This is a genomic window from Mesorhizobium sp. Primo-A (assembly GCF_003997175.1).
In the GTDB taxonomy this organism is placed as follows: Bacteria; Pseudomonadota; Alphaproteobacteria; order Rhizobiales; family Rhizobiaceae; genus Mesorhizobium; species Mesorhizobium ciceri.
In genome coordinates this window covers 1-52400 of record NZ_RZTG01000025.1, presented here as the reverse complement: position 1 = coordinate 52400, position 52400 = coordinate 1, and the positions used below count along the sequence as shown (strand labels likewise).

The window sequence follows — 52400 nt, the reverse complement described above, 5'->3', positions numbered from 1 at the left end:
CCCTCCGCCCTCTCCCCGGCCTTCCCGCAGCCGGATTCGAATGATGCCTGGAACCAAATCACGGGGCCTGGAACCAAACCGCGGGCGAGACTGTTCAGTTGTAGCTTTGATCCCACCCAGACATCCTGGCCGGCAAAGCGGCGACATTGAGGAGTTCTCACCATGAAGATTTCATCCGGATTTCGTTCCATAGCGGTTGCCGCCGTCGCCACCGCGAGCATCGGCTTTGCCAGCGCCGCGCATGCCGACAGCGGCACGATCCGCTTCGCCGTCTACAAGGCGGCCTTCTTCGTCGGTGGCTCCGGAGGCGAAGGAACGCTGACCTTCCATGGCCGCCGCTATCCCATCTCGGTCGGCGGCGTCTCGGGCGGTCTCGCCTTCGGCGTCTCCAAGACCTATTTCCGAGGTACCGTGCGCCACATCAAACGTGCGCGGGATGTGACCGGGGTCTACGGTGCGGCGGGCGGTGGCGGCGCGCTTGGCAAAGGGGCTCAGGTGATCGTCATGACCAATGACAAGGGCGCCCAGCTCGAATTGACGGGCAGGCAGGTCGGCCTGCAGGTCAACGCCGACCTCAGCGGCATGAGCATCTCGCTGAGGTAGCCGTTAGCTCCTCAGGCCCGGCGCTTCCTGCCCCGTCCGCTCGACATATTCCGTATAGCCGCCGCCATAGGTGTGGATGCCTTCGGGCGTCAGTTCCAGCACGCGGTTGGAAAGCGCCGCCAGAAAATGCCGGTCGTGCGAGACGAACAGCATGGTGCCCTCATACTGCGAAAGTGCCGTGATCAGCATCTCCTTGGTGGCGATGTCGAGATGGTTGGTCGGCTCGTCCAGCACCAAAAGGTTGGGCGGGTCGAACAGCATCAGCGCCATCACCAGCCGCGCCTTCTCGCCGCCTGACAGCACACGGCATTTCTTCTCGATCTCGTCGCCGGAAAAGCCGAAGCAGCCTGCGAGTGCCCGCAGCGGCGCCTGGCCGGCCTGGGGGAACGCGTCTTCCAGTGTCTGGAACACAGTGCGCTCGCCTTCCAGCACCTCCATGGCGTGCTGGGCGAAATATCCCATCTTGACACTTGGGCCCCGCGCGACCGTGCCGGTATCGGGCTCGGAAGCGCCGGCGACCAGCTTCAGAAGCGTCGATTTGCCGGCGCCGTTGACGCCCATGATGCACCAGCGCTCGCGGCGGCGGACCTGGAAATCGAGCCCCTCATAGATGCTGCGGCTGCCATAGCCCTTGTGGACGTTCTTCAGCGTGACGACATCCTCACCGCAGCGCGGCGCCGGCAGGAAATCGAAGGACACGGTCTGGCGGCGCTTCGGCGGCTCGACGCGGTCGATCTTGTCCAGCTTCTTCACCCGGCTCTGCACCTGCGCGGCATGCGAGGCGCGCGCCTTGAAGCGCTCGATGAAGGCGATCTCCTTGGCCAGCATCGCCTGCTGGCGCTCGAACTGAGCCTGCTGCTGCTTATCGGCGATCGCCCGCTGCTGCTGGTAGAATTCGTAGTTTCCGGAATAGGCGGTCAGCGAACCGGCGTCGATCTCGACCACCTTGTTGACGATGCGGTTCATGAACTCGCGGTCGTGCGAGGTCATCAGCAGCGCGCCATCATAGTTCTTCAGGAAGGATTCCAGCCAGATCAGGCTCTCCAGGTCGAGATGGTTCGACGGCTCGTCGAGCAGCATGGCGTCGGGCCGCATCAACAGGATGCGGGCCAGCGCCACGCGCATCTTCCAGCCGCCGGACAGCTTTCCGACATCGCCGTCCATCATCTCCTGCGAAAAGCCGAGACCGTCCAGCACTTCGCGGGCGCGGCCATCCAGCGCATAACCGTCGAGTTCCTCGAAGCGGTGCTGCGCCTCGCCATATTTTTCGATGATCTCGTCCATCTGGTCGGCCTGCTCGGGATCGGCCATGGCCGCCTCGAGGGCCGCCATTTCGGCCGCGACTTCGCTGACCGGCCCGGCGCCGTTCATCACTTCGGCGACAGCGCTGTGGCCTTCCATGTCGCCGACATCCTGGCTGAAATAGCCGATGGTGACGCCGCGATCGACCTGCACCTGGCCTTCGTCTGGCTGCTCCTGGCCGGTGATCATGCGAAACAGCGTCGTCTTGCCGGCGCCGTTCGGCCCGACGAGGCCGACCTTCTCGCCCTTCTGCAGGGACGCCGACGCTTCGATGAAGACAAGCTGACGGCCGTTCTGCTTGCTGATGCTTTCAAGTCTGATCATGCGGTGTCCGGGGAATTTTGCTTGCGTGAAACGATTTGCCCGGCGCCTTACGCGAAGGATAGCCGCAAAGGAAGAGGCGCAAGCGCCGCACACCGCCGATCTCCCCCTCGTGGGGGAGATTGGCAGCTTCACCGCCAGACACACTCCAGAAACAAGATTCAACATCCGGGAAAAACTCGCGAAAACATCGCCTGTCATAACCACCCTCGCGGCGGTCACGCGGCCTGCGGCACAACGCGAAGAAATGGTCCCGAAACATGCAACGACGTTCGACCGGATGGATGGCTGCCCTGACAGGCATTTCGCTCGCCGTGCTTGCGGTCGCACAGTCGGATGCGGCGGTCACCCGGAGCGAATATTGCAGCCGGCTCGGTCTTCAACTCGACGGAGCCATCCAGACCAAAGCCAAACCCGGTGCCAGCGCGAGCCAGATCGCCGAGGCAACGGCACTCCAGGACAAGGCGAACCGGTTCTGTGCCGAGCGCAAGCAGGCGCAAGGCATCCGGACCTATGCCAATGCCCTGAAACTTCTTGGCGTGACACCGGTCGACCTGGACCAGTGACAGCAACCATCCATCCCTGAAAGACAGGCCGCCACTCTCGGATAGCGACGGCGGTTCTTCCAGCGCATAGCACCGCTGAAATTGCTGCCGGCTACTTCTCGCCCAGATACTGGAAGACGGCCTGCTTCCACCAATCGCTTTCGATGGTCTGCAGGAGGGCGACATCGAGAGACTTGCGCAACGGGCTGCCGAGCGGCAGCGCAATGGCATATTGCTGCTGGTCGAACGTCGCATCGAGAACCTGCAGGCTTGTCGCGTAATTCTGCCCGACCAGCCAGCCAAGCAGCGGCTTGTCGTGCACCAGCGCGTCGATCTTGCCGGCGCGAAGCGCGTTGAGGCCTTGCTGGATCGAGGCAAAGTCCTGATGACGGATCTGGGTCGAATCCAGATAGGACGCCGTCGACGAGCTCTGCACCGCGCCGACCCTGACCGCGGCGAGATCGCTTTCGCCCTGCACCATGCCTTCCATCTGCGTCACCGTCAGCACCGATGTGACACCCGCAGTGAACACCGCGATCGCAATGATCGATCCCATCATCCAGAGCGCGGCCAGCACGCGCCCCGGCACGGTTCGCGGGCCGAAATCACCGGTGCTGGCCTGCGTCGCGGCGATGGTCGACCACCACATGCTGGAAAACAGTCCCTTGGCGACGCCGCCGCCGAAATCGTCATTGTGCCGGCGTTCGAACATCCAGATGAGGACGCCGACCACCACCGATATGATGACCAGCGCCAGAACCGCCTGCAGGAAGCCGAACGACGTCAGGGCATGCAGCACCGGCCGCCATGACGGCTGGTTGTTGAGCGGCGTTGCGATGCCGAGCCCGGTCGTGAAGAAGGGCTGCGTGAAGTCGACGGCCTTTTCGCGGTCGGCCGTGACCGTGATCGCGGCCATCGCCGCATCGAATCTGCCGCTGACGACGCCATCGATCTGGTCCTGCACGGCAGGCACTTCGACATAGTGGAAGCGCAGGTTGAGCCGCCCGGCCATTTTCTGCCAGAGGTCGATGCTCAATCCCGACCAGCTGCCGTCCTGCAGCTTGAACGCAAAAGGCGGCGCCTGTTTTATCCCGACCGAGATCTCTTTTGCCGGCGAGGCCGAGGGGGAAGCCAAGTCGGGAGAAGTCTGATCGGGCGAAGTCTGGGCAAGCGTGACCCCGGCTCCCACACACGCGACGATGACAATGAGACCCAGCGCCATCGTCCACGAAGCAACTCTTCTCAACGGCAACGACTCCCAGCGACCGGTCCGCCGCTCGATCGTCGCGGCTTTCGAAGGGTAGCCGCCGTGCCCTCCTCCGTCCACCAGCGATGTCGTTGCTGAAGCGGCCGCGCCACGCCGACCCCGAATTGCGCGAAAACAAGCAGTTGGAACAATTTCGCGATTCAAATCCTGAAGCGCTTCGCGCAACGAGGGATCCCTTGAGGACAGGCTTGCGGCGCCGAAGACGAACTCGCGCCAAACCTCACTTCCTGCCTTGCGGATGGATCGTCTCACCGCGCTTCAGCATTGCCACAAACGCTTCGATCTTCCTCTTGCGCCCGGCCTCCGTCTTCATGTTGTGAATGCGGAAGGCGAGCGCGAAGCGGTTTTGCGCGCTGAGCTTTGCCAACATCGCCTTCGCAGCGGGTTCGGCGTCTATGGCCGCTTGCAAATCATCGGGAATTTTCATCTCCTTGCCGCTGCCATAGGCGCGCGCCCAGCGCCCGTCCGCCTTCGCCGCTTCGACCTGTTTGAGCCCATGCTCGGTCATGCGGCCCTCCTCGACCAGCCGCGCCACATTGTCGATGTTGATCAGGCTCCAGATGCTCTTCCTGCCGCGCGGCGTGTAGCGCTGCAGGAAGCTCTTGTCGTCCAACCCTTTGCGCACCGCATCGATCCAGCCGAAGCACAGCACCACGTCGATGGCTTGCTTGGGGGTGATCGATTTCAATCCCGACCCCACCTTGTGCACCTTGATCCAGACTTCGGTTTCCGTGGCGTGGTGCTTGCTCAGCCAGGCGTAGAAGCCGGCAGGATCCGCGAATTCGTGGACCTTGGCGGGATCGACCTTGATCGGCGCCATCAGTCGGCCTGCCCGTTCGATGCTGTTGCCCCTCGCGTCATCGCTCTCACTGTCGTCCTGCCTCCGGCATCATGCCCATCGTCATTGGCCAGCATCGTGGCATGAATTGCTGTCAGTTTCCGGCAGCAAACTTGGCAGGCGCGCACGGCGTTCCTTCGCGCCCGTCGGCCCGAACATTTTTCTTCCCGCCCCACTGTAGAAAGTCCCGGAATACCTGCCATGCTCGTGCTCGGGCACGCCGTCTCGCTCCCGGGGGAATACGCATGAAATCTCTGTTGCTCGCCTTTGTGTTGTTTCTCCCCACGGCCACCCTCGCCGAGCCGATCGAAACCCGGAAGATCATCACGGCTGTGACTGGCGATTTCAATGGCGACGGCGCCGTCGATCTTGCCATGGTGGTGGAGACCGAACCCGGCCATCCGATGGACGTCCACTTCTTCCTCAGGGACAGGAGCACAATTACCTCAAACCCGTCGAGATCGTGCACGAGCAGATCCAAGGGGAATGGAACGGCTACGAGCGGGCGGGCTACGAGAACTCCGACACCGAGCCGGAACTGACGATGCTGCCCAACGGCTCGATCAAATTCTACCTGCCAGCGATGGAGATCGGCAGCGAACGGACCGACATGACGCTGACCATCGCCTGGCGCAATGATGCCTTCATCGTCGCCGGCTTCGCCTATGACCACTATGACTATTTGAAGGAGAATGCCGAAAGCGCCTGCGAGTACAATGTGCTGACCGGCAAAGGCACCAGCAGCGAAAAGCAGCCGGACGGCAGCACCAAGCACAGGAACGTCTCGGTCGAAGGCCAGACCATCGCCTTCAAGGACTGGAACCCCGGCACCACCTTCAGCGCTTGCGGCGCGTGACCGGCGCCTCTTCGACCGACTTCAGCTTGGCGGCGGCGCTGCCGGCGTCAGCCCGTGGCGGCGCATGATATCCATCATCCCAGCCTTGTCCGGCGGACCGCCGGCGGCGGCGTGGAACATGGCGAATATCTCACGGAAATAGTCCGGACCGATCGCCGCTGGTGTGACGACGCACAGCGCTTTCGCATCCGCGCTGCCATTGTTGTCGAAGCGATGGACTGCGCCGCGCGGGATGCACAGCGCTTCTCCCGGTCCGACCTCGATCGGCTTGCCGTCGACGGTCCAGGTCAGCACCCCTTCAATGCCGTAGATCGTCTCTTCGTAGTGATCATGGCTGTGCGCCGGCGCCAGCAGGCGCAGTCCGCTGGCAACCCTCAACTCAAAGGCGGCGATGCTGCCGTTCGAACTGTCGCCCGTCACCAGGAAGCGAATCGACAGCCCCTTGTCGCCGGTCTCATTGGCTGGATTGACCTGAAGATTCATGACCGACATTGCGCAAAGCCCTCCGGTAAATTACATTTACTCGCTATCAGTAAACTCAATTTACCGGATCGTCAATGCCCACCTCAACGGAAGTTCTACAGACCAAGACCGAGAACCTGCTGATCGGCGCCCTGCTGCGCGTGCCGGCACAAGCGATCCAGCGGCGGCTGATCAAGGAGCTCAACGCCGCCGGTTTCGACGAATTGCGCCTGCCGCATATGGCGGTGTTGCAGTTTCCCGGACCGGACGGCGCGCGGCCCGGCACCATCGCCGAGCGTGCCGGCATGAGCAAACAGGCCATCAACCAGCTGCTCAGCAGTCTCGAAGGGTACGGCTACCTCGTCCGCTCCGACATTCCCGGCGATGGCGGTGCGCGCGTGGTGCGATCCACGGAACGCGGTCATGCCGCGTTCTGGAAAATGGTCGATATCCTGCGCGACATCGAGGAGGAATGGCGCACCGAACTTGGGCCGGAGCGCTTTGCCCAGCTGAAAGCTCTGCTGTTTGTCGTCTGGGAAAGTCCGCTGGTGCGCTGAGCCAGAGACGGCGCCCGTCCGCCCTGCTCCATCGGCCTTTCCGATGGCACTATCGGTTTCTTCCGTTTCCTTCTGTCGCGCCGAACTGCCAATTCCTGCCCTTGTCCATCCAAGCAAAGGCAGAGCGAAATGAGCATTTCGAAACAGAAAATCCTGATCGTCGGCGGCGGCTCCGGCATGGGCCTGGCGCTGGCCAGGCGCTGCATCGAGGCCGGAGCCAAGGTGATCATCGCCGGGCGCGGCCAAGACCGGCTGCGGCAGGCGCGCGAGGCGCTCGGCAATCCCGCCGGGCTGGAGACGGCCGTCGTCGACATCGCGCGCGAAGACCAGGTCTCGGCGCTGTTCGCAGCGATTGGCGGACTCGACCACATCGTCTGCACCGCAGCCGACATCGAAGGCGCCTACCGGCTGCTGCCGGAGCTTGACCTGATGGCGGCGCAAAAGGTGGTGGAGAGCAAGCTGTATGGCCCGCTGCTGCTCGCCAAGCACGGTGCGCCGCGGCTGGCAGCATCCGGCTCCATGACCTTCGTCTCCGGTATCGCCGCCTATCGCCCAGCCGCACGCGGCTCCGTCGTTGCTGCTGTCAACGCAGCGCTCGAAGGCCTCGTGCGGGCGCTGGCGGTCGAGTTGGCGCCGATCCGCGTCAATGCCGTGTCACCCGGCTGGGTCGACACCACGATCTGGGCGCAAGTGGCCGGCGACAGGAAGGACGAGACGTTAGCCGCGATGGCCAAGCGGCTGCCGGTCGGGCGGATTGGCCAACCCGATGATATCGCCGACGCCATCGCCTTCCTGATCGGCAATGGCTTTACCACGGGAACGACGCTGCATGTCGAGGGCGGCCACCGCCTGATCTGAACCGCCGCTGCTTCCGTCAGGAGTTGTTTGCAAACAAGGCCTTGGAGCGGTTCGACGATTCAAGTCCTGAACCAGCCTTGGCGGGCTGCAGGGCCGGCACCAGCGTGTCGCGCGCGGCAGTGAGCAATTGCTTAAGCGCCGGCAGCTGGACGCGCCGGCGGCGCCAGATCATCACCAGCGGCGCCGTCCGCATCTGGCCGGGCCATCGCATTTCGACGATGTCGCCGCGTGCGAGCGCATCCGGGACGGCCAGGCGTGGAACGAGGGCGAGCCCCGCGCCGGCCGCCACCAGCCGCGCAATGGCGCCGATGCTGCCGACCTCGTTGGCAAGTCTGGGTGCGGCAGCGCCCGCCTCGGCAAAGGCCGTGTCGAACATGTGTCGGTAGATACATCCGGGCTCCGTTGCCACGAACTGCAGTTCGCCAAGCGCGGCAAGGTCGCCTGGCACGCTGCCCTGCCCCGGAGCCGCGACCAGCACCAGCGGTTCGGCTGCTATCGTGCGCCTGGCGAAGTGTTTATCCGACGCGCCCTTCGCGAAATCACGGCGGTCGAAGCAGAACGCGACATCGATGTCGCCATCCTCCAATTGGCGCAGCAGCGCGCCGCTGCCCGCCACCTTCATCCGCACGGTGATGTCGGGATGGCCGGCCTGGAACCCGGGCAGCCAAGGCGCCAGCCTGGCCGACGCGATCGTCTCCAGCGCGCCGATGGTCAGGTGCCCGCTTGTCGAACCTGCCGCTGCCTGCACGGCCGCGCGCGCCTCGCCGTCGAGCCGCAACAAATCCTCGGCGATCGGCTGCAGCGCTAGGCCTGCCGGCGTCAGCTCGAGACCGGACTTCGCGCGCGTGAACAGGGCAGCGCCAAGCTCGGCCTCGAGCGCCAGGATCTGGTCGCTGACGCTCGATTGCGCGAGGTGGACCACTTCTGCGGCGCGCGTGATGTTGCGGCTCCGCGCCACCGCAAGGAAGGTTTTGAGCAGTCTTGGATGCATCGTGTGGCTGACGCGCTATTGCAGCTGCGGTTTCTTCAGAAAACTGCCGCGGTCGGCGGACTTGACGCGCAGCCAGGTTTCGCGGCCGTCGCGCAGCACCCGCATCGGAATCTCGGCACCGGCCGAGCCGCTCTCCCACAGCTTGCGATAGAAATCGGCGAGTCCATCGACCGCGCCGTCGCGGATGTCCGAGATGATGTCGCCCTGGCGCAGGCCAGCCTTGGCCGCCGGACCGCCTTCGGTCACGCTCATCACCACCACTCTGCCATCGCTTTCGGCCGACAGGGCGCCGAGCCATGGACGCGGCGGCTTGGCCACCTGGCCGCGCGTCAGGAGATCGTCGAGTATGGGCGGCAACAGATCGATCGGCACCACCATGTTGATATCGGCGACCTCGCCATTGCGGCTCATCTGCAGGCGCAGCGAACCGATGCCGAGCAGCGAGCCATCGGCGCCGAACAGCCCGGCACCGCCCCAGGACGGGTGCGCCGGCGCAATGAAGATCGCCTCGTCGAGCAGATACTCCCAATAGCCGGCGAATTCCTGCTTGGTGACGATCCTGGCCTGCACCGACTGGCCGATGCCGTCGGCCAGCACCACGGCGTCGCCGATCCTGGCCTTGCCGGCATCGCCCAGCGCCACCGCCGGCAGGCCGAGCGGCGCCAGCGCCTGCACCAGGCCGAAGCCCGATTCCTGGTCATAGGCCAGCGCGTGCGCGGGGATGACGCGGCCGTCATGGCTGGTCAGCCAGACCTCTTCCGCTTCGGTGATGAGATAGCCGATGGTCAGCACCAGCCCGTCATTGCGAATGACGACGCCGCTGCCTTCCCTGAGCGTGCCGAGCGCCCCGGCCGTAAAGGCATCTTCGGGAACAGTGGCCCGCACGGCCACGACCGAGCGCAGATTGGGATTGATGGTCATGCTTTTGTCCTGGGTGGGCTTTGGCGACATCTTCTATAGGTATGCCACGCAGGAGAAGGCGCAAGGGTAAGGAAGAGCCCAATTGCCGATGTTGGCACTGCGGGCATCGATAATAGTTCAACGCAAGTTGAACTTACACATCCGCAGCCCTAGTTAATGGCGACCTGCCATCCTTCCCCGACACGAGGCCACGAAATGACCGACTACACACCGCCGAAAGTATGGACCTGGAACAAGCCGAGCGGCGGAGCCTTTGCCAGCATCAACCGGCCGATCGCCGGGCCGACGCATGACAAGGAACTGCCTGTCGGCAAGCATCCGTTGCAGCTCTATTCGCTGGCGACGCCGAACGGCGTCAAGGTCACCGTCATGCTGGAAGAGCTTCTGGCGCGCGGCCACAAGGGTGCCGAATACGATGCCTGGCTGATCCGGATCAACGATGGCGACCAGTTCGGCAGCGGCTTCGTCGAGGTCAATCCAAACTCCAAGATTCCGGCCCTGATGGACCACAGTGGCACCACACCGGTGCGCATCTTCGAATCCGGCTCGATCCTGGTCTATCTCGCCGAAAAGTTTGGCGAATTCCTTCCGACCGAACAGCCGGCCCGCGCCGAGGTGCTGTCCTGGCTGTTCTGGCAGATGGGCTCGGCGCCGTATCTGGGCGGCGGCTTCGGCCACTTCTACGCCTATGCGCCGGAAAAGTTCGAATATGCCATCGATCGCTTCTCGATGGAGGTGAAGCGTCAGATGGACGTGCTCGACCGCCGGTTGGCCGAGACTGAATATCTCGGCGGCAAGGACTATTCCATCGCCGACATGGCGGTGTGGCCCTGGTATGGCGGGCTGGCACTCGGCCGCATGTACAATGATTCCGGCGAGTTCCTGTCGGTGCACGAGTACAAGCATGTGCAGCGTTGGGCGAAGGCCATCGACGCCCGCCCGGCGGTCAAGCGCGGGCGCATGGTCAACCGCGCCTTCGGTGAGCCTGCCATGCAACTGCATGAACGCCACGACGCCAGCGATTTCGAGACCAAGACGCAGGATAGACTGGCCGCCGAATAGGCCATCGCGGGTCGCGGCAAAGGAAACCCGCCCCGACGCGACGTCGGGGCGGGTTTTTCCCAAGGTCCAGTACTGCGGAATCCCTAGTGCAGCACTTCAACAATCTGGCGGGTCTCCGGATCGACGAGGACCGTCTGGTCGTTGATCACCGCGACGCGGTATTTGACGTCGGGCACCTCACGCAGTTCGACCGTATCCGGCACCGACGAGCCGAGCTTGAGCTCGACGCCCAGAAGGTTCACCGAGGCAAGCGGTTCTCTCTTGATGTATTCGCGAACGACTGTCTCCTGCTCCGGCTGGACGACGACGACGTTTTCCGCCAGCGCCGCACCAATCCCGCCCATCAGGACGACGGCGGTCGCCGCGCTCGTAAGATAAAGTCTCATGGCCATCTCCTAGTGATAACTGAATTCCGCCCTCCATAAAAACTCCACCGCTGCCATGCGGTTCCATCGTAACTTCAGAATTGAAGATATTACGATTGCAGCCTGGATATTGATTGGTTGCTGATCAAACATTCGGCAGACAGCATTCAAGAGTTTGAAAACTTGCACAGATATGTACGGATATTTAAAGGGAAAAAATTCAATCTGAGCACCAGTGCGCCAAATCGGCCGCGCATCCGCCTCTTCATCTGGACGATTTGAAAGGCTCCAGCACGAAAAGGGCTCGCCCCGCCGGGAGCAGAGCGAGCCATAACGGCACCGATGGAGGCGGCAACCTCATCGGCACTGCCAGAGAACGCGAAGCATCAGCACTTGTTCCCAACCTGTCGGCCTGAGCACAATGCGGAGCGGTCGCGCATGCATCCTGTTCCCATGATAACGCTGGCCGAAATCTCCAGCAGGGATATGCTCAGAAGCCGTCTCAGCGACCAAACACCTTGCCGTCGGTCGTGATCGCGCTGGTGGCGACGTTCCCCGAGCGCCCCGGCGCACGCGCTCGAGTGGACGGCCTGGTATGGAAACGCCATTCCTGATCGGTCCCGGTCACCCGGTCTCAAAGCTGGACACCGTCGCGATGCAATGGCGGAAAGGCGTCTACCGGATCCTGGCTCGGCACGATGTCATGTGCGCGCCTGAAGATCAGCCTCACGACGAGCACGAAGTAGCCGACCTGCAGGACAAGCAGCGTCGCTATCGTCCAGGCAAATGCCTCCCAGAAGGAGCCGGTGGTCATATAGGTCCAGACCGCGACGATGACGGCCGTGGCTGACATTCCTACCAGAAACTGTCCAAAATACATGGTTTCCAAAACCGTCGAAACCGCGCCGGTTCCAACCAGTCCCTGCCTCATTTCATTTCCCGCGGACAACATTTCATTATTTTAGCAACTTCGCAAGTAAGGGGTCAGTCGCCGCAATGCGTTCTCCATTTGCACGGCAACTTGGCAACTGTGCGGGCCGCGGCCGCGGTGCTGGCGGGCTGGGCTGACACGCCAGCCGTCGACAATCCAGAAGCACGCCGGTCTTTGCACTTCGGGTCCGGAACAAACGCCGGCACGCCGAGTTTCGCCTCCAGTTCTTCAACGATTGGAGGCCAGCATGGCACCTCGCAACAAACCAAGCGCCGACATCGAAGATGACGCACCGAGGGCGGATGGGCCGACCATCGAGCAGCAGGATTGGGATGCAATCAAGGGCGGCGAGATCCTGCCAGAGTCCGCGCCGGAAAACGGCGACATGCGTTACGGCGTCGAAAAAGACGGCGATCTGCCGGACGAGGACGACGATAACGCGTACCAGGACAGCGACGACGCCCTCCCCGATGATGAGGAAGAAGCCGCAATCACGCACGATCAGACCCGAGAGGGCGGATTCGACGAGACGTGAGCTATTCGTCGCCCGAGACATGACTGCCTGTTGTTGAACTTGCCAAAGCCACATTTTCCATGCCCGGTTCGCGGGCGATTTTGCTTGGCCAGCTAAGTTTTCCGCCCAGGCAATATATCAGGTTTACCTAAAGTAACGGAACATCCAAGGGACATTATCGGAACTGAACAAGGCCCCTTGGACCTTTGCGCTCGGCAGATAAGACCTTGGTCCTACAGGAAAAAGCAAAAGCCCAAAGTGACCGATTGAGTCTTCCAACGAGGGAACATCGGGCCTCGCTTGTCGTTTGTCGCAGAACTCGGCACCGCCGGGTGTCTGGAGAACGCCGCGATGGCCCACCGATCCACCATCATCAAGACAGGCTATGGCCCAGGAACGGCGATTGCCGTGCTCATGGTTGGATTGACGGCGGTGGGCATCGTGTTCCTCATTCTCGGCAGTTCGCTTTACTTCAGCGAGCAGCCTACGGATCAACGTGTCTTGTCTTCGCCGCCGGCTCGATCGATACACACGGCCCGATAACCGAGCGGCAAACTGAACGAGCAACTGCTGGACGATAGCGACGAGCAGGCCGGCGTATGGTGAAGATAGAGGGTTCGCCAGGCGCCGAAGCGGCTTGCGAACCCTCTCAGCGCAGGAAGGGACGTTGCTGCGCCGATCGACGACATGTCAGCCAAGGACTATTCCCATCACCAGAAAGGTAACGGCTGTCGCGAAAATCGGTGCGAGCAACCAGCGCGCTTGGCCAACACTTTTGTCCATCTGTTTCTCCGAATTCCGGGAGACAAACAGCCGTGAACAGAGAGCCGTTCCCGTCGGTAAGACCAATGCGCTCTCGGGCCAGACTTAAGTCGCAGACAGCATCCGACCGAAGCCCAATCTGAGGAACATTTTCAGTTGGCTCAAGTTCAGTTGCCGTCAGCGTTGGACGATCTTGTCATGCTGACTCGCAAGGAGAAACAGTATGAAAATGCACCTAACGGGCGCCGCAGCGGCGCTGTTGCTGTTGGCCGGAGTGGGCGCCGTTGCCGCTCAGGACGTTGTCATCCAGCCTGAACAGGACACGGTCATCCGCGAGTATGTGAAGAAGCAGCCCCTCGCTTCGGTCAAGATTCCCGGCGTGGAACTGAATGTTGGTAGCGCGTTGCCGGATACGGTCGAGCTTCATGAGATCCCCGACGTCAAATACCGCTACGTAGTGGTCGACAACCGCACCGTCCTGGTGGATCCGGGCACCCGCAAGATCGTCAAGGTCTACGACTGAACTTGGAATTGTCCCAAACCCGCCGCCAGCCATGGCGGCGGGTTGCCCATGTCAGTTTCCAATCAGGACGAGTGAAGATGATAAGCAAAGCTGTGACATCCCCTGCTTTGGGCGTTCGCCTGGCCGATCTCCAGGCCCGGATGCGCGATGCGCGGGTGACGGATGCCGAAATGAAAACCTTTCAAAAGGTCGCGGCCATCATGGAAGATCGTCACGGCCGGATCGATGGCGACGACCTGATTGCGGTGTCGTTCCTCGCCGATCCGGTGCAGCACCGGCAAACGCCTTGAACGACATTTCCAATAACCAGCAGGCTTTTTGACTCCCGGACCGGGAAAGCGCGCCGAAAGTCTCAGCCGAATCCGCCCTTTTGCTCCGGCCTATTCCGCTTTCGCGGAAGTTTCGAGCGGCACGCAATGTGCAATGTTGCTAATGCGGCGGTACGAGCCGCCCTGGTTGACGCGGGCGCCCGAGCCATCCCAACAATGCGCCCCCCCCGTCCGCGTCGACCACGGCAGGCGCCCGGCGCTGTCTTCCCTCGCGAAGTCCTCAAGCCGGCCTGCCTGATAATGCGGCCTGCGGCGACGTTCGGGCTTCAGCCGCCGACAAGCGCCTTTGTGGTCACCAGATTGACGCCGGCCTCGGCGAATTCGCCATTGTGCCTGACGATGACCTGCTCGGCACTCTCGCTGGCATTGTCCAGCGTGCTGTGCGCATCGGACACCACGGTCACGCCGAGCCCTCTGGCGATCGCGCCCTTGACCGTCGCGGCCACGCAAAAATCGGTCTGCGCGCCCAGGAGCACGACAGCACCCGCACCCTGCCCGGCAACCCAGTCGCCGAAGGCGGGATTGCTGAAAGCATCGCGCACGGATTTGGCAAAGGTCGGCTCGTCCGCAGCTTGGCCAAGTGCGGGCCAAACCGGCCAGCCCGGCTGATCCGGTGCCAACGGATCGCCTTCGGGTCCATCATGCCTGACAAATGCGACCTTGCGCCCGCCGCCCCGCGCCCAGTCGATCACCGCTTTGGTGCGCTCGACTATGCCTGGCGCATCATGGATCGGCGGTTCGTGCACGCCGTCGAACATACCGGTCTGGAGATCGATGACGATGAGCGGCGCGTTGTCTGGGAGGCTGGATGCTGGCATGGGCTTTACATAGCACGGCGGACAAGGTGATCAAGATTTGCTCATTCCGACGCGCCGGCAAACAGCACGACGCCGTCACCGCCGTCGGGCGGCCAGTCGCGGGTGGTGCGATCATTGCCGCCGGTCAGCACCGCGGCGGACGCCCGCATAGATCGGGCCGGTCTTGCTGTCGAACAGCGCGATCTGGTGGCCGGTGTCCATGCCCCATAGCCGGGCCGTGCCGTCGAGCGAGCCGGAGGCCAGGCGCTGGCCGCCAGCCGATAGCGCCAGGAGGGCCGCCGTCGGCGCCCGGCTTGGTTGACACATGTCGCGCATCTGCCATGCTCGCCGAGAGTTCAGGAGAGAACACCATGAAGAAGACTTACGCGAAGCCGACCTTCGTCAAGAAGGGCAAGCTTTCCGCCGTCACGGCAAACGCCCCGAGCAGCGTCACGCTTTAATCCGGCGCATCTCTGGCGGATCGCGCCGGCGCTGGAGAGCAAACTCCAGGTGCAATTGGTTTTGGGATGGCCCGAAGCAAAGAATAGGGACCCTGGCCCCTGGTCGCGCATTGTTGGGTTTATTGTTTGTTGCTTTCAGCTCGCATGGTTGACAGATGGCCGCAGTATGGCATCATCAGGCTGGGATTTTAGGAGAGTCTGAAAATGAAGAAGATTTATGTGAAGCCGTCGTTCTTGAAAAAGGGCCGTCTGTCGGCGGTCACAGCGTCGAACGGCGCCTCGATTATCATTGTGCCGGGCTGATCGTAAACGTAACCTGATTGAAGCGGGGCGAAATTCGCTCCGCTTTGGCATGCTCAAATCTCAGCGTGTCAGGACCAAATCGTCCACGACCATTTGCCAATAGTGCTTCGTCGACAGGCGAACACGCGTTACAGCTTTGAGCATCGGGGCATAGTGCAACGGCGTCAGCGCCGACAGCGTGATCTGATCGCTTGCAATCAGCTGCTCGCCAAGCCAGCTTTCGATCAGCGCCACCTCCCCTTCCGACGCCAGCCAGGCGGCGCTCAGCATGACCGAGTGAAAGCCGAACGGCCGTTCGCAGCTGAATTCGGCAGGCAGCCCGCTGCTGGTGTAGAGCACATGGTCACCGGAGACGTTGCCATTGACATAGCCCTGGCTGTCCTTGGTGTAGTCGCGCGCCATCGCATTCAGGTTGCGCCACGCCAATCCGGCATGACCGGCCGGAATTTTCCTGAAGGTGCGCGACGTCACATCGTCGAAACCGATCGTTTCGAGAGCGGCATCAGTGGCAATGCCGGCGCGTTGCGCGGACAGCAGGCCGAGATCCGCCGAGTAGGGCGACAGCGTCAGCCGCCGCTCCAAGCCTTCGCCACTGATGCTGACCGTGTCGGCTTCTTCAGCCAGGTCGAAGCTGAAGACGGCACCCGGCGCCAGTGTCCGCGCCTCCAGGACGTGCCCGTCCCCCGACACGGAGAGGGTCGCGGGTCCATCGCCGGCAACGCGCCCGCTGACGCGGCGCGGCGGCGCCAGACCGACCGGCAGCAGCATCTCCTGTGATACCATCCCGGCCGGCGAACCCGGCAGCGGCAGGAAGTGTCGGGACTGAATGTCGTTTTCGCTTTTCGCCTGCCAGCCGGGCGGCACCGAAACCACAAAGCGCCAGTTGCCCGGCTTGCGGATCACGGCCTTTCTGCTTTTCACCGACATGGGGAAATTGGCAAAGCCGGCATTGTTGGTGCGCGCGGACGCGGCGAGCTTGCCGGCTTCGTCATACAGCCGCACCATGATCCCGGCCATCGGCCGGTCTCCGGCGCCGTATTTGCCGTCGCGATCGACATCGAAATAGACGAAGGACGAGTAATTGAGCATGCCCCCGCGGCCGCTCCAGTCGGTGCGGACGGCATAGTCGGCAGCCGGATTGGTCTGCCGCCGTCCCTTGCGGCGGCTGCGCTTCCGCCACAGCCGCCAGGACACGACAGCTGCCGCAAGCACCACAAGGGCGGCGAACAGTATCTCGACAGCGCCCAAGTCAGGCATGGAGCCTCCTTTCACAGATCTCGTGGAGGATTGCGTTCATGGGCGATCCGGCTGCGTTGGAATACTTTGCCGACAGGTTATTGCATGTCGGCCAAAAGCGAACCCGGGTTTGGGACAGCGACATGCATCAAGACAAAAGACTTAAAGCGCGTTGCATGGATCCGTTCAAGCGCGACGCATGAAAGCAGTCGCCTTACTTCAATTCCACCCACACCGGCGCATGGTCGCTGGCACCGTCCTCGCCGCGCACGTCGCGGTCGATGCCGGCGGCGGTCAGGCGGCGTGCCAGTTTCTTCGACAGCAGGATGTGATCGAGCCGGAGGCCCGCATCGCGCGGCCAGCGGTTGCGGCGATAGTCCCAGAATGTGTAAAGCGTTTCCTTCGGATGCTTCTTGCGCAGGGCATCAAGCCAACCCTGGTCGAGCAGGCGCCGGAACGACGCCCGGCTTTCCGGCTGCACCAGCGCGTTGTCGTCATAGGAGCGGGTGGCGTAGATATCGCGCGGCTCGGGCACGATGTTGTAGTCGCCGGCCAGCACCACCGGCAGGCCGGTGTCGAGCAACTGTTCGGCATGCGCCTCCAGCCGCGCGTGCCAGGCGAGCTTGTAGGCGAATTTCGGGCCGGGCTGGGGATTGCCGTTCGGCGCATAGAGGCAAGCGACGACAATGCCATTCACCGCCGCCTCGATGTAGCGGCTCTGCCTGTCGGCTTCGTCGCCGGGCAAGGCATCGCGGGTCAACACGGGCTCGGCACTCCGCGCCAGGATGGCAACGCCGTTCCAGGTCGGCTCGCCCTTCCACACCGCGCCATAGCCGGCCGCCGCCAATGCCGAGCGCGGAAACTGCATGTCGCGTGCCTTCAACTCCTGCAGGCACACGACATCGGGCTTTGCCACAGCCAGCCATGTCAGCAGGTTTTCAAGCCGGCTGTTGATGTTGTTGATGTTGAAGGAGGCGATCTTCATCGCTTCAGGAAGCGATCCGACCCGACCACGCCTTGACCGTCTCGGCCAGCGTCTTCAGATGATCGGCGGTCGAAAACCCCGAAACACTCTTGCGAGGCTTGAGATCGTGGTCGCCGTCCTCCAGCCAGATCACCTCGACGCGATCGGAAAGGTCATAAGTCGCAACCTCGTCCCTGGTGCCGAACTCGTCGCGGGTGCCCTGGAAGATCAGCGTCGGTGTCTTGAGATCGGCGAGGTGTTTGGTCCGCAATTGATCGGGCTTGGCCGGCGGATGGAAGGGATAGCCGAGGCACAGCAGGCCTGAAATCTCGCCCTTGGCAAACATCTCGTCGGCGACCATCGAGGCGACGCGCCCGCCCATCGACTTGCCGCCGATGACGAGCGGGCCGGTCACGCCCTTCGCCCTGAGGTCGGCTATCGCCTTGATATATTCCGGGTTGACCGTCTCGGCCCGCGGCGGCGGCTTGCGGTGGCCGTAGCGGCGGGCAGCCATATAGTGGAACTCGAAGCGCGCGACCTGGAAGCCGGCCGCGGCCAGCGCCTTGGCGGTGGCGGTCATCGAGGGGGAATCCATCGCCGCGCCCGCGCCATGGGCGAGCAGGATGGTGACCGGGGCACTGTCGGGACCGTCGAAGAGAAAGGTGGTCATGGTCTGATGTCCTGCGCGACGGCGACGCTGCCACTCTTCCCCCTCGTGAGGGAGATGCCCGGCAGAGCAGAGGGGGGCGTGAAGAAATGCCAGCCTTCAGTCAAGCTTGCGTGCGGGAAAACGCTCCGAAATTGGCCGATCTGTTGGCGGGACAGCGCCCCCCTCTGCCCTGCCGGGCATCTCCCCCACAAGGGGGGAGATCGGCTGTCATCGCTAATCATCCCTCACCCCGCCGTACGCGCCAACTGCAGATCCACGAACTGCACGCCCTTGGCCGCCATCCGCGACCACTCGGACTCCGCATCGAGTTCGAGATAGCGCACCCACAGCCGCCGCGCCTCCGGCAGATCGCCGGCGTCGAATTCGAGCCGGGCGAGGTTGAACACCGGATCGGCATAGTTTTTGTCGAGCGCGATCGCTTTCTGCAGGTGCCTTCGCGCCGAGGCCTCGCGGCCCTGCTCGCTCATCAGCCCAGCGAGGTTGAACCAGGCCTCGACGAAGGCCGGATCGAGTTTTATCGCATTGATATAATCGTGCGCGGCGTCCGCCGCGTGGCCGCCGGCGCGCAGGCAGTTGGCGCGGTTGAAGGCGGCAATCGCATCGCTCGGATCGATGGCGAGACAGCGCTGGTAGAGTGCGGCTGCCCTATCATGGTCGCCACCCTCCTCCGCCGCTTCGGCCTCGGCAAACAACTCTTCCAGTGTGTCGTCGCCTGCCGAACCGGCGCTGCCCAAATCGAACAGAAGCTGTCCGTCGAGTTCGCTCTGGCCGCCTTCGAGGTAGATCGCATCGGCGCGCCCATGCTGCGAGCCGACATTGAGCGACTTGGCGGTCAGCGACGCCACCGGGCCGGAGCGGTGGACGGAGCGCGCGATCGCCCCCCATGTCGCGCCGCCGGCGACGAGCCCTGCATATTTGCGCGCCAGGATCAGGTCGCGGAAGGAATAGGGTTCTGCGTCATGCTCGAACGCATCGAACAGTGACAACAAATCGAGCTCGGCGCCGGATAGCCGCGATTGCTCGATCAGCGATTGCCGCGACAGCGAAGACGCCTCCGGTGCCTTCATCAGCCCGAGAAGGCGCAGGAATCCGTTCTCGCTGAGGAGCTTGTGCCCGGCCGCGCGCTCGGCGGCGACACGGCGCTCGATCTCGGCATCGCCGTTCCTGGAGAGCCCGGCCTTAGCGAGCAGCGTGCGGCCGCACACGACATGCGTGGTGCGCCTGGTGACGCCGCGCCGCAGCTGGCCGTGCTGACGTTCGACTTCACGCGCGGCCAGTCTGAGCGGAAACGCCGCCAGCGCGCCTATGGTGCCGAAAACAGCGCCGGCCGGTGCCGTCATTTCTTGCTCTTGCCGACCGCCTTCAGCAGATTGGCCTTCAGCGGATTTTCAGCAGCACCACCCGCTGCCGCTTTCTTTGCGGCTGGCTTGGCAACCTCGTCGGCCTTGCTCTTCGACTTGGCTGGCGGCTTCGATTGCGACAGGCTGGCCTTCAGCGCATCCATCAGGTTGATGACATTGCCGCGCTCCGGTGCCGCCGCAATAATCGGCTTGTGGCCTTTCAGCTTCTCGCGGATCATCGTCATGAGTGCCGCCTCGTAGCGGTCCTCATAATTCTTCGGATCGAAGGTGGTTTCCTTCTGCTTGATCAGCGCTTCGGCGAGCTGCAGCATTTCGGGGTCGGGCTTGCCAGCTGGAATATTGCCAAAATATTCAGCCGTCCCGCGCACTTCGTTCGGGTTCCTCAAGGTGCACACGAACATGCCGTTCTCGCGCGCGCCGATCGTCACCACGCGCTCGCGGCTCGACAGCACAAGGCGGGCGATGGCGAGCTTGCCGGATTTGCGCATCGCTTCGCGCAACACGGCGAAGGTTTCCTCCGCCATCGCGCCGTCGGGCGCCATGTAGTAGGGCGCGTCCTGGTAGATGACGTCGACCTCGTCCTCGTCGACGAAGGCCTCGATGTTCATCGTGTGATTGGATTCGATGCGCACCGCGTCGAGGTCTGCATCATCGATGATGATGTACTGCTTGTCCTCGTATTCGTACCCCTTGACCAGATCAGCACGCTCGACGAGCCCTAGTTCGGGGTCGACCGGCTTCATGTTGATGCGGTTATGGGTCTTCTTGTGCAGCTGGTTGAACGAGATGCGCTCGCTGGCGCTGGTGGCGGGATACAACCGCACCGGACAGCTCACGAGGCTGAGTTTGAGGTAACCTTTCCAACTTGCCCTAGGCGCCATGAAACACTCCTACGCGGTCATGCACTGACAAAGACCTGCAGCGCTTTCGTCCGAGGACGATTGAGGCTGAGCAAATCCTACACCGACCGCACACAATACCGGCAAATCCCTGACGAAATCTTCCGCCATGCATTTGAGGTCGTGGACAGAGAATAATTCAAATTGTTGGAAGCGTCGATGGACTGGAATTTAAAACGCTGGCGGGACAGCGCCCCCCTCTGTCCTGCCGGACATCTCCCCCTCAAGGGGGGAGATCAACAGCTTCGGCGTCTCGCCCACTTCAGCAGCGTTGCAGATTAGCGGAAGCCCGGGTAGTGGCCAATCTCCCCCCTTTGAGGGGGAGATGTCCGGCAGGACAGAGGGGGGCGCCACGGATCGCGGTGGTCCTTGTTCTGCAACTACTTACTTCGTCTTCTGCAACTACTTCGTCGCCCCCGAGACCACCGGCAGATCCCGCGCAAACTTATCAATCTCCGCCCACGGATCGCCCGACGTCGCCAACAGCCCCGGCAGCGACGAATAATTCAGATCCTGCGGCGCATCGATGGATTCGAGGTCGCTCCAGCTGACCGGCGTCGAGGCCGGCAGATTGGTGCGGGCGCGCAAGGAGTAAGGTGCTGCGGAGGTGTGGCCGCGCGCATTGCGGTGGTAGTCGATGAAGATGCGCTTCTTGCGGTTGTCCTTGCCCATGGTGGTGGTGAAAGTATCAGGCGCCGTTGTCGCCAGATGCGTGGCGATCGCGCTGGTTGCCTGGTGCAGTTTCTTCCAGTTCTGCTTGCCTGTCACAGGTACCGTGATGTGGATGCCGCTGCCGCCGGAGGTCTTGGCGAACGGCACCAGCCCCAGGCGCCCCAATTCGTCCTTGATGTGCACGGCGGCCTCGACCACCTCGCGCCAGGCGATCCCTTCTCCCGGATCGAGGTCGAGGACGATCTGGTCGGGTCTGTCGAGGCTGGCGCGGTGGGTGCCCCAGGTGTGGAACTCGACGACGCCGAACTGCGCCAGCGCCAGATACCCTTTCGCGCCTTCGACCGAGAGATAGGATTTGGTTTCGCCCTCGGAATTTGTCGCCTCGAATGTCACCACCGAGGGCGGCATGCCGGTGAAGGCGTGGCGCTGGAAGAAGCAATCCTTCGGCAGGCCGGTCGGGCAGCGCACCAGCGACACCGGCCGGCCGAGAATGTGCGGCAGCATGAAATCGCCGACCAGCGCGTAATAGACGGCGATGTCGAGCTTGGTCGGGCCGGTCTTGCCGAACAGCCGGCGCGTCGGGTTGGTCACCCAGATGGTGGCAAGGTCAGCCTCGGCGATCAGCCGCTTGCGTGTCGAGGATACCGGCGTCGACAGGCCGACATCCCTCAAACCGCGGAAGACGCCGTGGCGCAGTGCGTTGTCCGCTGTGCGGTTGGCGTAGTGGATGCGCGCCGACAGCAGCGGCCGCACCCAGTTCATCTCGCGCATGATCTCGCGCGGAACGCCCTCGGGCGCGCTGGCGCCTTCCCGCAGCGGCTCCAGCCTGGCGAGCAATTCACCGGCTGTGGCGGCATCGAAACCGGTGCCGACCTTGCCGCGATAATGCAATTCACCGCCCTCGAACTCTGCCATTCCGAGCGCCGCCAGCCCTTCGGCCGCATCGGAGATGGTGAAGCCGGCGATGACGAAGTCGTCCGACAGCAGCGCCTTGGTCTTGGTCCAGCTTTTGCTTCGGCCGCTCTGATAGATGGCCGTGGCGCGCTTGGAGACGACACCCTCCAGCCCCAGTTCCGACGCCTGGTCGTAGAGCCCCTGCCCCGAGCCCTCGACATGGTCGGAGAACTGGATGGCGGAATTGGCGCCGAGGCCCGACAGCATCTGCGCGAGCAGCGCCTTGCGCCGGACCAGCGGCGCCTTGGTCAGGTCCCAGCCGTCGAGATGGAGAAGATCGAAGGCGTAGAAATGGAGCTTGCTGCCGGCGCCCTCGGCCAGCGCATCCTGCAGCAGCGCGAAACGGCTGATGCCCCGGGCGTCGAGCACCACGATCTCGCCATCGATGATGGCGTCGCAGCACGGCAGTTTGGCGAACGCATGCGGCAGGTCGCCATAACGCTTCGTCCAGTCGATGCCGCCACGGGTGATCAGCTTGACCGCGCCCTCAGTGAGATGCGCCATGGTGCGGTAGCCGTCGAATTTGATCTCGTGCAGCCAGACTTGTTTGGTGTCTTCGCCATCGGGCGGTTTTGGCACCTGCGTCGCCAGCTGCGGCTCGATACGGGCAAGCATGGGGGCCTTGAAGGCGCCCGGCAGCGTGCCGGGCTTCAGCGATCCCTGTCTGGGCGCGGGTTTGGCGGCGGGCTTTGCCGGCGCCGCCAGCTCCTCGATGCGCAATCCGGATTTGACGCTCTCCGGCCGGGCCGTGAGGATGTCAAGCGCAGTGTCGGCCGCGAGGTCGCGCTCTTTGAACAGCAGCCAGTTCTTCTTGTTTTCGTCCTCGCCGGGTTTCGGCTTCAGCCGGGTCAGCATCCAGCCGCCATTGAGCTTGGCGCCGGCCAGCCGGAACTTGAAGGCGCCGGTGCGCAAGCTCTTTTCGACATCGTCCATCGGCGCCCAGCTGCCGGTGTCCCAGACGATCATCGGCCCGCCGCCATACTCGCCTTCGGGAATGACACCCTCGAAGTCGATATATTCGAGCGGATGATCCTCGGTCTCGACCGCCAGCCTTTTGTCGGCCGGATTGAGCGAAGGCCCGCGCGGCACCGCCCAGCTCTTCAAGACATCGCCGACCTGCAGTCGCAGATCATAATGGTCTGCGGTGGCGTGGTGCTTGTGCACGACGAAGCGGTTGCCGTCGCTGCTGACGAGCCCGCCAACCGGTTCCGGCGTCTTGGCGAATTCGCGTTTGGCGCGATAGGCTTTGAGCTTTGGTGGAGTTGTCATCGCAAAGATCGAAGCACGGCGGCCAGGAACAAGCCAGTCACGCTCTCAATCGTCAGCGGCCGGCGTCAACTCGAGCTCCGCCGGCGACAGCCCTTGCTGCAACTGGCTCAGCCGGAATTCGTCGACCCAATAGGCCTCGCCATCGACCAGAACCCGGGCTTGGTAGGTGCCCTCCGAAAAACGCTGCTCGGTGATGTAGACCTTGTGACGATCGAGCGCTTTGCGCACCGCGGCGCGTTTGGAATTCTGACCTGTGACGGGACTGAACATGACACTGCCCTCGGTCGCCCTGACACGCAACGCGGCCGCTGTCGGCGGCCTTGCGACTGGCTCCAAGGATGCCGGAGACGAGGTGTCCTGTCAATTTCGTGGCAGTGCAGGTTGCAGTCCGGTTAAATTTTGCAGTCTTTTGAAGATGCTCGGGTCTCGGCCTGAATCACGATGTGAAGCGCGCGAAGACGAAGCCGCGCGTGATCGTGCCTGTTGCCGCCAGCCTACGAAGCGGCCGGCATACCCGAATGAGTGGATTTTCGGACTTCCCCGATGAGATCGAGTGTCGCTGCCGCGACCTCGGCAACCTGAAGCCGCTGCACACAATAGACCCCACCGGGGTTGTTTTCTTTACAAACACCTGGAGCGATGCATGGACAGGGCATGACCGGCTGGAGCGTCCGGTTCGGGACACCGAACGGGCCCCATTGCTCAGGCGACGTCAGGCCGTACAACCCCACCGCTGGAGTTCCGACAGATGCCGCGATGTGCATCGGGCCGCTCTCATTGCCTAGAAAGATTGATGCTTCGGCCAACAATGCCGTCAGGACTTCAAGCGAGGCCTTTCCGACGACACTGGCGACCGGCGACGCCGCCACTTCAAGGATCCTTTGCGCGGCAAGCCCCTCATCCGGCCCACCAACGAGCAGAGATCGCAACCCGGTTCTGGCGTATACCTCGTCGATGACCGCAGCAAAATGTTGCGGCGGCCAACAACGCCCTTCGAACCTGGCGCCGGCATGCACGGCCACATATGACTTCTTTGCCAAAGCGTTTTCCGCAAGAATCCTGGCACACTCTTCCTGGGCGGTCCCGTTCGGCTGCAGCCGAGGCGTTGGGTCCTGACAATCCAACCCAAGCGCGTGGAGTGGAGACAGGTTCCTGTAGAGATAATGGGGGCCGCCCTGTCCGAAAGTCGCGGCGAGAACGTTTGCAAGCTGGATTTCCCAGAACTTCATCGGATGCTCGGAAGGATCGAAGCCGACGCGAAGTGGAGCGCCGATCAAACGATGCATTATCCGCGAGGTTTTTGAATCGGTAAGGTCGATGCTAAGATCGAATTTTCGACGCCGCAGATCAGAGATGACGCCACGATAGTCGCTCAAACGCTTGAGCAGAGTCCTTCCTCTGCCGCGGGATTCAAAGCCAACGGCAACATCGGCGATCCCTTGCGCGACGATGAACTGCTTGAGTCCCGGCGCACAAAGCATGGTTACCGATGCTTGTGGATAAGAAAGACGCAGGTTGCGAACCAAAGCAGATGTCAGAACGACATCTCCAATGTACTTCGTTTGAATAATGAGGATGGAACGAATCCCATCTCCTAAACTTGCATTCATCGAGGTGATCTGCCGAAAACGCCAATTTGAGAAATTCTGCCGACGACACTCATTTCTGAACGTCAAGCGCGCTTTCAAATATAGAGCCAACCAACCCTGTCAACAACCTTGCCGGCCTTGGTGCCTCTTTGCATCGGTCGTCGGCAGGACCGGCAAACGCTCGTCCTCAGTCCTTCAATCGCCGCAAGCGGCGCGTCAGGCCCTGAACGGCTTTGAGCAGCCGGGGGCGCGACCGCGTCATGCCTTCGACCCGGCTGCGCAACAGAATGGCTGCGTTCGCAGCCCTGCCCCGCACCGTCACCGGTTCGCAGATCTCGGCCAAAACCGAACTCGCGGCACCAATATGTTGCTTGTAGCCCTGGCCGCCGACCGACAGGTCGAAATAGTCGAAGCCCCGCTCGCATCCCCACATCATCAGCTTGCCCATCGTCGTCAGGCCGGGTGAGACATTGGCGACCGCGTTCTGGTCGATGCCCAGCAGGAGGGCGTGAAGTGTGCCTTTTCTGACCAGCACATAGATGGAGGCGAGCCAGGCTTCACCGACGCGTAGACCGAAGAGCCGCACAGATCCATTGGACAGGCCTTGCAGCGCCGCGGCGCGGTAGAAATCGACGACCGGGACCTGCGTCAGGAGGTCGAAACGCCCAAGCTCACGAAAACGCTTCAGCCGCAATTCCAGCAGCACATCCAGGAGCTCCTCGGTCAGATCAGGCGTGTCGGCCTCGACCAGAGCGAGGCCACCAAGCTGTTCGAAGCCGCGGCAATGCTTGCGGAAGGCCTTGGCAAAGGACGGCTTGCAGATCCGCTTGATGAGCGTCTCCGGGTCGCCGTGCAGGACGAGGCCGGAGGTGACCTGGATGGAGTCGCGCGCCACCGAAAGCAGTGCCAGCGGATTGACGAGGCCGTGGATCTGCTGCGGGATCCCCGCGATATGGATGCGATCCGCCGGTGGCAGAACGGCACGGACCGCCGCCCACATGGCGTCGGCACTCTGCCTGGTCCACGCTCTCCCATCCGCCAGCAGCGGCACCGAGTAGTCGCACACGCGGCAGCTCAGCCATTCGATGACGTGGTGGCCGAGGGCCCGGCGCCGCATCAGCGGCAGCAGCATGGCCGGCGCGCCGGTCATGGCGTCACTCACCTCGATGACGACCAGGTCCGCGTCCTTGGGCATCAGCCGTGCGGCGATTCCTTCGACCCAGGCATAGTGCTGATGGGCAGTGCAGACGCCGTGCGCCTCAAGCAGCAGCCATAGCAGCCTTACGGTATCGAAACTGGTGTGCAGCCGAGCCGTGAAGTGCGCGGTTGCATCAGCGTTGGCGACAGTCGGGGAAAACCGCCCACCGGGCAAATCCCTTATCGGAGTCGTTCGCGCCGCGTAGCTTGCCACATGCTTCTCCCGTCATTCCGATCCCCCACGCAGGCGCCGCAAGTCCCGCATCAGTCCCTGGAGCCTCTTCAGCAGCCGAGGTTTGGAGCGCACGAACACCTCGGTCCGGTTGCGGACCTCGATGGCTGCGCTCACGGCGCTGCCTCGCACCGTAATCCCGTGGCAAAGCTCGCGCAGGCCCGAACCCACGGCACCCATATGTTCCTTGTAACTCTGGTTGCCGACCGACAGGTCGAAATAATCGAAACCGCGGCCGCGCGCCCAGCTCATCAACTTGCCCATGATCAGAAGTCCCGGCGAGACATTGGGCACCGCGCCCTGATCGATTGAGATCAGCAGAGCATGAACGGTGACTTGATGGATCAGCAGGTATTGTACGGCGATCAGAGCTTCACCAACACGCAACCCGAAGAGCCGCACCGACCCATCCGACAGGCCCTCGAGAGCGGCGTTTCGATAGAAGTCGACAGCCGTCGCCTGCGTCAGCAGGTCGAAGCGGCCCAGTTCGCGAAAGCGGCTGAGCCGCATCCGGACCAGGCCGCCGAAGATGACCTCCACCAGGGCCGGCGTGTTGGCTTCGACCAGTTCCACGTCGCCAAGCCGTTCGAGGCGGCGCCAGTCCTTGTTGAAGGCCTTGACGAAGGATGGCCGGCATAGGCGCTTGAGCACGGTTTCCGGGTCGCCGTCGATGGCGAGGCCGAAGCTGGTATGCAGGGAATCGCGCGTGGCTGCGAGCAAGGCCAGAGGGTTGGTGACGCCGCTGATCGATTGCGGAATTCCCGTGATCTGGATGCGGTCCGCCGGCGGCAGCACGGAACGCACCGCAGCCCACGCGGCCTGCGCCGATTGCATCGTCCACGGGCTGGCATCTGCCAGCAGCGGTGCCGAATAGTCGCAAACGCCACAGCTCAGCCATTCGATCACCCGATGGCGGAAGGCCGGCCGCCGTATCAGCGGCACCAGCATTCGCGGCGCGCCCGTCACGGCATCGTTTACCTCCACGATGAGCAGTTCCGCACCTTCCGGCATTAGCCGCGCGACGATCCCCTCGGCCCAGGCATAATTCTGGTGGGCGGTGCACACACCGTCCGCCTGGAGGCGCAGCCAGAGCGGCCTCACCGCTTCCAAGCTGGTGTGGAGCCGCGCCGTGTAGGCATCGATGGCGACGACGGTGGCCGGATGGGAGGACTGGCCATCGGGCGAGCCGGTCACCGCAGCAATTTGCACCGCCTGGACTGCCATGTTTTTTCCTATCGCTTTGCCGTAGCGAACGGCAGCGTCCGCCGCCACGCGCCCAACCGGCTGTCGCGCGCCTCATCGGGATGCTCGATATTCCACATGCGGTGATGCGCGAAATACCACGATGCCACGAGCACGAACATCTCCGAGACGGCGGAACCCAACAACGCCCACGGCGGAGACGCGATTGCCAGCAGGGCCGCGATCAGCGCCAGCCCGACGACCGCGCCGCCCGTGGTGATGAACGCGACGATCCGAAAATCGCCGAGTATCTCAAGCACGATGCGGGGCATGATATAGAGCATGATCGGGACAAAATTCGCGATCACGAAAAGCCCGATGAACCAGGTCGAAGCGTCCTGGAGAGCCTGGGATTTTATCATCGGCAGGACGAACATGATCGCACATCCATAAGCAAGGCCGCCGAGCCCCATGACGAGCGCCCAGATCTTGGCCTGCGTCCAGACACGGCCTGTTTCATTGTTCCGCATCAGCCTGGCGAGATCCGGCTGCGTCATGTTGACGAACGCAAGGCTGATGATGCGCAGCGGAGCAAACAGCACCAGAACCGCCGCCAGCGGTGCGTAGGCGGCTGGCCCGGCAATGCCGGCGACCAGCAGCGCCAGACATTGACCCTGGATGTTGGTGGTGGTCGCGCTGAATGCCGACCAGCGCAGTTGGGGCCAGAGCCTGACATAGCGTCGGCGCGTCGGCATGCGGAAGCTGATGCGAAGCGAGCGCCGAGCCAGGCGGACCAGGACGAAAATGCCGAACACATTTGCGGCTGCAAGTGCATAGAATACGGTCTGCAGCGGGTCTTGGACCAACCAGATCGACAGCCCGGTCAGGACACAGCCGGCGACTGTAAAAGCGCCATCGCTGATGGAGACGACAACCTGCTGGCGCCGTGCGAAGAAAGCCGTGCGCATATGGCTGCGCAACGACCAGGCACCGACGAAGCAGCCGGCGGCAATTCCGCTTGGATCTCCAAGGACATGCATCAGAACAGCCGTGCCGACGGCCATCAGCAACGCCACGATCAGCGCCGCCGTTCCGAACGCCACGTCATAGGTATTGACGCCGGCGCTGTTGGTGCTCTTGCTCATCCAGATGCTGGCGGGAACAGCGGTGAGCGACCTGATATAGGACAGGCCGACCCCGCCCATCACCATGCCGATGGCGAAGAGGCCGTAGCCCTGCGCCGACAGCATGTGCAACAGCATGATGTTGAGGGCGAAATGAAAGCCGCTCTGCATCGCCTCGCCGCCGATCATCAGCACGAGGCGTCGAACCAGATGGCTCGGAAACGCTAACTTCACGGCCGTGTCTCCGCTGCGCGGGCAGCGGGCGCCCTGCCCGGCCGCGCGATGGTCGTCTTCAGCTTTTCGGCGGCGATCGCGGTGATCGCCGCGGCCGCGACCGGCTCGCTGAAGATCGCCTCATAGCGCGCGCGCCCGGCAGCGACAAACCCGCGCCAGGCCTCAGGGGCGAGGATGATCTCCTGCAATTTCGCGCCAAGAGCTACTGCGTCGCCGGGCGGAACATGCCAGCCGGTCTGCCCGTCGCTGACCACTTCCACCAGCCCGCCGATCGCCGACACAAGCGGCGGCCGGCCATAAGCCATCGCCTCGATGGCGACGCGGCCCAGCGATTCCGGACGCCGCGACGGCACGGTGACGATGTCGGCCCAGCGATAATGCTCCGAGGGATCGGGAATGAAAGGCAGGACTCCGACGCGCCCGGCAAGCCCCATCGTTTCGACCAGTTCGGCAAGCGCACGCTCGCGCTCGGTGCTTTCGAAGGCGCCGCCGACCAGCCGCACCTCGACCCTCGCCTGGAGTTCTGCCGGCATCGAGGCGATCGCCTCCAGCAGGACCTCCTGCCCCTTGATCCGGTTGATGCGGCCGAGCAGCAGCACCCGCAATGGTCGCTTGCCGTCATACGTCATTGGTTCGACCGCCGCCGGCCCGGCAACGCCGTTGTAGACGACATGCGCGCGCGCGGCCTTGGGGTCGCCGAAAGCGGCTCGCGTCGCGCGCGAGTTGAAGATCAGATCCGCATGGCTCCAGTGCATCAGGCCGACGAGTATCCTGCGCATGGCGCCTTCGGGGATCTCGTGGATGTGCAAGACGGCTTTGTGGGGCAGTAATCGCGCGGCCAGCGCATAGTCGGCCACGATCGAGGTGTTGACATAGACGAGGTCGCAGGCCTTGAGGCGCCGCCACGCCCTGAACACGGCAACCGGCAATCGCGCCATCTCGACTGTCGCAAGGCGCGCAATGGCCTGGCGCCTCAACACCCAGAGCGGTTCGAAGACGATCCGGCTGGCATGCGCTTCCAGGATCTGGACGATCGGCCCGCTGCGCGGCAAGACCACCTCGATGTCGGCCGACGGAAACGCGGCGCGCAGCGCAGCCACGCTCTCCGCGAAGCTGCGGTCAGAACCATAGAGTTCATAACCCTGATGAACGCAGGCAATCCGCATCTTTGTTTCCCGCCGGGTGCTGCAACCATCGCGCTGGGCGATTGTGGCAGAACCCCGTCCGCAAGAATCATGCCTGGTTCGATATGTCCGACTATCGGTTCGATATGTCCGACTGCCGGCCGTACGCCCCTGGCATTGCTTCGTTTCGATACAGCTACGCACAGAAGGGTTGACCGAGAATGAAACAACCACCGGGTTCAACACCGTTTTTTTACAACCCCGCGCCATGATCCCCTCCCAGGATACCGAAATCGGAAGATGGCACGAAAGTTGCGGTCTGCTCATTATAAATTAAGCAATATCTAATATATGAAATGTGTGAAAGTGCCGCCGGCCATGAAACCAGAAAAGCCCGCCATTCTAATCCTGGGGACCCGCGGCATACCCGCGGCCCATGGCGGCTTTGAAACCTTTGCCGAAAAACTGGCGCTGTTTCTTGTCGGGCGCGGCTGGAAGGTCGGCGTCTATTGCCAGGATGAGGTCGAGCGGATCGACCAGCGGGTGCGCAGCGAAACCTGGCGCGGCATCGAGCTCATTCACATCCAGGTCGCCTCCAAGGGACCGCGCGCGACCCTGGAATTCGACTGGCAATGCGCCCGCGATGCTGCCAGACGACAGGGCGTTTGCCTGGTGCTCGGCTATAATGGCGCGGTCTTCCTGACCTGGCTCAGGCTGAAGCGGCGCAAGATCTTCACCAACATGGACGGCATCGAGTGGCGTCGCCCCAAATGGGGGATGGCGGCGCGAACCTGGTTCTGGCTCAACGAATGGATCGGCGCTTGGGCCTCGCATCGGCTGGTCGCCGATCATCCCGCCATCGCCGATCACCTGGCGACGCGCCGGCCGCGCAGCGCCATCGCCACCATCGCCTATGGCGCCGATCCGGTGGCATCAGCGCCCGAGGCGCCGGTCCGGGCGCTCGGCCTCGAGCCCGGGCGTTATCTCATCTCGATCGCGCGCATCGAACCCGACAACAACATCCTGCCGATTGTCGAATCCTTTTGCTCCACCAAGCGCGACATGAAGCTGGTGGTGCTGGGAACGCTGTCCGACGACATCCCCTACCATGCCGCCATCCGCAAGGCGGCGAACGGCTCGGTGGTCCTGCCGGGCGCCATTTACGACCAGGCAACGGTGAAGGCCCTGCGCTTCCACGCCCGCGCCTATCTGCACGGCCACACGGTGGGCGGCACCAACCCGTCGCTGGTCGAGGCGCTGGCGGCCGGCAACATGGTGATCGCGCATGACAATCCCTACAACAGGTGGACCGCAGGGGCTGCGGCGATCTACTTCACCGACAAGAACAGTTGCGCCGAGCGGATGCAGCAGGCGCTGGACGATGATGCCCTGGTCAAGGCCTGCGGCGTTGCCGCGAGGGCGCGGGCCCGCGAAGCCTTTCGCTGGGACGATGTCCTGCTCGCCTATGAAAACGAGGCCTATCATCTGCTCGGCATGACCGCCGCCAAGACCACTGCGATGGATCACGCATCGCCAGGAACCGTATGATAGGCTGGTCGCGCCGGCGGGTGCTGCGGACCGCGCTGTCCACTGCAGCGGCTCTCGGCTCGCTCCCGGTCGCACCAATCGCTCGCGCCGCCGCCGGGACGCGGTTTCGGCGCGGCGTCAACGCCTGGCCCTGGTTCTCGCTGACGCGTGAATTTCCCGCACCCCGCACCGACTACGGCTGGCCGCCCTTCCAGTCGCAACGGCCGGTGCCGACCCCAGACGACCTGCGTCGGTTGCGCGAGACCGGGCTCGATTTCATCCGCTTGCCCGTCGATCCCGGCCCTTTCCTGGCCGCCGACGCCAAGACGCGCAGTCAGTTGCTGGACATGCTGGACGCCGCCGTCACCGCCACCCTCGACGCCGATCTTGGCATCATCGTCAACATCCAGGCCAACGCTGCCACCCATTACTGGAACCCCGACCGCATGGTCTCCAGCACCGCCGCACCCGCTTTCGATCTCTATCGCGGGCTGGTCGGCGAGCTTGCCGGCAGGCTGGCGCGGTTCCAGCCCGGCAGGGTGGCGCTCGAGCCGGTCAACGAACCGGCGCAGGCCTGCGCGTCGAACGTCTGGTTGCAAATCCAGCTCGCGCTTCTGACCGCGGCAAGGGCATCGGCAGCGACCCTGCCGTTGGTCGTCACCGGAGGCTGCGGCTCGATGGTGAGCGGACTGACCGCGCTCGATCCGGGCCCGCTGTCGCCCTTCGAGCCGATCCTGTTCACCTTCCACTTCTATGAGCCCTATCTGTTCAGCCATCAGGGCGCGCCCTGGATGCGCGAGCCGGTCTATCGGTCGCTCAACAATGTGCCGTGGCCGGCATCCGCCGGCTCGCTGCAACAGACGCTGGCATCGGTCAGGGCGCGCATGGCGCAGGACACCGAAACCCCTGAAGACGCCAAGCAAGCAGCCTATGCCGAGACCGAGCGTGTGCTGAAAGTCTATTTCGACGCCCAGCCCGACCGCTGGTTTGTCGACAAATATCTTCGCCAGGTCCGCGATTGGGCCGATGGCCATAGCCTTGCGCCGGAACGCATCATCATGGGCGAGTTCGGCGCGCTGCGCACCGACGCCCGCTATGTCGCCGCGCCCAATCCGGATCGCGGGCGCTACATCGCCGATGTGAGGCGGAGCGCCGAGGAACTCGGCTTCGCCTGGGCACTGTGGGATCTCTTCGATGGCATGGGCATGATGGACGACACCACCCGGGCGCTGGACCCCGATATCATCGCGGCGCTTGGCCTGACCATGCCGGCGGACTGACCGGCCTGAACGCTGCCCGCGCCGGCCGATAGAGCACCAATGCCAGCACCACGAACTTGGTCAGCAGCGTCGTCTTCGACGCGACGCTTTCCGAAGTGTTGATCAGGATAACCCAGCCCAGCATCGGCAGCCAGATGCCGGGATGGCAGCGGCGCGCCACCTCGAACAGGAACAGCACGAAGCCGAACGTCAGCAAAAGCGTGAAGAAGGCGCCCTGATAAAGGACCGTGCGGATGATCGGGTTCTCGATGCCCTGTTCGAGACCGTTGATGCGGCGCAGGCTGTCGATCAGGTCGACATCCGGTCCCACGATCAGATCGCGCAATTCCAGGTGCTTGAAGAGCTCGAACATCTCGACGCGGGCATTGGCGCTGCCGCTGTCCGACACGAAGCGCTCCAGCAGCGCGTCGAAAAAGCCCAGATATGCCGCCACGATGATGACGACCGGCAGCAGGGCGGCGAGCATGAAGCCGAGTGCCGCACCGAGGAGATTGACGCGGCCCTGGCGCAATTTGGTGATGCCCTGAAAAAGCAGGTAGCAGCCGCCGAGCACCACCGTCGTCACCATCGCCGTGCGGCCGCCGAAGGCGACGAGTGCCGCGCATTGCAAGCCGATCAACCCTATCCGCACAGGCATCGACAGGGATCTGGCACCGGAGAGCAGCGCAAGCACATAGATCGACGTCACCATGGCATTGGCAAGCGGATGCCCCTGCAGCGCGCTCGAGCGCAGATCGGTGGTAAACGCCACGCCGTCGAGGCGATAGGGGAAGATAAGCGTCTTGGTGGCGAACTCGAAAAGGGCAAGCAAGGCATTCGCCGTCATGACCACGTGGACGACGGTCTGCAGCCCGGCGAAGGTCCGCTCGTCGTCCTCGCTGAGCATCAGCACGAGAAGTGCCGCAGCCACGAACGTATCGATCATGCCGGCCATACCGGGCCGCTGCCTGGCGATGACAACGACCAGAAGCACGATCGATATGGCGGCCATCAGCGCGCTGGCCGGCCGCCTGTCAGCGAGATGGACGATATGGCCGACCGGATTGCCTGATGCGCAGGAGCGCCAGGCAAGCAGCAGGACGATGAGATAGGTGGACGGGTGGATCTTGGTCGCCGGGTTGCCGAACAGGCCATCATAATTGTAGCCGACCAGCCACAGCATGCCCCCCGAGATGCTGAACAGCACCGCCACCGCCGCGATCAATCCGAAGCGCGTCAGCGCATCGACCGAGGTGCCGGAGATGGGCGTGCCGGCGCGGGGTGCGGCAGCACCATGGTTCGAAGCGCTTGCGCTCCAACTGGCCGCCATATCAGGCGGCCTCGTCGACCAGCAAGGCGGCTGTCGGCAGGCGCCCCATGACGGAGACCGCCTGCGAAGTCGTCGTGACGTCGCGCATCGGGGTGGCGTTCAGCGTGGCGACGAGCACGATCTCGTCGGCCATGGCGACCAGCGGCGAGGCATTGAGATTGTCGGCCAGCGCGCCGCCGTCGATGACGACGAGCTCGAAGCTCCGGCTGGCCCGCGCCAGCATCTGCTGCGCAAAATAGATGCCATGCGCTTCCTGGAAGACCGCCTTTGAGCGGCCCCTGCCCAGCACGGCAACGTTGCTGCCGGCGGCGTAATGGCTGACGGCCTCGAACGCGTACTCGCCGCGCAGAACATCGAGGATCCCCGGCTGCGGATCCTTCTGGCCGCCGCCGCCAGCATTGGCATCGATAAACAGCACACGGCTGCCCCTGGATGCCGCGGCATTGGCCAGCAGCCGCGCCACCCGGCTGCGCTGCGCGCCCTCGCCCGGCGACGATGTCACCAAGATGGAAGGCACCAGCGGCCAGTCCGCCGGACGCTGGCCCGAACTGAACATGCGCCTGAGCGCAAGGCCGACGACGGCATCGGTCTTCTGGCTGGAGGCGGCGGCGCGCGCCCCGCCGAAAGGCCACCAGCGCCGGCCTGTGTCCGACTTTGCCGGCACCACGCCCAGCACCGGCGCGTCGATGGCCGACTGCATCTGGGCGCTGGAAAGCACCGTCGGCGAGGAATATTCGGCGATCAGCGCCAGACCGGTGCCGAGCCCAAGGCCGCCGAATATCGCGCCCAGCAACAGCAGCGGCAGAGGCGGCCAGCTCTTCTTCAAGGCGGGCATGGCGTTGGAGATGATGCGCGCATTGGTGCTGTCGACATTGATCTGCTCGCGCGTCTCCTGGGCGCGCTGGAGATAGTTCGAGTAGACGGAACGCAGCGCCTCGAGGTCGCGCTGCAATTCGCGCAGCCGCACCGAGGCCTGATCGGTGTCGAGCGACTTGCTCTTCATGCCGGCGACCTTGGCTTCCAGCGCCTGCTGGTTGGCCAGCGCCCGTTCGTAGTCGGTCTCGGTGGCGGTGGCGATGCGGCCAAGTTCGCGCGCGATCAGCTGGCGTGTGTCGCGCAGTTGCTGCTGGGCTGCGATCAGCGAGGGATGACGCGGCCCCAACTCCGTGCCGAGCTGCGAGACCTGGTCGACCAACGTCGCCTCCTGCGCCCGCAGGCTCGAGATCACCGCCGAGCGCATTGCTTCCGAAGTTGCGTCCGGCGTGCCGCTCTGCCGGCGCATCTGGTCGACCTGCGCCTTCAGCGCCGCGGTGCGGCTCTGCGCCGCCGCAAGCTGCGTGTTGATCTCGGTCAGTTCCTGGTCGCTGACCAGATTGCCTGCCGCCATCACCATGTTGTTGGCGGACTTGTAGGCTTCGACGGCGTTTTCGGCTTGCTGGACGCGCTTGCGCTGCTCGTCCAGCCGCGCGGTGATCGACTCGGAAGCGTCCTTGGCCATTTTCGCGCGCGCGCTCGCCTGGTCGACCAGGTAGGCCTGCGCGATGGCGTTGGCCAGGAGGGCGGCTTTGTCGGCGCTCTTGGCAGTGACGATGACGTCGAGGACCAGGACCTTGTCGGCCCGCTTCACCGCCAGGCGCCGGCGCAGCGCGTCGAGTGTCTGCACCGACCTGTCGCCTTCGGCTGATGCCGAACCGAGCAGGCGCGACAGCAAGCCCTGCCCATTGAATTCCGGATCCTGCGTCAGGTTTGTCGCCGCGATCGCCCGCATCAGCACGCCTGTCGACTGGACCACGCTGACCTGGCTCTCGACCTGCGTGATGCCGCCATCGGGTGAGATACGGCTGGGATTGACGTCGTTGGTGACCACCTGCAGGTCCTGCGGATCGATCAGGATTTCCGCCGCCGAGCTGTAGAGCGCCGGTGTGAATAGGCCGTAGAGCAGGGCGACCAGCGTCAGCAGTGCGACGGTGCCGAAGATCCAGAACCGGCGGCGCACCAGGATGCGCTTCAGATCGCCCAGTTCGACAGTGGAGGCTGCATATGATCCCGCGCGTGCCGGATCCGGGGAGTGTTGCTGAGGAACCATGGGCAGGGATGATTGCATGGCTGCCTCCGACAATACTCCATATGCCGGCAAGATCAGTTTGCGGCGCTAACCTAGCTATTCCTCCAACTGTTAAAACATTGTTAATTATGTTGAGAGGTGACGTGAATTTTGGCACGCGGTTTGCTTAAAAATATACATATCGAGGTGTTGGCTACGCAGCGAGCGGAGACGAATGCAAATGGGGTTACAATTTGACCGGACCGGTCTGGCCGGCAAGGCCGGGCACCGCCTTTTCGGACCTCCAACATGCAGATAAGCCTCCGCCTGGACGGCGACTGCGTCCGCGCCTTTCACGTCACGCTGCTGGAGCGCCTTGCCGCGCTCGAAGACGTCGAACTGTCCGTCGATGTCAGGCCGGCGGGCGGTGGCATTCCGCGCAGCGCCGCGGCCCTGTTTCAACTCGAAACGGCGATCCACGGACTGTCCCATGATGGACTGGCCAAGCGTGTGCCGCTTTCGGCGCTCGCGCCCTACCGGCAGTCCCCCGCTTCGCCTGACCTCGTCATCGACCTCTGCGGCGATGTCAGGCTGGAAAACACACGGATCTGGCGCGTCACCTATGACGGCGCCAGCGGCGAAGCGGCCTTGCTGGCCCTGATCCTCGCAGGTCGCACGCCGCTTGCCCGCATCGAGGAGAACGGCGTTGCGATCGCCGCCGGGCGTCTGGGCACCGAATATGGCGGCATCGCGCTGGCGTCCTTCCAGGATATGCTGGCGCGCACAGCAAGCCTGATCATAGCTGCCATGTCAGGCGCGGCAAAGTCCGTGCCTGATCTGCCCGAACCGGCGCAGGTGGGCGGCCCGCCGCCAATGCCCTCGGCGGGCAAGCTTGGGGTCAGGGCCGGCAAGGCGCTGGCGCGGCGGATCATCCAGAAGATCTATCACCTTTGCTACAACGCGCCGCACTGGAAGGTCGGCTGGCGGCAAACCGGGAGCCGCGATCTGTTCGAGCTGCGCGCGCATCCGGCGTCGGGTTGGCAAGAGTTGCCGGACGACGGCAGCCGCTTCTACGCCGATCCGTTCCCCATCCTCTACCAGGGCCAGCTGACCCTGTTCGTCGAGGACTATATCCATCGGCTCGGCAAAGCCATCATCTCCGCCGTTCCCTTCGGCCCGGCAGGCCCGCTCGGAAGGCCTGAACCGGTGTTGGAGCTGCCCTACCATCTCTCCTACCCCTTCGTCTTCGAGCGCGACGGCGAGGTCTGGATGGTGCCGGAAAGCTGCGCCAACGGCACGGTCGATCTCTACCGGGCCACAGCTTTTCCCGGCGGATGGGTCAAGGAGGCGACGCTTCTGTCCGGTGTCGTCGCCAGCGACGCCACGCTTGTCGAGCATGGCGGCGCCTGGTGGCTGTTCGCCACCGTCCGCGACGGCGGCGGCGCCTTCTCCGACGCGCTGCATCTGTGGTCGGCGCCGGATTTTCGCGGCCCCTGGACGCCGCACCCCAAAAATCCCGTGCTGATCGATATCGCCTCGGTGCGGCCGGCCGGCCGCATGGTCAGGCGCGGCAACGACCTGCTGCGCCCGGTCCAGGACTGCCGCAGGAGCTACGGCGCGGCGCTTGGCATCGCACGCATTTCTCACCTTGATTTGATCGGCATGGAGCAGGTCGTTGAAACCATCTTAAATCCAGGTGCGCTATGGAGTGGGCGTAAACTTCACACGCTCAACGAGGCTGGCGGCTTTGAGTTCATCGATGGCTCGGCGATCGCACCGCGCTGGAAGCAGCGGGCCCGCGATTAACCTAAACATTGGTTACTACCAAGCACGCGCGCCGGTTGCTTGCGGTTGATTTAGGTCCGGAAGATATTTTCTACCGGAGATTGTGAAACGCGCCGTTGCCATCAGAAAGAGCAGCAAAATGAGTATCTCAGAGGCTGGCCCGGCCCAAGTCGATGTGGCGATCGTCGGTGCCGGAATGGCCGGCACGACCTTGGCAATTCTGTTGGGACGAGCCGGCCGCAAGGTGGCGCTGATCGATCCGCACCGCGTCCACCACGAGGAATTCCGGGCCGAGAAGATCGGCATGGACCAGATGCTGCTGTTCGAAAAGCTCGGCCTCGATGCGACACTCAAGCGTCTCGTCACCTCCACGACCGACACGCATGTCTTTCGCCTCGGCCAGTTCTTCGCGCATGAGAAGAAGGCTGAATTCACATTCTCCTATGGCGCGCTGATCAATGGCCTGCGCGACGCCTTGCCTGCGCAAGTGCCGCTGACGGTCGGCAAGGTAACCGAAGTCTCGACTGGACCGGACCGGCAGCGGCTTGTGCTGGCCGACGGCACCGTCATCGATGCCCGCCTGCTGGTGGTGGCAACCGGTCACGGCGAGGCGGTGCGGCGCGCCGTCGGCGTCGAGCGTATCGAGCAATCGAAGGCGCATTCATTGTCGATGGGATTCGACCTCGCCATCTCGCCCAGCGATTTCGGTCATCAGTCCGTCACCTGCTACAGCAGGCGGGCCGCCGACCGTATCGCCTACATCAGCATCTTTCCCCTCGGCGACAAGATGCGGGCGAACATGTTCCTCTATCGCAATGTGGCCGAGCCGTGGACGCGGGCGTTCCGCCAGGAGCCGCAAAAGATGCTCTGCGAATTGATGCCCGAAATAGCCGTGCGATGCGGCAACTTCGAAGTCGCGAGTCCTGTCGAGGTCAGGCAGATCAGTCTGAGCACGACGCAAGGCCATCGCCGCGACGGGGTCATCTTCATCGGCGATGCTTTCTGTACCACGTGTCCGACGCCGGGCGTCGGCATCGGCCGCGTGATGACCGATGTCGATCAGCTCCATTCGGTTCACATTCCACGCTGGCTCGAAACTCCAGGCATGGCGGCTGACAAGATCAACGCCTTCTATGACGACCCGGTCAAGGTGGCTGCCGATGAGGATGGCATGCGGGTCAGTTACTATGCCAAGTCGATTACCGCCGACACCGGGCTGGAATGGCGCGTGCGGCGCCTGCGCAACAACACCGCGCGCCAGCTGATGATCATCGGCCGTAAGGTCCGGCATCTGGGACAACGGCGGGCACCCGTGGCCAATATGCGATAGGGCGCGACCAGTGGCGCCCTATCGCCGATATTGATTGCCCTTATAGGGCGAAGGCGTCAGTCGCCAACCGCTCAGGTTGCCGTCGGCGGAGGTGTCGATGGGGCAGTCTGGGCCGTGACACCCGAAAGCCTGTCGCGCTTCTGCAAGGTTGGTTTCTCGTATTTCTTCACTGTAAAGTGCCCTCCGAATTGATACGGCGCCAGCAGAACCAATTCCCTGCCCCATGTCAATTGTGCCATTACTGGTTCTTACGTCGTATCCACGCCATCGCGGTCAAACGATTCTTCACTGTTGCATTGCCGGCACATATCGGCTCCGACAGGTCACCTCATCCCAGCGCCAATCCCGCTCTCCTCGGCCGCGCGATGTTGTAAATCGTTTCATCCAAGGTATTTTGGCCATTGGGGAACAGAGGGAATAGTCATGTCCAACAGCGCCTTGCCGCTGGTCATCAGTGCGCCTGAACCACGCACGCTCGACCTGATCTTCACAGCCCGGCAGCTGGCGCGGCTCAAGGCGCACTATCGCATCGTCGAGACGACCGCTGACGGCGTCGCGAAACTGCCGGCCGACGTGCTGGCCGAGGCGCGCTATATCATCGGCCAGCCGCCCATATCGCCCGAAACGCTCGATCGGATGAAGACACTGCGCTGCGTCTTCAATGTCGAGACCAACCTCATCAACAATATGCCCTACGAGACGTTGTTCGCGCGCGGCATCCATGTCGTCACCACCGGCCTGGTGTTCGCCGAGCCGGTCGCGGAGCTTGGCCTTGCCATGGCACTCAATCTCGCCCGCGGCATCGTCGATGCCGACCTCGCCTTCCGCCAGGGACAGGAACTGTGGGGCGGCGACGGCAACCAGACGGCGCGGCTCTTGTCCGGCGCCGATGTCGGCATCATCGGTTTCGGCGATCTCGGCCGGGCGCTCAACCGGCTGCTGTCGGGCTTCCGCACCCGCACCAAAGTCTTCGATCCATGGCTGCCGCCATCGATCCTCATCGACAATGGCGTCGAGCCGGCCTCCCTCGACGAGGTGCTGTCGACCAGCGACTTCATCTTCGTCGTTGCCTCGGTGACCAGCGAGAACCAGGGTTTTCTCGGTGCCGACGCCTTTGCCGGCATGCGCAAGGGCGCTGCCTTCATCCTGCTCAGCCGCGCCGGCGTGGTGGACTTCCCGGCGCTGATGGCGGCGGTGAAGAGCGGCCACATCGTCGCCGCCAGCGACGTTTTTCCCGAAGAACCGCTGGCGCGGGACCATCCGGTGCGCGCCCTGCCCGGCTTCCTGCGCTCGGCTCACCGCGCCGGCGCGCTCGACATCGCCTTCAAGCGCATGGGCGATATGGTGCTGGAGGACATGGACCTGATCGACCGCGACCTGCCGCCGCTGCGCTCCAAACGCGCCGAGCGCGAGACGGTTTCGCGCATGCGTTCCAAGCCGGCCGACAGGAATTGAGGCGTGGATTTTCGTTCGGGTTGGCCGGCCCTCGACCAGGTCCGCTTGACAGGAGCGCGGCCGGCGATGACGCTGCCGCAATCGAACTTTGCGGAGGGAGGCCGTGACCATGAAGAAGATCTATGAAAAGCCGATGCTGCTCAAACGGCAGAAACTCTCCGCCGTGACGGCGCAGCAAGCCACTTCAGGAGTGACCGGTCCGATCGGCCCGACAGGCTGACGCCTCACGGTGTTCGATGAAGGTAGCATTGGACGCGCCCGCGGGTCGGCGGCGAGACGGCAGTCGCTCAAGGCGCAGCATCAGTGTTTATGGCTGCTCTTCGCTCTGCGGGCAACCGCTTCCATAAAAGAGCGGGCGGCAGCGTCACAGGCTGTTCTGGACGGTCCATTCGCGGACAGCACGACCTCCGCGGCCTTCCGCGACATGCCGTATTTCCGGGCGAAGACCGCAGCGTCGTAAGGTTCGTTTTCGGCCGGTGCCGCGGACGTGATCCTGGCCTTGGTCATTGGCGGGTCCGCCTGAAACTCTCAAGCAACTCGCCTTCATTGCGGCAGCCATTCTGGAACAGCGAAAACACCGTGGCTGCCAGAAGCTGCACGTCCGACTCCCCCGACATGCGATCAAATTTGCGCTCCAGGCAGACCCGATCGAAGACGCGCTGGCACAGTTGCAGATCGGAAGGATGGAGACCGGGATTGCGCTTACGAAGGCTCGACATAAGAAGCCCCTTTCGGAGCAGCGGCCACTTTTGATGCATGTCGTCCAAAAGTGACCTCGGCTTTGGGAGAACGACATGCATAAACAAAGACCCTAAAGCGCATCGCATAAATCGGATCAAACGCGATGCGCTTTAGACGCTGTGGGTCAAAAAATGAAATCGGGCTGAGCAAGAGTCAACATCGGCCTTCATCACAGTAACTATCGTACAATTCTCCCCCCGGTCCTCCCCCTTCTTCGAACGGTCCCCAGGCCCAGCGCGACATGGCGCTTTTCATTGGCCAGCGGATTTTATCGGCGTGATCCGGCGCTCTCATGAAATATGTCGGTTTTGTACCAAATGGCGTTTGGTACGTTTCCGACACTAACATTCAGGCCGATCTTTTCATATGCGAACAGGCGTTGGGGGGCGCCGTGCTTCGAATTTCATATCGCATTGATATCTTTCTGCGTTCAGAGCCCCTATACATAGGCCATCGTCCTCACGTTTTTACGGGCACGGACGGCTGGGAGATTGGATGGCTCTTGCCCTGCATTGGGCCACGCCATGTCTGATCCCAACAAAAACTCTGATCCCGACAAAAAACCCAATCCCGACGGGAACCATCCGTACCGAAACCAATTGCTGCGGCGCATGCCTGCGGATGATCTGGCGTTGCTCGAGCCGCACATGCAGCGCTGCGACTTGCCATTGCGCATGATGCTGGTGACCCCGAATGTTCCGATCGAGGCCGTCTACTTCATCGAACAGGGCATTGGTTCGGTGGTCGCCAGCACGGCAAGCGGCCAAGAGGCCGAAGTGGGCTTCATCGGCTTCGAAGGCATGACGGGATACTCCCTGGTGATGGGCGACGACCGTGCGCCGCATGCCTGTTTTGTCCAACTCGAAGGCGAAGCGATCCGCATCGAAGCCGGCGCTTTCAAGGCAGCTTTGGAGGCAAGTACGACCTTGCGCATGTTCCTGCTGCGCTTCGTCAACGCACTACAAACCCAGGCCGGCTGCACCGCGCTCGTCAACGCGCGGCTGAAGCTCGAGGAGCGGCTGGCGCGATGGTTGCTCATGTGCGACGACCGGGTGCCCGGCGAACATCTCGCCATCACCCACGAATTCCTGGCCATCATGCTTGGTGTCAGGCGGCCAGGCGTCACCGTCGCGCTTCAATTGCTCGAAGGCCGCGCGTTGATTCGCTCGAAACGGGGCGAGATCGTCATTCGCGACCGCGCCGGGCTGCTGGAACTCGCCAATGGCAGTTACGGCGAAGCCGAGGCCGAATATGCAAGGCTGATCGGCGAGATCGGCGCGGCCTGATCAGGAGCGGCTGCCGCCGGCATCCGGCTTGCCCGATGTCGCTTTGCCGGGCGGTGCCGCACCGCCTTTTATGGGCCCATCCCTGCCGATCGGCCCATCCCTGCCGATCGGCCCATCCCTGCCGATCGGCTCATCCTTGCCGATCGGCAAGCCGGCATGCTCCAGGCTTGCAAGCTTGCACTTCGTCTGCTCGGCCGCCGCTCCGACAAGGCAATCAATGGTGAACATGGCACCGGCGTGATCGCTTGCCGCGACCGCCTGGCGGATTTTCGTCAATTGCGCCTGCGTGTAGTCCAGAAGCTCGACCAGGTCGGTATGATCCAAACCGCCCTCCATTACAGGATGTCGAGAGGCCGATCCGAGGTCGCTCTTGCCACCGAAATACGCCCATTTACGCGGCTTGCATAGCCGGACTGTCAGAATCGTACAGCCTACGCTCTACGGGATCGTTGCCTATTGGCCAAAGGTCCATCTTCGCGCCAGCGCCACGGCATGCAAGTGTATATAAGCTATCGCTTGAATACTGGTCCGTACGTCTGTCGGGGAGATGTCGTGCCAATTCGCGAGAATCTCGCCGCCAATCTCAGGCGGCTGGTCCAGCGCCATGCTTCCGTCAGCGCGGTGTGCCGTGAGCTTGGCATCAATCGCACCCAGTTCGAGCGCTATCTGCAAGGCAAGGCGGTGCCCAACAAAACCACCGCCAGGCTGATCTGCGATTATTTCAAGATCGACGAAAACGAGCTGTATCGCGAGCCGGCTATTCCCGCAGCCAACGGCGACGGCAATGCATCGCTGCGCGAGGCACTGTACGAAAACATGGTGCGGCCGCCGTCGCCCGCCATCGCCGGCGGCACTTATTTCACCTATTTTTCGGTCCCCGGCCGCCCCGACCTTCTGATGCGCTCGGTCACCTTCCTGCGACGTGAGGCCGAGCTGGTCACCTTCAGGCGGGTGACGCGGTGGGCCCCGGGCGATGGCCAGGGTGGCGCCAGAATGCCCGGCAACCACTACGGCGTAGCGATCTCGCGCCTGAACTGGATCTATTTCACAGGCATCAACCGCCGCCAGACAAGCGAGCCCTCGATCATGACCGTACAGTGGGCTCCCATCTCCGAACCGGTTCTGGTCGGCAGGGCGATCGTCCTCACAGGATCGGGGCCGGCCTTTGTGCCGGTCATCATGCGGCAGGACGTCACCAGGGTCAGCATGAAGCGGGCGTTGCAGATGGCCCATATCGTCAGCCTCGACGACCCCAGCGTCGATCGACTGGTGGTCAGTCTCGCACGAGAGACCCGATAAACTCGCCTCCTACGGGAAAAATCGGGGAAAGTTTCAAGTTTTTCGGCTATATTTTTCCTCGTTTCGGCTTTTTTACGCAAAAAATGCCGGAACTTTCACCCAAACCTGTCGTTTTCCAATGGATCGTTGCTTCGACGATCCCAAAGCAATAGGAGAGTACCCATGAACATCAAGATGATCTGCTTGGGCGCCATGGCACTTTCGATGGTCGGCGGCGCGGCGTTTGCCAAAACGTCGGCTCTCGACGATCCAGCCAAGATGCAGCCCTTCTACACCGATAGCAGCATGAAGACGATGGTCAGCAACGACGACTTCGTGAAAGCCTGGAAGGCCCTTACGCCGGACGACCAGACCGCGATGATGAAGGCCTGCGAGGACGAGGCGAAGGACGCCACTGCGGCCAACAGCCATCCCGAATTCTGCAGCAGCGTGAAAGCGAACGGCGGCAGCAAGTAGCAGTCCAGCAACCCGAATGAGAAACAGCCCCGCGCGGGGCTGTTTTGCGTCTGCCGCAGGTGTGCAGACAAGCCAGCCACGCAAGGATCGGGCCCGGCCGGCACCCGGCCCATCTCCCCATTTCTGCCATGTTGCACTGCGATAATTTGTTGCATTGCGATATCGGCCTGCACCGCCGACATTGCACAGGGGCTGGGCTTGCACGAGGGAGCCGTCGTGGCAGCATCGTTCCGGCCGGACATACAAGGATTGCGCGCGCTCGCCGTCGGCGGCGTCGTCGCCTACCATTTCGGCCTCACCGCGCTCCCCGGCGGCTTTGCCGGCGTCGACATCTTCTTCGTCATCTCGGGCTGGCTGATATCGACCCATCTCATGCAGGAGATCGGCGAGACCGGCCGGCTCGACCTCTGGCGCTTCTATGCCAGGCGCGCGCGGCGGCTCCTGCCGGCAGCTTTGTTCGTCATCCTGGTCACGCTGGCCGCCGGCTACTTCATCCTGGCGCCGCAGGAGCAGGCGCTCTATTCGCGCGGCGCCATGTTTGCCTCCGCCTATGCCATCAATCTGTGGCTGCTGCGCTGGTCGTTCGACTATTTCGCCGCCGACGCCACCAGCAATCCCTTCATCCACTTCTGGTCGCTGTCGGTGGAGGAGCAGTTCTATCTGGCCTGGCCGGCGCTGCTTCTGCTGGCCGCCTGGCTGCGGCCGGGCCGGCGAACGGCCGCAGCCATGATCGGCGTGGTCGGCCTCGCCTCCTTCGCCGCCTGCCTGTGGCTGACCAGCGCGGCGCCGGCCTGGGCCTTCTATTTCTCGCCGCTGCGCGCCTGGGAGTTCGCTGCCGGCGGCCTGGCGACGCTGGTCCCCATGGCTTTGCTGCAGCACCGCATCTGGCTGCGGCCAGCCCTTGGCTGGCTCGGCCTGGCGCTGATTGCGACCGCCTATCGCCTGTTGAGCGAGGACCTGCCCTTCCCCGGCTGGTATGCACTGCTGCCGGTTGCCGGCACCGTGCTGGTGCTGCTGAGCGGCGGCTGCGGGGAACAGACCAACGGGCGGACCGACCGGCACGTCCTTGGCCCGGCCACCGCTTTGTCGCTGCCGCCCTTGCAATGGATCGGCACGCTCTCCTATTCGCTCTATCTCTGGCACTGGCCGGTCATCGTCTACGCCGGGATGCTGACGCCCGATCTTACGGTGCCGCAGCGGCTGGGCTGCGGCGTGCTGGCGCTGGCGCTGTCGGTGCTCACCTATCACCTCATCGAGAACCCGGCACGACGCGGCGCCTGGCTGACGGTGGGCGCTCGCGCGCTCGCACCCGCGCTGGCGCTGACCGGTGCCGGCGTGGCGGTCGCCTACGCCAATGCGCATCTGGCCACGCGCAACATCGGTCCCGAGCAGCGCGGCATCGAGCAGGCGGCCGAAAGACCTTCCATCGCGCGGGCCGTCGACAAGAACTGCCTGGCCGACTTCCAAACGGTGACGCCGAAACCCTGCACATTCGGCCCGGCCGATGCCACCCGCACCATCGTGCTGTTTGGCGATTCGCACGCCGACCACTGGTCGACGCCGCTGATCGAAGCAGCCAGGCGCAACGACACCAAGGTGGTCACCTACCTCAAATCATCGTGCCGCGCCTCGCGGCTCTCCACCTTCAACACGGTGCTGAAGCGCGACTACACCGAATGCGACGCCTGGCGCGAGCAGGCCATATCAGAGATCATCCGCCGCAAGCCGCGCCTGGTGGTGATCTCCGAATTTTCCATCGGCAATCTGACCCGCGATCTGCCCGCCGCCGAACGCACCGCCGAAGTGGCGCGCTGGCAGGCCGGCCTGCGCTCGACCTTGCAGGCCTTCAGCCGGGCCGGTGTCGAGACGGCAGTCATCCGCGACACGCCGATCAACGCCAGCTTCGCCGGCTCCTGCGTGGCGCGCACCCTGTGGTGGCGCGAGGCACCCTCGCCGCACTGCGACACGCCAAGGGCCGAAGCCGCCAACGACAGCACCGCCGCCACCGAGCGCGCCGTGGTGACCAGCGTGCCCGACACCCGCTACATCGACCTCACCAACCAATTCTGCGGCCCGACCTCCTGCCACGTCGTCATATCAGGCAAGCTGGCGTTTCGTGACAGGCACCATCTGGCGACGGGCTTTGCCGAGACACTGGCGGGGCCATTGGAGAGGGCCTTGTTTTAGGCGCCTGGGCATCTGCGCCCCGGTCTGTATTGTTCGTCACATCTTACGAATCTGTGGAACGAGGCTGCAACTCGGCAGTTATATATTAGCCTAACCTTGAAAAGGAGGCAGCTATGAAAAAGCTCCTGCTTGTTTCGGTTATCGCCATTGCTTCGGCGGCGGCGATGATCGCCCCCGCCGACGCCCGCAGCCGTATCAGTATCGGCATTGGCGGCTATGCAGACGACTATTACGGCGACGATTATTACAATGGTTACGACTATGGCGATCGCTACTATCGCCCTTATTACCAGTACGACGCCTATGACAACGGCTACAGGCCGCGCTATTACCACCGTCACCACCGTTGCCACATCGCACTGGTCAAGCATTGGCGCCATCACCACAGGATCGTCGAGGAAATCCGCGTCTGCCGATGATCTGATCCTGTGAAAAATGATCCGGCCGGCGCCGCCGGCCGGATATTTGCGCCGCTCACCCCACCCGCCTCCTCATCATCATCCCGTAATGCACTGCCAACAAATCCAGCCCCACCTTCAGCAGCTTCGTCACCACGTTCCGGCCCTCGCCGGTCTGCTCGGACAGGCGCTTGAGGGAACCGTCCGCGCAGCAGACTTGTCGTACCACGGCGGCCACCTCCCAATGGCCTAGCGCTCTTGTGGCGGCGGCATAGGCCCTGCCGGCGTCGAGAACGCTGTCGGCGATGCCGCCGCCCTCGCGGCCGCCGTCGATGCGCTCGGTCCAGCGCATCGGCTTGACATCAGCCTGCTGACTGCAGCGGAAATCCTCGCGGTAGCGCAGGCCTGCCTCGCGCTGCTGGCGCGACAGCGAAGTGATGCCGACGAGCGCATCGATGGCGCGCAGCCGCACGATGCCGCCGGTCGCGGCGTAGCCGTCATTCGACACTTCGTAGACACGCGCAGCCTCCAGCGTGCCCGCTGCCAGCCGCTTGCGGCCGAGGGCGTCATCCCTGAGCGCGAAATCATGGCCGATCTCGCGGCGTATGCGCACCTGCTCGGCCTCGCCCTTCGGCAATTTCGGCGCCTGCGGTTTTGCGGGTCTGGTCTTTTTGCTCATGGGAGGCTCCTGGTTGGGATGGTGGTGGGAGGCCGGCACGTGGCGATCCTTCGCGCGCCCTCGGCCCTGCCGGGCATCTTCCCACGCGGTGGCAGAGCGGAGCGGAGCGCTGCTCGGTTGGCCTTCAATGAACCGGAGGTCGTCGCCTCTTCGCCGCCGCGCCAGCATCCCTGTCGTCCGGCATCCAGGCTGATGGAACCGGCGCGAGCTTTCGACGTTATGTCGCGTCCATGCCAAGGGGAGGTTCGCCGATGACAGCCTTCATGCCGGTTACCGTGCGCTTTTGCGACAACAAAACCATGCTGGTCAGTTCGGTGGCCGGAGCCGCCGAGGCACTGCGCCACCAATGGCCCGACAAGACAGCGCCTGGCTATCTCGAGGCTTCCCGGCTGGTTACGCTCGCCGTGGACGGCATCTGCTGCCAGCGCATCGCGTTCGACGCCTTCACCAGGGCGGCCAAGCAGCAGAACATCCTGGTCGACAGGCCCAAAAGCCGCGCCCATGACTGGCTGGATGCGGTGGCTAGCCCGTGAGGAGCGGGCGCCGCCCGAAAAATTGATGCAACCGGCCCCCAGCGGGGCGCGTTTATGGGTGCGGTAGCTGGAGCCGCGCGCAAAGCGAAGGTGAACGCCGTGGGTACGATGAAAACCGGAGTGCCGCTCAAAGTGCGGGTGGAAGATGAGATCGAAGAGATCGACAGCGTCAGCGAAGCCGCCGATTTTCTCCAGCGCTGGCCGCTGGAGCGGCGTGGCCATGTCTACCGCAGCGCGTTGAACGCCTGCAGCGCGGCGATTGCCGCCCAGATTTCCGAAGCCGACGCCATGAAGGTGTTTACCGGCTTTGCCCGGGTGACCGGCATATTGGTCGGCGAGGGCAACCCGGCGGTAGCGATGGACGCAAGGAGCATGCAGAGCCGCACGCCCAAGCAAGGCGGGCAGATGCCGAAATAGGGCTTTGCTTCTTTCTCCCCGTTTACGGGGGTGAGGTGTGATCCGCGCAGCGGACGAAAAGCCAATTGCTTGGCTTTTCGAACAGCGAACGCCCGGCAGGGCAATGAGGGGCGGCGCCAGCGCTTCGGTAAGTGGCATCTGAATCGGATGCTTGAATTTCATGTCAGCTTCCATCCTGCCTCGTCAGCGCTGCCCCTCATTGCCCTGCCGGCACCTTCTCCCCGTGAACGGGGGAGAAGAGATCAAACCTCACCCCGTCGCAACAAATACGCGGCGCTGGAAGCGCGCCTGGTGGTAGGTACAATAGCTTTTCAGCGCCCCGGTGCGCATGCCGCAGCACAGCATGTCGGCGCCTGGGCGGCTGCCTGGCGCCCCCTCTTCGGCAATAGAAATGTCCGGATCCCCCTCCACCGTCAGATCCAGCGGCGCACGGCAGCGTGAAAACAGGCAATCGATGAAGCGCATCGCCACGCCATGCGGCTGCCGGCCGATGGCCGCGCGCGGCGGCGCCGGCGCCTCCAGGCGATAGGCCACGCCGTCGGCGATCAGCACGCCCACCTCGCGCACGAACGAATGCGCGCGCCTGGGCCGGGCCACTTCACGCGCATGGATGTCCTTGGCGGCAAGCACGCCCTCCATCTTGCCGACGACAGGCGTCGCTTTCGCCGACGCGCCACTCGCCCGCTTGCTTCCAGCGCGCTTGCCCACGGCCTGCCTGGATCGCGGCGGCGGCCCCTTGCCATTGGCAAAGCCGATCGCGCCGAGCATGGCGTTGCGGTGCACGATGCCGATGATGGCGTCGCGCGACACCGGACTGCCGCGCAACGCGCTGAACGCGACTGCAATCCTGGAGGCTGAGAACCCATCCTTCAGCCAGCGGGCGATCTCGTGCAATTCCGCGTCGCTATAGCTTGCCATATCCAGCTCCATCCAAAGTTCGGCCGCGCGCCGTCGGGCAGCGTCAAGGTTCGACCCGGTCGCCAGGCCGCAGTCAGGTTGTTTTTCAAGAGCCGGCTCTCAGCCGGCCAGCCTCAGCCGGCTTGGGCCGATTTCCCGCCGGCAAGGTGCAGAAGCCGCGCTTCGGCCGTGTTTCTGTCCAGGGCGGAAACCGCCCTGCCCGTCAGCCTGTCGAACAGGATGACGGTGCCGTCCTCGGTGCGGATGCAGGATCGGCCTGCCGCAAAAACAGAGCCGGCGCCATGCCGGCCGAATTGGGGGCCGAAGCCGCTGGGAGCGGCGGCTCCGGCCGTTCCGGTCGCCGGAGACAGGCGGACCGGACCCGAGGCTCGTGCGGTCAGGCACTGGGCCTCGGGCTTCATCCGGGCCGGGGAGGAGGACGGCCGGGATGAAAGGGAATGGGCGGTTATGACCGCCGGGCGCGCCTCGCGTGAGGCCGGCGACTCGGCGCCATCAAAGCTGGACAGGTTTTGCATGACCGGATATAAGCATAACTCGAAAATAGATGCAAGCCATTCTTTCATAGACGAGAGCGGCTTTCATCCCTCACATGGGCGCCATGGCAAAAACGGAACTGTCGATCAAGGTCGGAGCGGCGATCCGCAAGGCGCGCAAGCAGCGCGGCCTGGTCATGCGCCACATCGCCGAACACAACGACACCGATGTCGCCGCCGTCGGCAACTGGGAAACCGGCCGCAATCTGCCCAAGACCGAGAACCTGCTGAAGACCGCCGCCTTCCTGCGCGTCGACCCGGTTGCGCTGGGCCAGGGGCAGGTCGTGTTTCTCGACGATGCCGGACCGGTTGCCGATGCGGAGATCGTCACCGATGCAGGTCCGCTACCCGCCAGCTCGATGGACATCGAGGTGCTGGGCGCGGCCGTCGGTGGCGACGATGGCGATTTCACCTTCAACGGCGAGCCGGCGGGTTACGTCCAGCGCCCGCCGGGCGTGCGCAACCTGCCGAAGGTGTTCGCCCTGCACGTGCTCTCGGATTCCATGGTGCCGCGTTACGAGCCCGGCGACCTGATCTATTGCGGCGGCCGCGACGCCGTACCGGGCGACCATGTGGTGATCGAGACCTTCCCGGAGGAAAACGAGCGCAACGGCAAGGCCTTCATCAAAAAGCTGGTCAAGCGCACGGCGGGCGAGCTGGTCGTCGAGCAGTACAACCCGCCGAAGACGTTGACCTTCAACCGCTACGCCATCAAACATGTCTGGCGCGTGATTCCGCTGAAGGAATTGCTGGGGTATTGAGCAAGGGATGCTCTTCCTTCTCCCCCTGCGGGAGAAGGAAGAACCAGCGCTGGCACCCTCCCACTCAAGCCCGCCGCGATCCCTCCAGCGGCACATCCCTGTCGCTCAGCATCCGCGCTTCGCTGCGCACGCGCTGGCGCTCGTCGACAAACGCCGCCTGGATCGAAATCGCCGTCCCCGGCAGTCCGTCGGCGCGGCAGGCCGAACAGACGATACGGCCCGACAGAGCGGACAGCGGCGTATTCCCCGTCACCCCGAACCGCTTCAGCTGATCGGGTCGCCACCACCTGTTGCGGCCACAATCGGCGCACTCGACCGAGATCGAGGCGACATGCGCGATCGTTGGTTCCTTGCCCGGCAATGCCATCGCCCCTGCCTCGTCTTTGTTCCTGATTTGTTCGCATATTCCTGTGTTTTACGCCGGGAGTCGAGTCGCAGTTTTCAAACTTTCCCAGAAGTTTTTCTTCTAGCGTAATTTGAGTTATGCTTTCATAAATGTATGAAAATGTGAGTCGGGTACGAACCTGCCCACTGCATCAGACCCGGGAGCGATAATGGACGCTTTTGCCGCCGATTTTGCCCGTTCCTGCGGCTACGCCGGCGACAGCCTGGCCTTGCTTGAAGCCTTCGAAGCAATCCGTCGCAGCGGCATCGCCCACGCCCGTCAGGATCACGTCAGGCGCAAGGCGGTGATCGACGAGTTGAAACCGTCGGAGGCGCTGTTCCTGGCCGCTATCGGTCCGGCACTCTCGGCGCAGGAGGTAATCGAGGACGCCGCCCGCTTCATAGCCTGCTGGCGCAACATACCGCGCTGGCGCCAGGAGCGGCGCCTGCCCGACCTGATCAGGGCCAAGCAGCAGCGCCTGGTGGCGCGCTATTTCCGCCGCCATGGCCACAGGCTCTGGGCAAGGGAAGCGGTGTGAGGACTGGACCAGCCATTTGCGGGTTCCATCAGCCATTTTTTCTTTCTAGACTGCGCAGGGGTGGCTGACCGTTCGACGTGCATAGTTTGGAATGTTCAAGACTGCCCGCTCAAAATTTCAAACCTGGATAACGGCCGGCGCGGGAACCATCGCCGCCCTGCTCGTCGCCGGCCTGATGGGCGCGTTCGGCGCCCTGCCCGCCCACGCCCCGCCGCAATTGCCGCCCGATGCCGCCATCGATGCCGGGCGCTGGCGGGGCCCTCC

At 63.5% G+C, this 52400-nt stretch carries 57 protein-coding genes; 27 read left to right on the top strand and 30 right to left on the bottom strand.

Annotation, left to right across the window (positions count from 1 at the left end):
* Positions 1-162 precede the first annotated feature (162 nt).
* On the top strand, positions 163-603 hold the full coding sequence (locus EOC83_RS30755) for a hypothetical protein (protein WP_013530641.1): 441 nt from the start codon (positions 163-165) through the stop codon (positions 601-603).
* 3 nt (positions 604-606) lie between these two features.
* On the opposite strand, the gene EOC83_RS30750 is transcribed toward EOC83_RS30755, so the two are convergent.
* A complete protein-coding gene (locus tag EOC83_RS30750; protein ID WP_013530640.1) occupies positions 607-2229 on the bottom strand; it encodes an ABC-F family ATP-binding cassette domain-containing protein in 1623 nt (540 codons plus the stop codon).
* A gap of 281 nt (positions 2230-2510) precedes the next feature.
* Here EOC83_RS30750 and EOC83_RS30745 point away from each other — a divergent pair, with 281 nt between their 5' ends.
* Complete coding sequence (locus EOC83_RS30745; protein WP_082826505.1) at positions 2511-2792, top strand: hypothetical protein; 282 nt, start codon at positions 2511-2513, stop codon at positions 2790-2792.
* 91 nt (positions 2793-2883) lie between these two features.
* Here the strand turns inward: EOC83_RS30745 and EOC83_RS30740 are convergent, their stop codons facing one another.
* On the bottom strand, positions 2884-4017 hold the full coding sequence (locus EOC83_RS30740; RefSeq protein ID WP_224621835.1) for a transporter substrate-binding domain-containing protein: 1134 nt from the start codon (positions 4015-4017) through the stop codon (positions 2884-2886).
* A gap of 241 nt (positions 4018-4258) precedes the next feature.
* The gene (locus EOC83_RS30735; protein ID WP_027160818.1) at positions 4259-4858 is read right to left on the bottom strand and encodes a YdeI/OmpD-associated family protein; all 600 of its coding nucleotides are present in this window, start codon (positions 4856-4858) and stop codon (positions 4259-4261) included.
* Positions 4859-5339: 481 nt separating this feature from the next.
* On the opposite strand from EOC83_RS30735, the gene EOC83_RS33430 reads away from it, so the two are divergent.
* Positions 5340-5732 (top strand): hypothetical protein, encoded by a 393-nt coding sequence (locus EOC83_RS33430; protein ID WP_244514320.1) that lies wholly within the window; start codon positions 5340-5342, stop codon positions 5730-5732.
* Positions 5733-5753: 21 nt separating this feature from the next.
* On the opposite strand, the gene EOC83_RS30725 is transcribed toward EOC83_RS33430, so the two are convergent.
* Positions 5754-6224, bottom strand: a complete 471-nt coding sequence (locus EOC83_RS30725; protein ID WP_024501720.1) for a cupin domain-containing protein — start codon at positions 6222-6224, stop codon at positions 5754-5756.
* Positions 6225-6289: 65 nt separating this feature from the next.
* On the opposite strand from EOC83_RS30725, the gene EOC83_RS30720 reads away from it, so the two are divergent.
* Entirely contained in the window at positions 6290-6751 is a 462-nt protein-coding gene (locus EOC83_RS30720; protein WP_024501721.1) for a MarR family winged helix-turn-helix transcriptional regulator, read from the top strand.
* 129 nt (positions 6752-6880) lie between these two features.
* Positions 6881-7609, top strand: a complete 729-nt coding sequence (locus EOC83_RS30715) for an SDR family oxidoreductase (protein WP_024501722.1) — start codon at positions 6881-6883, stop codon at positions 7607-7609.
* A 16-nt stretch (positions 7610-7625) separates the two neighbouring features.
* Here the strand turns inward: EOC83_RS30715 and EOC83_RS30710 are convergent, their stop codons facing one another.
* Entirely contained in the window at positions 7626-8600 is a 975-nt protein-coding gene (locus EOC83_RS30710) for a LysR family transcriptional regulator (protein WP_063168624.1), read from the bottom strand.
* Positions 8601-8615: 15 nt separating this feature from the next.
* Complete coding sequence (locus tag EOC83_RS30705; protein ID WP_024501724.1) at positions 8616-9521, bottom strand: S1C family serine protease; 906 nt, start codon at positions 9519-9521, stop codon at positions 8616-8618.
* A 195-nt stretch (positions 9522-9716) separates the two neighbouring features.
* Between EOC83_RS30705 and yghU the strand changes: the two genes are divergently transcribed.
* The gene (gene yghU / locus EOC83_RS30700; protein WP_013530630.1) at positions 9717-10583 is read left to right on the top strand and encodes a glutathione-dependent disulfide-bond oxidoreductase; all 867 of its coding nucleotides are present in this window, start codon (positions 9717-9719) and stop codon (positions 10581-10583) included.
* Between the two features lie 83 nt (positions 10584-10666).
* Here yghU and EOC83_RS30695 read toward each other — a convergent pair whose 3' ends face one another.
* Both EOC83_RS30695 and EOC83_RS30690 read right to left on the bottom strand, forming a co-directional pair.
* Positions 10667-10969: a DUF1236 domain-containing protein gene (locus EOC83_RS30695; protein WP_013530629.1), complete on the bottom strand. Its 303-nt coding sequence runs from the start codon at positions 10967-10969 to the stop codon at positions 10667-10669.
* A gap of 613 nt (positions 10970-11582) precedes the next feature.
* Positions 11583-11801 (bottom strand): exopolysaccharide production repressor protein, encoded by a 219-nt coding sequence (locus EOC83_RS30690; protein ID WP_224674556.1) that lies wholly within the window; start codon positions 11799-11801, stop codon positions 11583-11585.
* A 325-nt stretch (positions 11802-12126) separates the two neighbouring features.
* Between EOC83_RS30690 and EOC83_RS30685 the strand changes: the two genes are divergently transcribed.
* From EOC83_RS30685 to EOC83_RS30670, 3 genes are all read left to right on the top strand, one after another.
* Positions 12127-12414, top strand: coding sequence for a hypothetical protein (locus EOC83_RS30685; RefSeq protein ID WP_063168625.1), 288 nt, complete (start codon positions 12127-12129; stop codon positions 12412-12414).
* Between the two features lie 964 nt (positions 12415-13378).
* On the top strand, positions 13379-13678 hold the full coding sequence (locus EOC83_RS30675) for a DUF1236 domain-containing protein (protein ID WP_013530625.1): 300 nt from the start codon (positions 13379-13381) through the stop codon (positions 13676-13678).
* A gap of 107 nt (positions 13679-13785) precedes the next feature.
* On the top strand, positions 13786-13968 hold the full coding sequence (locus EOC83_RS30670) for a hypothetical protein (protein ID WP_318014171.1): 183 nt from the start codon (positions 13786-13788) through the stop codon (positions 13966-13968).
* Positions 13969-14273: 305 nt separating this feature from the next.
* On the opposite strand, the gene EOC83_RS30665 is transcribed toward EOC83_RS30670, so the two are convergent.
* Positions 14274-14825 carry an isochorismatase family protein gene (locus tag EOC83_RS30665; protein WP_063168626.1) on the bottom strand — a complete coding sequence of 184 codons (552 nt, stop codon included), beginning with the start codon at positions 14823-14825 and terminating at the stop codon, positions 14274-14276.
* Between the two features lie 111 nt (positions 14826-14936).
* A complete protein-coding gene (locus EOC83_RS30660) occupies positions 14937-15131 on the bottom strand; it encodes a hypothetical protein (RefSeq protein ID WP_245441851.1) in 195 nt (64 codons plus the stop codon).
* Positions 15132-15175: 44 nt separating this feature from the next.
* Between EOC83_RS30660 and EOC83_RS30655 the strand changes: the two genes are divergently transcribed.
* Together EOC83_RS30655 and EOC83_RS30650 are read left to right on the top strand one after the other, a co-directional pair.
* A complete protein-coding gene (locus tag EOC83_RS30655; RefSeq protein ID WP_081714185.1) occupies positions 15176-15265 on the top strand; it encodes a hypothetical protein in 90 nt (29 codons plus the stop codon).
* A 204-nt stretch (positions 15266-15469) separates the two neighbouring features.
* Entirely contained in the window at positions 15470-15568 is a 99-nt protein-coding gene (locus tag EOC83_RS30650) for a hypothetical protein (protein ID WP_013530621.1), read from the top strand.
* 60 nt (positions 15569-15628) lie between these two features.
* Here EOC83_RS30650 and EOC83_RS30645 read toward each other — a convergent pair whose 3' ends face one another.
* Positions 15629-16825 (bottom strand): hypothetical protein, encoded by a 1197-nt coding sequence (locus EOC83_RS30645; RefSeq protein WP_063168628.1) that lies wholly within the window; start codon positions 16823-16825, stop codon positions 15629-15631.
* 38 nt (positions 16826-16863) lie between these two features.
* Between EOC83_RS30645 and EOC83_RS30640 the strand changes: the two genes are divergently transcribed.
* Positions 16864-17007 carry a hypothetical protein gene (locus tag EOC83_RS30640; RefSeq protein ID WP_127224232.1) on the top strand — a complete coding sequence of 48 codons (144 nt, stop codon included), beginning with the start codon at positions 16864-16866 and terminating at the stop codon, positions 17005-17007.
* Between the two features lie 11 nt (positions 17008-17018).
* Here the strand turns inward: EOC83_RS30640 and EOC83_RS30635 are convergent, their stop codons facing one another.
* From EOC83_RS30635 to EOC83_RS30580, 11 genes are all read right to left on the bottom strand, one after another.
* Positions 17019-17789, bottom strand: a complete 771-nt coding sequence (locus EOC83_RS30635) for an exodeoxyribonuclease III (RefSeq protein WP_013530618.1) — start codon at positions 17787-17789, stop codon at positions 17019-17021.
* 4 nt (positions 17790-17793) lie between these two features.
* On the bottom strand, positions 17794-18438 hold the full coding sequence (locus tag EOC83_RS30630; protein ID WP_063168629.1) for an alpha/beta fold hydrolase: 645 nt from the start codon (positions 18436-18438) through the stop codon (positions 17794-17796).
* A gap of 224 nt (positions 18439-18662) precedes the next feature.
* A complete protein-coding gene (locus EOC83_RS30625; protein ID WP_063168630.1) occupies positions 18663-19778 on the bottom strand; it encodes a tetratricopeptide repeat protein in 1116 nt (371 codons plus the stop codon).
* On the bottom strand, positions 19775-20680 hold the full coding sequence (locus EOC83_RS30620; RefSeq protein WP_024501732.1) for a Ku protein: 906 nt from the start codon (positions 20678-20680) through the stop codon (positions 19775-19777). The genes EOC83_RS30625 and EOC83_RS30620 overlap by 4 nt, the downstream gene beginning before the upstream one ends.
* A 420-nt stretch (positions 20681-21100) precedes the next feature.
* Positions 21101-23593: a DNA ligase D gene (ligD, locus tag EOC83_RS30610; protein WP_063168631.1), complete on the bottom strand. Its 2493-nt coding sequence runs from the start codon at positions 23591-23593 to the stop codon at positions 21101-21103.
* A 45-nt stretch (positions 23594-23638) separates the two neighbouring features.
* On the bottom strand, positions 23639-23863 hold the full coding sequence (locus EOC83_RS30605) for a hypothetical protein (RefSeq protein ID WP_027160830.1): 225 nt from the start codon (positions 23861-23863) through the stop codon (positions 23639-23641).
* Between the two features lie 224 nt (positions 23864-24087).
* Positions 24088-25269, bottom strand: a complete 1182-nt coding sequence (locus EOC83_RS30600; protein WP_335918267.1) for a glycosyltransferase family 9 protein — start codon at positions 25267-25269, stop codon at positions 24088-24090.
* Positions 25270-25369: 100 nt separating this feature from the next.
* Positions 25370-26593 carry a GNAT family N-acetyltransferase gene (locus EOC83_RS30595; RefSeq protein WP_063168633.1) on the bottom strand — a complete coding sequence of 408 codons (1224 nt, stop codon included), beginning with the start codon at positions 26591-26593 and terminating at the stop codon, positions 25370-25372.
* Positions 26594-26605: 12 nt separating this feature from the next.
* Complete coding sequence (locus tag EOC83_RS30590; protein ID WP_063168634.1) at positions 26606-27835, bottom strand: GNAT family N-acetyltransferase; 1230 nt, start codon at positions 27833-27835, stop codon at positions 26606-26608.
* Positions 27836-27843: 8 nt separating this feature from the next.
* Positions 27844-29151 carry a hypothetical protein gene (locus tag EOC83_RS30585; RefSeq protein ID WP_082826507.1) on the bottom strand — a complete coding sequence of 436 codons (1308 nt, stop codon included), beginning with the start codon at positions 29149-29151 and terminating at the stop codon, positions 27844-27846.
* Positions 29148-30317: a glycosyltransferase gene (locus tag EOC83_RS30580; protein ID WP_082826508.1), complete on the bottom strand. Its 1170-nt coding sequence runs from the start codon at positions 30315-30317 to the stop codon at positions 29148-29150. Before EOC83_RS30580 ends, EOC83_RS30585 begins: the two co-directional genes overlap by 4 nt.
* 336 nt (positions 30318-30653) lie before the next feature.
* On the opposite strand from EOC83_RS30580, the gene EOC83_RS30575 reads away from it, so the two are divergent.
* Together EOC83_RS30575 and EOC83_RS30570 are read left to right on the top strand one after the other, a co-directional pair.
* Positions 30654-31823, top strand: a complete 1170-nt coding sequence (locus EOC83_RS30575; RefSeq protein ID WP_027160834.1) for a DUF1972 domain-containing protein — start codon at positions 30654-30656, stop codon at positions 31821-31823.
* Positions 31820-33082 (top strand): cellulase family glycosylhydrolase, encoded by a 1263-nt coding sequence (locus tag EOC83_RS30570; RefSeq protein WP_013530606.1) that lies wholly within the window; start codon positions 31820-31822, stop codon positions 33080-33082. Before EOC83_RS30575 ends, EOC83_RS30570 begins: the two co-directional genes overlap by 4 nt.
* On the opposite strand, the gene EOC83_RS30565 is transcribed toward EOC83_RS30570, so the two are convergent.
* Together EOC83_RS30565 and EOC83_RS30560 are read right to left on the bottom strand one after the other, a co-directional pair.
* Positions 33045-34391, bottom strand: coding sequence for a VpsF family polysaccharide biosynthesis protein (locus EOC83_RS30565; RefSeq protein ID WP_013530605.1), 1347 nt, complete (start codon positions 34389-34391; stop codon positions 33045-33047). The genes EOC83_RS30570 and EOC83_RS30565 overlap by 38 nt on opposite strands.
* A 1-nt stretch (position 34392) precedes the next feature.
* Positions 34393-36495: an exopolysaccharide transport family protein gene (locus EOC83_RS30560; RefSeq protein ID WP_063168635.1), complete on the bottom strand. Its 2103-nt coding sequence runs from the start codon at positions 36493-36495 to the stop codon at positions 34393-34395.
* Positions 36496-36744: 249 nt separating this feature from the next.
* Between EOC83_RS30560 and EOC83_RS30555 the strand changes: the two genes are divergently transcribed.
* The 4 genes from EOC83_RS30555 to EOC83_RS30540 all read left to right on the top strand — a co-directional run bounded on the left by EOC83_RS30555 (position 36745) and on the right by EOC83_RS30540 (position 41225).
* Complete coding sequence (locus tag EOC83_RS30555; protein ID WP_063168636.1) at positions 36745-38241, top strand: hypothetical protein; 1497 nt, start codon at positions 36745-36747, stop codon at positions 38239-38241.
* A 118-nt stretch (positions 38242-38359) separates the two neighbouring features.
* On the top strand, positions 38360-39550 hold the full coding sequence (locus EOC83_RS30550) for an NAD(P)/FAD-dependent oxidoreductase (RefSeq protein ID WP_013530602.1): 1191 nt from the start codon (positions 38360-38362) through the stop codon (positions 39548-39550).
* 423 nt (positions 39551-39973) lie between these two features.
* Positions 39974-41005, top strand: coding sequence for a hydroxyacid dehydrogenase (locus EOC83_RS30545; protein ID WP_063168637.1), 1032 nt, complete (start codon positions 39974-39976; stop codon positions 41003-41005).
* A 109-nt stretch (positions 41006-41114) separates the two neighbouring features.
* Positions 41115-41225, top strand: a complete 111-nt coding sequence (locus EOC83_RS30540) for a hypothetical protein (protein ID WP_082826510.1) — start codon at positions 41115-41117, stop codon at positions 41223-41225.
* 283 nt (positions 41226-41508) lie between these two features.
* Here the strand turns inward: EOC83_RS30540 and EOC83_RS30530 are convergent, their stop codons facing one another.
* Complete coding sequence (locus EOC83_RS30530; RefSeq protein WP_013530598.1) at positions 41509-41772, bottom strand: hypothetical protein; 264 nt, start codon at positions 41770-41772, stop codon at positions 41509-41511.
* 585 nt (positions 41773-42357) lie between these two features.
* Here EOC83_RS30530 and EOC83_RS30525 point away from each other — a divergent pair.
* On the top strand, positions 42358-43032 hold the full coding sequence (locus EOC83_RS30525) for a Crp/Fnr family transcriptional regulator (RefSeq protein ID WP_164746004.1): 675 nt from the start codon (positions 42358-42360) through the stop codon (positions 43030-43032).
* Here EOC83_RS30525 and EOC83_RS30520 read toward each other — a convergent pair whose 3' ends face one another.
* Positions 43033-43356, bottom strand: coding sequence for a hypothetical protein (locus tag EOC83_RS30520; protein WP_082826689.1), 324 nt, complete (start codon positions 43354-43356; stop codon positions 43033-43035). It abuts the gene before it with no gap.
* Between the two features lie 228 nt (positions 43357-43584).
* Between EOC83_RS30520 and EOC83_RS30515 the strand changes: the two genes are divergently transcribed.
* From EOC83_RS30515 to EOC83_RS30500, 4 genes are all read left to right on the top strand, one after another.
* Entirely contained in the window at positions 43585-44331 is a 747-nt protein-coding gene (locus EOC83_RS30515) for a helix-turn-helix transcriptional regulator (RefSeq protein ID WP_063168640.1), read from the top strand.
* A 162-nt stretch (positions 44332-44493) separates the two neighbouring features.
* Positions 44494-44787, top strand: a complete 294-nt coding sequence (locus EOC83_RS30510) for a hypothetical protein (RefSeq protein WP_013530594.1) — start codon at positions 44494-44496, stop codon at positions 44785-44787.
* A gap of 216 nt (positions 44788-45003) precedes the next feature.
* Positions 45004-46974 carry an acyltransferase family protein gene (locus EOC83_RS30505; RefSeq protein ID WP_063168641.1) on the top strand — a complete coding sequence of 657 codons (1971 nt, stop codon included), beginning with the start codon at positions 45004-45006 and terminating at the stop codon, positions 46972-46974.
* Positions 46975-47087: 113 nt separating this feature from the next.
* The gene (locus EOC83_RS30500; RefSeq protein WP_027160843.1) at positions 47088-47393 is read left to right on the top strand and encodes a hypothetical protein; all 306 of its coding nucleotides are present in this window, start codon (positions 47088-47090) and stop codon (positions 47391-47393) included.
* Between the two features lie 55 nt (positions 47394-47448).
* Here the strand turns inward: EOC83_RS30500 and EOC83_RS30495 are convergent, their stop codons facing one another.
* Positions 47449-48051 (bottom strand): DUF6456 domain-containing protein, encoded by a 603-nt coding sequence (locus EOC83_RS30495; protein ID WP_063168642.1) that lies wholly within the window; start codon positions 48049-48051, stop codon positions 47449-47451.
* Positions 48052-48302: 251 nt separating this feature from the next.
* On the opposite strand from EOC83_RS30495, the gene EOC83_RS30490 reads away from it, so the two are divergent.
* Together EOC83_RS30490 and EOC83_RS30485 are read left to right on the top strand one after the other, a co-directional pair.
* A complete protein-coding gene (locus EOC83_RS30490) occupies positions 48303-48584 on the top strand; it encodes a DUF982 domain-containing protein (RefSeq protein ID WP_013530587.1) in 282 nt (93 codons plus the stop codon).
* A gap of 108 nt (positions 48585-48692) precedes the next feature.
* Positions 48693-49001, top strand: coding sequence for a DUF982 domain-containing protein (locus tag EOC83_RS30485; protein ID WP_063170292.1), 309 nt, complete (start codon positions 48693-48695; stop codon positions 48999-49001).
* 249 nt (positions 49002-49250) lie between these two features.
* Here the strand turns inward: EOC83_RS30485 and EOC83_RS30480 are convergent, their stop codons facing one another.
* Both EOC83_RS30480 and EOC83_RS30475 read right to left on the bottom strand, forming a co-directional pair.
* Positions 49251-49919 (bottom strand): GcrA cell cycle regulator, encoded by a 669-nt coding sequence (locus EOC83_RS30480; RefSeq protein WP_063170293.1) that lies wholly within the window; start codon positions 49917-49919, stop codon positions 49251-49253.
* A 113-nt stretch (positions 49920-50032) separates the two neighbouring features.
* Positions 50033-50320 (bottom strand): hypothetical protein, encoded by a 288-nt coding sequence (locus EOC83_RS30475; protein WP_244514322.1) that lies wholly within the window; start codon positions 50318-50320, stop codon positions 50033-50035.
* 188 nt (positions 50321-50508) lie between these two features.
* Here EOC83_RS30475 and EOC83_RS30470 point away from each other — a divergent pair, with 188 nt between their 5' ends.
* The gene (locus EOC83_RS30470) at positions 50509-51213 is read left to right on the top strand and encodes a helix-turn-helix transcriptional regulator (RefSeq protein WP_013530583.1); all 705 of its coding nucleotides are present in this window, start codon (positions 50509-50511) and stop codon (positions 51211-51213) included.
* Between the two features lie 64 nt (positions 51214-51277).
* Here the strand turns inward: EOC83_RS30470 and EOC83_RS30465 are convergent, their stop codons facing one another.
* Positions 51278-51580, bottom strand: a complete 303-nt coding sequence (locus EOC83_RS30465) for a hypothetical protein (RefSeq protein ID WP_024501757.1) — start codon at positions 51578-51580, stop codon at positions 51278-51280.
* A 187-nt stretch (positions 51581-51767) separates the two neighbouring features.
* On the opposite strand from EOC83_RS30465, the gene EOC83_RS30460 reads away from it, so the two are divergent.
* The gene (locus tag EOC83_RS30460; protein ID WP_027160847.1) at positions 51768-52136 is read left to right on the top strand and encodes a hypothetical protein; all 369 of its coding nucleotides are present in this window, start codon (positions 51768-51770) and stop codon (positions 52134-52136) included.
* Positions 52137-52400: the final 264 nt, after the last annotated feature.

What these genes read in the sequence shown, in the direction of transcription:
- EOC83_RS30755 (WP_013530641.1), top strand. Translation starts at nt 163, where the DNA reads ATGAAGATTTCATCCGGATTTCGTTCCATAGCGGTTGCCGCCGTCGCC.
- EOC83_RS30750 (WP_013530640.1), bottom strand. Translation starts at nt 2,229, where the DNA reads ATGATCAGACTTGAAAGCATCAGCAAGCAGAACGGCCGTCAGCTTGTC.
- EOC83_RS30745 (WP_082826505.1), top strand. Translation starts at nt 2,511, where the DNA reads ATGGCTGCCCTGACAGGCATTTCGCTCGCCGTGCTTGCGGTCGCACAG.
- EOC83_RS30735 (WP_027160818.1), bottom strand. Translation starts at nt 4,858, where the DNA reads ATGGCGCCGATCAAGGTCGATCCCGCCAAGGTCCACGAATTCGCGGAT.
- EOC83_RS30725 (WP_024501720.1), bottom strand. Translation starts at nt 6,224, where the DNA reads ATGTCGGTCATGAATCTTCAGGTCAATCCAGCCAATGAGACCGGCGAC.
- EOC83_RS30720 (WP_024501721.1), top strand. Translation starts at nt 6,290, where the DNA reads ATGCCCACCTCAACGGAAGTTCTACAGACCAAGACCGAGAACCTGCTG.
- EOC83_RS30715 (WP_024501722.1), top strand. Translation starts at nt 6,881, where the DNA reads ATGAGCATTTCGAAACAGAAAATCCTGATCGTCGGCGGCGGCTCCGGC.
- EOC83_RS30710 (WP_063168624.1), bottom strand. Translation starts at nt 8,600, where the DNA reads ATGCATCCAAGACTGCTCAAAACCTTCCTTGCGGTGGCGCGGAGCCGC.
- EOC83_RS30705 (WP_024501724.1), bottom strand. Translation starts at nt 9,521, where the DNA reads ATGACCATCAATCCCAATCTGCGCTCGGTCGTGGCCGTGCGGGCCACT.
- yghU (WP_013530630.1), top strand. Translation starts at nt 9,717, where the DNA reads ATGACCGACTACACACCGCCGAAAGTATGGACCTGGAACAAGCCGAGC.
- EOC83_RS30695 (WP_013530629.1), bottom strand. Translation starts at nt 10,969, where the DNA reads ATGAGACTTTATCTTACGAGCGCGGCGACCGCCGTCGTCCTGATGGGC.
- EOC83_RS30690 (WP_224674556.1), bottom strand. Translation starts at nt 11,801, where the DNA reads ATGTCAGCCACGGCCGTCATCGTCGCGGTCTGGACCTATATGACCACC.
- EOC83_RS30685 (WP_063168625.1), top strand. Translation starts at nt 12,127, where the DNA reads ATGGCACCTCGCAACAAACCAAGCGCCGACATCGAAGATGACGCACCG.
- EOC83_RS30675 (WP_013530625.1), top strand. Translation starts at nt 13,379, where the DNA reads ATGAAAATGCACCTAACGGGCGCCGCAGCGGCGCTGTTGCTGTTGGCC.
- EOC83_RS30665 (WP_063168626.1), bottom strand. Translation starts at nt 14,825, where the DNA reads ATGCCAGCATCCAGCCTCCCAGACAACGCGCCGCTCATCGTCATCGAT.
- EOC83_RS30660 (WP_245441851.1), bottom strand. Translation starts at nt 15,131, where the DNA reads ATGTGTCAACCAAGCCGGGCGCCGACGGCGGCCCTCCTGGCGCTATCG.
- EOC83_RS30655 (WP_081714185.1), top strand. Translation starts at nt 15,176, where the DNA reads ATGAAGAAGACTTACGCGAAGCCGACCTTCGTCAAGAAGGGCAAGCTT.
- EOC83_RS30650 (WP_013530621.1), top strand. Translation starts at nt 15,470, where the DNA reads ATGAAGAAGATTTATGTGAAGCCGTCGTTCTTGAAAAAGGGCCGTCTG.
- EOC83_RS30645 (WP_063168628.1), bottom strand. Translation starts at nt 16,825, where the DNA reads ATGCCTGACTTGGGCGCTGTCGAGATACTGTTCGCCGCCCTTGTGGTG.
- EOC83_RS30640 (WP_127224232.1), top strand. Translation starts at nt 16,864, where the DNA reads ATGGGCGATCCGGCTGCGTTGGAATACTTTGCCGACAGGTTATTGCAT.
- EOC83_RS30635 (WP_013530618.1), bottom strand. Translation starts at nt 17,789, where the DNA reads ATGAAGATCGCCTCCTTCAACATCAACAACATCAACAGCCGGCTTGAA.
- EOC83_RS30630 (WP_063168629.1), bottom strand. Translation starts at nt 18,438, where the DNA reads ATGACCACCTTTCTCTTCGACGGTCCCGACAGTGCCCCGGTCACCATC.
- EOC83_RS30625 (WP_063168630.1), bottom strand. Translation starts at nt 19,778, where the DNA reads ATGACGGCACCGGCCGGCGCTGTTTTCGGCACCATAGGCGCGCTGGCG.
- EOC83_RS30620 (WP_024501732.1), bottom strand. Translation starts at nt 20,680, where the DNA reads ATGGCGCCTAGGGCAAGTTGGAAAGGTTACCTCAAACTCAGCCTCGTG.
- ligD (WP_063168631.1), bottom strand. Translation starts at nt 23,593, where the DNA reads ATGACAACTCCACCAAAGCTCAAAGCCTATCGCGCCAAACGCGAATTC.
- EOC83_RS30605 (WP_027160830.1), bottom strand. Translation starts at nt 23,863, where the DNA reads ATGTTCAGTCCCGTCACAGGTCAGAATTCCAAACGCGCCGCGGTGCGC.
- EOC83_RS30590 (WP_063168634.1), bottom strand. Translation starts at nt 27,835, where the DNA reads ATGGCAGTCCAGGCGGTGCAAATTGCTGCGGTGACCGGCTCGCCCGAT.
- EOC83_RS30580 (WP_082826508.1), bottom strand. Translation starts at nt 30,317, where the DNA reads ATGCGGATTGCCTGCGTTCATCAGGGTTATGAACTCTATGGTTCTGAC.
- EOC83_RS30575 (WP_027160834.1), top strand. Translation starts at nt 30,654, where the DNA reads ATGAAACCAGAAAAGCCCGCCATTCTAATCCTGGGGACCCGCGGCATA.
- EOC83_RS30570 (WP_013530606.1), top strand. Translation starts at nt 31,820, where the DNA reads ATGATAGGCTGGTCGCGCCGGCGGGTGCTGCGGACCGCGCTGTCCACT.
- EOC83_RS30565 (WP_013530605.1), bottom strand. Translation starts at nt 34,391, where the DNA reads ATGGCGGCCAGTTGGAGCGCAAGCGCTTCGAACCATGGTGCTGCCGCA.
- EOC83_RS30560 (WP_063168635.1), bottom strand. Translation starts at nt 36,495, where the DNA reads ATGCAATCATCCCTGCCCATGGTTCCTCAGCAACACTCCCCGGATCCG.
- EOC83_RS30555 (WP_063168636.1), top strand. Translation starts at nt 36,745, where the DNA reads ATGCAGATAAGCCTCCGCCTGGACGGCGACTGCGTCCGCGCCTTTCAC.
- EOC83_RS30550 (WP_013530602.1), top strand. Translation starts at nt 38,360, where the DNA reads ATGAGTATCTCAGAGGCTGGCCCGGCCCAAGTCGATGTGGCGATCGTC.
- EOC83_RS30545 (WP_063168637.1), top strand. Translation starts at nt 39,974, where the DNA reads ATGTCCAACAGCGCCTTGCCGCTGGTCATCAGTGCGCCTGAACCACGC.
- EOC83_RS30540 (WP_082826510.1), top strand. Translation starts at nt 41,115, where the DNA reads ATGAAGAAGATCTATGAAAAGCCGATGCTGCTCAAACGGCAGAAACTC.
- EOC83_RS30525 (WP_164746004.1), top strand. Translation starts at nt 42,358, where the DNA reads ATGCCTGCGGATGATCTGGCGTTGCTCGAGCCGCACATGCAGCGCTGC.
- EOC83_RS30510 (WP_013530594.1), top strand. Translation starts at nt 44,494, where the DNA reads ATGAACATCAAGATGATCTGCTTGGGCGCCATGGCACTTTCGATGGTC.
- EOC83_RS30500 (WP_027160843.1), top strand. Translation starts at nt 47,088, where the DNA reads ATGAAAAAGCTCCTGCTTGTTTCGGTTATCGCCATTGCTTCGGCGGCG.
- EOC83_RS30495 (WP_063168642.1), bottom strand. Translation starts at nt 48,051, where the DNA reads ATGAGCAAAAAGACCAGACCCGCAAAACCGCAGGCGCCGAAATTGCCG.
- EOC83_RS30490 (WP_013530587.1), top strand. Translation starts at nt 48,303, where the DNA reads ATGACAGCCTTCATGCCGGTTACCGTGCGCTTTTGCGACAACAAAACC.
- EOC83_RS30485 (WP_063170292.1), top strand. Translation starts at nt 48,693, where the DNA reads ATGAAAACCGGAGTGCCGCTCAAAGTGCGGGTGGAAGATGAGATCGAA.
- EOC83_RS30480 (WP_063170293.1), bottom strand. Translation starts at nt 49,919, where the DNA reads ATGGCAAGCTATAGCGACGCGGAATTGCACGAGATCGCCCGCTGGCTG.
- EOC83_RS30475 (WP_244514322.1), bottom strand. Translation starts at nt 50,320, where the DNA reads ATGAAGCCCGAGGCCCAGTGCCTGACCGCACGAGCCTCGGGTCCGGTC.
- EOC83_RS30470 (WP_013530583.1), top strand. Translation starts at nt 50,509, where the DNA reads ATGGGCGCCATGGCAAAAACGGAACTGTCGATCAAGGTCGGAGCGGCG.
- EOC83_RS30465 (WP_024501757.1), bottom strand. Translation starts at nt 51,580, where the DNA reads ATGGCATTGCCGGGCAAGGAACCAACGATCGCGCATGTCGCCTCGATC.
- EOC83_RS30460 (WP_027160847.1), top strand. Translation starts at nt 51,768, where the DNA reads ATGGACGCTTTTGCCGCCGATTTTGCCCGTTCCTGCGGCTACGCCGGC.